Annotated in this window: 54 protein-coding genes (2 of these 54 cut by a window edge); 9 read left to right on the top strand and 45 right to left on the bottom strand. The window is 46.3% G+C overall.

Features of this window, described 5'->3' with window-relative positions; all coding sequences use genetic code 11:
• The 9 genes from accB to spoIIIAA form a co-directional block, all read right to left on the bottom strand.
• A protein-coding gene (accB, locus tag DC345_RS16615) for an acetyl-CoA carboxylase biotin carboxyl carrier protein (RefSeq protein ID WP_113054062.1) crosses the window boundary here: on the bottom strand, window positions 1-22 show its 5' end (the start). It extends 443 nt beyond the left edge of the window; only the first 22 of its 465 coding nucleotides appear in the window; its start codon is at window positions 20-22; its stop codon lies beyond the left edge, outside the window.
• Between the two features lie 139 nt (window positions 23-161).
• Window positions 162-1,001, bottom strand: a complete 840-nt coding sequence (locus tag DC345_RS16610) for a SpoIIIAH-like family protein (RefSeq protein WP_113054004.1) — start codon at window positions 999-1,001, stop codon at window positions 162-164.
• Window positions 1,002-1,066: 65 nt separating this feature from the next.
• On the bottom strand, window positions 1,067-1,705 hold the full coding sequence (gene spoIIIAG / locus DC345_RS16605; protein WP_109998546.1) for a stage III sporulation protein AG: 639 nt from the start codon (window positions 1,703-1,705) through the stop codon (window positions 1,067-1,069).
• A gap of 15 nt (window positions 1,706-1,720) precedes the next feature.
• Window positions 1,721-2,560, bottom strand: a complete 840-nt coding sequence (gene spoIIIAF / locus DC345_RS16600; RefSeq protein WP_113054003.1) for a stage III sporulation protein AF — start codon at window positions 2,558-2,560, stop codon at window positions 1,721-1,723.
• A 30-nt stretch (window positions 2,561-2,590) separates the two neighbouring features.
• Window positions 2,591-3,781: a stage III sporulation protein AE gene (gene spoIIIAE / locus DC345_RS16595; RefSeq protein ID WP_109998548.1), complete on the bottom strand. Its 1,191-nt coding sequence runs from the start codon at window positions 3,779-3,781 to the stop codon at window positions 2,591-2,593.
• A gap of 21 nt (window positions 3,782-3,802) precedes the next feature.
• Window positions 3,803-4,192: a stage III sporulation protein AD gene (gene spoIIIAD, locus DC345_RS16590; protein ID WP_017687586.1), complete on the bottom strand. Its 390-nt coding sequence runs from the start codon at window positions 4,190-4,192 to the stop codon at window positions 3,803-3,805.
• Between the two features lie 32 nt (window positions 4,193-4,224).
• Window positions 4,225-4,428, bottom strand: a complete 204-nt coding sequence (gene spoIIIAC / locus DC345_RS16585) for a stage III sporulation protein AC (protein WP_017687585.1) — start codon at window positions 4,426-4,428, stop codon at window positions 4,225-4,227.
• Window positions 4,429-4,457: 29 nt separating this feature from the next.
• Window positions 4,458-4,976: a stage III sporulation protein SpoIIIAB gene (gene spoIIIAB / locus DC345_RS16580; protein ID WP_090900804.1), complete on the bottom strand. Its 519-nt coding sequence runs from the start codon at window positions 4,974-4,976 to the stop codon at window positions 4,458-4,460.
• Window positions 4,969-5,973: a stage III sporulation protein AA gene (gene spoIIIAA / locus DC345_RS16575; protein ID WP_076291872.1), complete on the bottom strand. Its 1,005-nt coding sequence runs from the start codon at window positions 5,971-5,973 to the stop codon at window positions 4,969-4,971. The genes spoIIIAB and spoIIIAA overlap by 8 nt, the downstream gene beginning before the upstream one ends.
• 276 nt (window positions 5,974-6,249) lie before the next feature.
• Between spoIIIAA and DC345_RS16570 the strand changes: the two genes are divergently transcribed.
• Window positions 6,250-6,999 carry a 2-phosphosulfolactate phosphatase gene (locus tag DC345_RS16570; RefSeq protein WP_113054002.1) on the top strand — a complete coding sequence of 250 codons (750 nt, stop codon included), beginning with the start codon at window positions 6,250-6,252 and terminating at the stop codon, window positions 6,997-6,999.
• Between the two features lie 78 nt (window positions 7,000-7,077).
• On the opposite strand, the gene DC345_RS16565 is transcribed toward DC345_RS16570, so the two are convergent.
• From DC345_RS16565 to DC345_RS16545, 5 genes are all read right to left on the bottom strand, one after another.
• Complete coding sequence (locus DC345_RS16565; RefSeq protein WP_113054001.1) at window positions 7,078-8,331, bottom strand: aspartate kinase; 1,254 nt, start codon at window positions 8,329-8,331, stop codon at window positions 7,078-7,080.
• Window positions 8,332-8,522: 191 nt separating this feature from the next.
• Window positions 8,523-9,080 carry an elongation factor P gene (gene efp / locus DC345_RS16560; RefSeq protein ID WP_024631007.1) on the bottom strand — a complete coding sequence of 186 codons (558 nt, stop codon included), beginning with the start codon at window positions 9,078-9,080 and terminating at the stop codon, window positions 8,523-8,525.
• A gap of 313 nt (window positions 9,081-9,393) precedes the next feature.
• Complete coding sequence (locus tag DC345_RS16555) at window positions 9,394-10,467, bottom strand: M24 family metallopeptidase (RefSeq protein WP_063565690.1); 1,074 nt, start codon at window positions 10,465-10,467, stop codon at window positions 9,394-9,396.
• Window positions 10,468-10,506: 39 nt separating this feature from the next.
• Window positions 10,507-10,950, bottom strand: coding sequence for a type II 3-dehydroquinate dehydratase (gene aroQ, locus DC345_RS16550; protein ID WP_076291868.1), 444 nt, complete (start codon window positions 10,948-10,950; stop codon window positions 10,507-10,509).
• Between the two features lie 77 nt (window positions 10,951-11,027).
• Window positions 11,028-11,606 carry a YqhR family membrane protein gene (locus DC345_RS16545; protein ID WP_113054000.1) on the bottom strand — a complete coding sequence of 193 codons (579 nt, stop codon included), beginning with the start codon at window positions 11,604-11,606 and terminating at the stop codon, window positions 11,028-11,030.
• A 215-nt stretch (window positions 11,607-11,821) separates the two neighbouring features.
• On the opposite strand from DC345_RS16545, the gene DC345_RS16540 reads away from it, so the two are divergent.
• Both DC345_RS16540 and DC345_RS16535 read left to right on the top strand, forming a co-directional pair.
• The gene (locus tag DC345_RS16540; RefSeq protein WP_113053999.1) at window positions 11,822-12,814 is read left to right on the top strand and encodes a DUF1385 domain-containing protein; all 993 of its coding nucleotides are present in this window, start codon (window positions 11,822-11,824) and stop codon (window positions 12,812-12,814) included.
• A 5-nt stretch (window positions 12,815-12,819) separates the two neighbouring features.
• Complete coding sequence (locus DC345_RS16535) at window positions 12,820-13,152, top strand: hypothetical protein (RefSeq protein WP_113053998.1); 333 nt, start codon at window positions 12,820-12,822, stop codon at window positions 13,150-13,152.
• Window positions 13,153-13,220: 68 nt separating this feature from the next.
• Here DC345_RS16535 and DC345_RS16530 read toward each other — a convergent pair whose 3' ends face one another.
• The 3 genes from DC345_RS16530 to mntR form a co-directional block, all read right to left on the bottom strand.
• Complete coding sequence (locus DC345_RS16530) at window positions 13,221-14,222, bottom strand: patatin-like phospholipase family protein (RefSeq protein WP_113053997.1); 1,002 nt, start codon at window positions 14,220-14,222, stop codon at window positions 13,221-13,223.
• An 84-nt stretch (window positions 14,223-14,306) separates the two neighbouring features.
• Complete coding sequence (locus tag DC345_RS16525) at window positions 14,307-15,905, bottom strand: family 10 glycosylhydrolase (RefSeq protein ID WP_113053996.1); 1,599 nt, start codon at window positions 15,903-15,905, stop codon at window positions 14,307-14,309.
• Between the two features lie 209 nt (window positions 15,906-16,114).
• Window positions 16,115-16,543 (bottom strand): transcriptional regulator MntR, encoded by a 429-nt coding sequence (gene mntR, locus DC345_RS16520; protein WP_076291863.1) that lies wholly within the window; start codon window positions 16,541-16,543, stop codon window positions 16,115-16,117.
• A 231-nt stretch (window positions 16,544-16,774) separates the two neighbouring features.
• Between mntR and splB the strand changes: the two genes are divergently transcribed.
• The gene (splB, locus tag DC345_RS16515; protein WP_076291862.1) at window positions 16,775-17,845 is read left to right on the top strand and encodes a spore photoproduct lyase; all 1,071 of its coding nucleotides are present in this window, start codon (window positions 16,775-16,777) and stop codon (window positions 17,843-17,845) included.
• A gap of 147 nt (window positions 17,846-17,992) precedes the next feature.
• Here the strand turns inward: splB and DC345_RS16510 are convergent, their stop codons facing one another.
• The 17 genes from DC345_RS16510 to adhE form a co-directional block, all read right to left on the bottom strand.
• The gene (locus DC345_RS16510) at window positions 17,993-18,706 is read right to left on the bottom strand and encodes a cytochrome c biogenesis CcdA family protein (protein ID WP_113053995.1); all 714 of its coding nucleotides are present in this window, start codon (window positions 18,704-18,706) and stop codon (window positions 17,993-17,995) included.
• Window positions 18,707-18,754: 48 nt separating this feature from the next.
• Window positions 18,755-19,558: a metal ABC transporter permease gene (locus DC345_RS16505; protein ID WP_024631018.1), complete on the bottom strand. Its 804-nt coding sequence runs from the start codon at window positions 19,556-19,558 to the stop codon at window positions 18,755-18,757.
• 50 nt (window positions 19,559-19,608) lie between these two features.
• On the bottom strand, window positions 19,609-20,367 hold the full coding sequence (locus DC345_RS16500; RefSeq protein WP_076291860.1) for a metal ABC transporter ATP-binding protein: 759 nt from the start codon (window positions 20,365-20,367) through the stop codon (window positions 19,609-19,611).
• A 53-nt stretch (window positions 20,368-20,420) separates the two neighbouring features.
• Window positions 20,421-21,404, bottom strand: a complete 984-nt coding sequence (locus tag DC345_RS16495; RefSeq protein WP_258530692.1) for a metal ABC transporter solute-binding protein, Zn/Mn family — start codon at window positions 21,402-21,404, stop codon at window positions 20,421-20,423.
• Window positions 21,405-21,723: 319 nt separating this feature from the next.
• On the bottom strand, window positions 21,724-23,754 hold the full coding sequence (gene metG, locus DC345_RS16490) for a methionine--tRNA ligase (protein ID WP_397333673.1): 2,031 nt from the start codon (window positions 23,752-23,754) through the stop codon (window positions 21,724-21,726).
• 613 nt (window positions 23,755-24,367) lie between these two features.
• On the bottom strand, window positions 24,368-24,619 hold the full coding sequence (gene yidD, locus DC345_RS16485; protein WP_113053993.1) for a membrane protein insertion efficiency factor YidD: 252 nt from the start codon (window positions 24,617-24,619) through the stop codon (window positions 24,368-24,370).
• A 2-nt stretch (window positions 24,620-24,621) separates the two neighbouring features.
• Window positions 24,622-25,086 carry a Fur family transcriptional regulator gene (locus tag DC345_RS16480; RefSeq protein ID WP_113053992.1) on the bottom strand — a complete coding sequence of 155 codons (465 nt, stop codon included), beginning with the start codon at window positions 25,084-25,086 and terminating at the stop codon, window positions 24,622-24,624.
• A gap of 360 nt (window positions 25,087-25,446) precedes the next feature.
• The gene (locus tag DC345_RS16475) at window positions 25,447-27,714 is read right to left on the bottom strand and encodes a stalk domain-containing protein (RefSeq protein ID WP_113053991.1); all 2,268 of its coding nucleotides are present in this window, start codon (window positions 27,712-27,714) and stop codon (window positions 25,447-25,449) included.
• A gap of 286 nt (window positions 27,715-28,000) precedes the next feature.
• Window positions 28,001-29,662, bottom strand: a complete 1,662-nt coding sequence (nagZ, locus tag DC345_RS16470; protein ID WP_113053990.1) for a beta-N-acetylhexosaminidase — start codon at window positions 29,660-29,662, stop codon at window positions 28,001-28,003.
• A 13-nt stretch (window positions 29,663-29,675) separates the two neighbouring features.
• Entirely contained in the window at window positions 29,676-31,310 is a 1,635-nt protein-coding gene (locus tag DC345_RS16465) for a response regulator (protein ID WP_113053989.1), read from the bottom strand.
• Window positions 31,307-33,148 carry a cache domain-containing sensor histidine kinase gene (locus DC345_RS16460; RefSeq protein WP_113053988.1) on the bottom strand — a complete coding sequence of 614 codons (1,842 nt, stop codon included), beginning with the start codon at window positions 33,146-33,148 and terminating at the stop codon, window positions 31,307-31,309. Before DC345_RS16460 ends, DC345_RS16465 begins: the two co-directional genes overlap by 4 nt.
• A 31-nt stretch (window positions 33,149-33,179) precedes the next feature.
• A complete protein-coding gene (locus DC345_RS16455) occupies window positions 33,180-34,010 on the bottom strand; it encodes a carbohydrate ABC transporter permease (RefSeq protein WP_063565672.1) in 831 nt (276 codons plus the stop codon).
• Window positions 34,010-34,894 carry a carbohydrate ABC transporter permease gene (locus tag DC345_RS16450; RefSeq protein ID WP_076291853.1) on the bottom strand — a complete coding sequence of 295 codons (885 nt, stop codon included), beginning with the start codon at window positions 34,892-34,894 and terminating at the stop codon, window positions 34,010-34,012. Before DC345_RS16450 ends, DC345_RS16455 begins: the two co-directional genes overlap by 1 nt.
• A gap of 163 nt (window positions 34,895-35,057) precedes the next feature.
• Window positions 35,058-36,422: an extracellular solute-binding protein gene (locus tag DC345_RS16445; RefSeq protein ID WP_113053987.1), complete on the bottom strand. Its 1,365-nt coding sequence runs from the start codon at window positions 36,420-36,422 to the stop codon at window positions 35,058-35,060.
• A gap of 404 nt (window positions 36,423-36,826) precedes the next feature.
• Window positions 36,827-37,576 carry a pyruvate formate-lyase-activating protein gene (gene pflA / locus DC345_RS16440; RefSeq protein ID WP_113053986.1) on the bottom strand — a complete coding sequence of 250 codons (750 nt, stop codon included), beginning with the start codon at window positions 37,574-37,576 and terminating at the stop codon, window positions 36,827-36,829.
• An 83-nt stretch (window positions 37,577-37,659) separates the two neighbouring features.
• A complete protein-coding gene (pflB, locus tag DC345_RS16435; RefSeq protein ID WP_113053985.1) occupies window positions 37,660-39,918 on the bottom strand; it encodes a formate C-acetyltransferase in 2,259 nt (752 codons plus the stop codon).
• Between the two features lie 579 nt (window positions 39,919-40,497).
• Window positions 40,498-43,110, bottom strand: coding sequence for a bifunctional acetaldehyde-CoA/alcohol dehydrogenase (adhE, locus tag DC345_RS16430; RefSeq protein WP_113053984.1), 2,613 nt, complete (start codon window positions 43,108-43,110; stop codon window positions 40,498-40,500).
• A gap of 430 nt (window positions 43,111-43,540) precedes the next feature.
• On the opposite strand from adhE, the gene DC345_RS16425 reads away from it, so the two are divergent.
• Entirely contained in the window at window positions 43,541-44,257 is a 717-nt protein-coding gene (locus DC345_RS16425; RefSeq protein WP_076291848.1) for a Crp/Fnr family transcriptional regulator, read from the top strand.
• Between the two features lie 75 nt (window positions 44,258-44,332).
• Here the strand turns inward: DC345_RS16425 and DC345_RS16420 are convergent, their stop codons facing one another.
• From DC345_RS16420 to DC345_RS16385, 8 genes are all read right to left on the bottom strand, one after another.
• Complete coding sequence (locus tag DC345_RS16420; RefSeq protein ID WP_063565665.1) at window positions 44,333-45,046, bottom strand: hypothetical protein; 714 nt, start codon at window positions 45,044-45,046, stop codon at window positions 44,333-44,335.
• A 197-nt stretch (window positions 45,047-45,243) separates the two neighbouring features.
• Window positions 45,244-45,975, bottom strand: coding sequence for a hypothetical protein (locus DC345_RS16415; protein ID WP_113053983.1), 732 nt, complete (start codon window positions 45,973-45,975; stop codon window positions 45,244-45,246).
• A gap of 167 nt (window positions 45,976-46,142) precedes the next feature.
• Window positions 46,143-46,439: a winged helix-turn-helix transcriptional regulator gene (locus tag DC345_RS16410; RefSeq protein ID WP_148661829.1), complete on the bottom strand. Its 297-nt coding sequence runs from the start codon at window positions 46,437-46,439 to the stop codon at window positions 46,143-46,145.
• Window positions 46,440-46,761: 322 nt separating this feature from the next.
• Complete coding sequence (locus DC345_RS16405) at window positions 46,762-47,490, bottom strand: ThuA domain-containing protein (RefSeq protein ID WP_113053982.1); 729 nt, start codon at window positions 47,488-47,490, stop codon at window positions 46,762-46,764.
• Window positions 47,491-47,514: 24 nt separating this feature from the next.
• Complete coding sequence (locus DC345_RS16400; protein ID WP_024631039.1) at window positions 47,515-48,483, bottom strand: sugar phosphate isomerase/epimerase family protein; 969 nt, start codon at window positions 48,481-48,483, stop codon at window positions 47,515-47,517.
• 180 nt (window positions 48,484-48,663) lie between these two features.
• Window positions 48,664-49,746 (bottom strand): Gfo/Idh/MocA family protein, encoded by a 1,083-nt coding sequence (locus DC345_RS16395; protein ID WP_113053981.1) that lies wholly within the window; start codon window positions 49,744-49,746, stop codon window positions 48,664-48,666.
• Window positions 49,739-50,503, bottom strand: a complete 765-nt coding sequence (locus DC345_RS16390) for a sugar phosphate isomerase/epimerase family protein (RefSeq protein WP_113053980.1) — start codon at window positions 50,501-50,503, stop codon at window positions 49,739-49,741. Before DC345_RS16390 ends, DC345_RS16395 begins: the two co-directional genes overlap by 8 nt.
• 27 nt (window positions 50,504-50,530) lie before the next feature.
• The gene (locus DC345_RS16385; RefSeq protein ID WP_113053979.1) at window positions 50,531-51,643 is read right to left on the bottom strand and encodes a Gfo/Idh/MocA family protein; all 1,113 of its coding nucleotides are present in this window, start codon (window positions 51,641-51,643) and stop codon (window positions 50,531-50,533) included.
• A 188-nt stretch (window positions 51,644-51,831) separates the two neighbouring features.
• Between DC345_RS16385 and DC345_RS16380 the strand changes: the two genes are divergently transcribed.
• A complete protein-coding gene (locus tag DC345_RS16380; protein WP_099858219.1) occupies window positions 51,832-52,650 on the top strand; it encodes an AraC family transcriptional regulator in 819 nt (272 codons plus the stop codon).
• Window positions 52,651-52,720: 70 nt separating this feature from the next.
• Here DC345_RS16380 and DC345_RS16375 read toward each other — a convergent pair whose 3' ends face one another.
• The gene (locus DC345_RS16375; protein WP_113053978.1) at window positions 52,721-53,035 is read right to left on the bottom strand and encodes a hypothetical protein; all 315 of its coding nucleotides are present in this window, start codon (window positions 53,033-53,035) and stop codon (window positions 52,721-52,723) included.
• 83 nt (window positions 53,036-53,118) lie between these two features.
• A complete protein-coding gene (locus tag DC345_RS16370) occupies window positions 53,119-54,057 on the bottom strand; it encodes a Gfo/Idh/MocA family protein (RefSeq protein ID WP_113053977.1) in 939 nt (312 codons plus the stop codon).
• A 200-nt stretch (window positions 54,058-54,257) separates the two neighbouring features.
• Between DC345_RS16370 and DC345_RS16365 the strand changes: the two genes are divergently transcribed.
• A complete protein-coding gene (locus DC345_RS16365; RefSeq protein WP_113053976.1) occupies window positions 54,258-54,869 on the top strand; it encodes a TVP38/TMEM64 family protein in 612 nt (203 codons plus the stop codon).
• A 128-nt stretch (window positions 54,870-54,997) separates the two neighbouring features.
• Window positions 54,998-55,960, top strand: coding sequence for a peptide-methionine (S)-S-oxide reductase MsrA (gene msrA / locus DC345_RS16360; RefSeq protein ID WP_113053975.1), 963 nt, complete (start codon window positions 54,998-55,000; stop codon window positions 55,958-55,960).
• Between the two features lie 329 nt (window positions 55,961-56,289).
• Here msrA and DC345_RS16355 read toward each other — a convergent pair whose 3' ends face one another.
• On the bottom strand, window positions 56,290-57,090 hold the full coding sequence (locus DC345_RS16355; RefSeq protein WP_113053974.1) for a lipid II flippase family protein: 801 nt from the start codon (window positions 57,088-57,090) through the stop codon (window positions 56,290-56,292).
• A gap of 223 nt (window positions 57,091-57,313) precedes the next feature.
• Here DC345_RS16355 and DC345_RS16350 point away from each other — a divergent pair, with 223 nt between their 5' ends.
• Window positions 57,314-57,671, top strand: the 5' portion of a protein-coding gene (locus tag DC345_RS16350; protein WP_113053973.1) for a DUF2188 domain-containing protein. Its footprint extends 116 nt past the window's final position; 358 of the gene's 474 nt are visible here — the first part of the coding sequence; its start codon is at window positions 57,314-57,316; its stop codon lies off the right edge, out of view.

Raw genomic sequence — 57,671 nt, 5'->3', positions numbered from 1 at the left:
TGATCTCACTCAATTTAAACATTTCCATTATTCACTCCTTCGGCATCATGCCAGTCTCACTAGGACGGTCATATGGCTTTATGTATTATATCATAATCATTAAAAATGGAAAGAGCCCGAGATCTATTCCAGCTCTCGGGGCTACTTTTCCATATTTTAGATTACTGTTCTGTCACGTATTGCACGCTGATTTTATTTTGGGACACAGCCAGTTCTTTCATAACCAGATCCACAATGGAAACCGCCTGTTTAACATCCAATTTGTCACTGAGAACAACGACTTTATACTTGTCGGCATCCTCTTGAACGATGGCATTGGCAAACTGCTGAGACAGGGTTTCTTCAATTCCATTGATTTTGGCTTCTTTTTCTTCCAGCGTACGAAGCTGCTCTGTTGCTTTGGCATTTTCTTCTGGCGTTTTGCTCAGATCACCCGCAACGGTCATGAGTTCCTCATACTTCCGATTGTTGCTCTCCTCACGCTGCCACTGGTAGTTCTGGAACTGGCTGCTCGCAGATGCCGCCGTATTCTGTTCCTCCATCTCCTTGAGAACGTCCTCATCTGTTTTCGTTGCCTTGCTGTCTGTTCCGGTACTTGCATCAGGAGTGGTTGCAGCGCCTTTGTCTGTCCCTTTCTCGCTGCCTTTACCCGCTTCACCTTGTTTCTCTCCCGATTCCGCAGCCGGTGATTTCTCGGTGTCTCCAGCTTCTTTGCCATCTACAACCGCAGGATTATCCACAGATTCAGCAGCTGTTTGATCTCCTTCAGTCCCTGTAACTTCGCCGCCATTCACCACTTCATTCACAACCAGACCTTCTGTTGGATCAAGGATTCCAGCCGTTTCCTTCGCTTCTCCCTGTTTCATACCATCCACCTGCGTGCTCTCAGCTACAGGCGTATTAACCGGACCGGAATCTTCAGTGAACAGGTAATAAGCGGACAAAATGACCATCAGACTCAGCATGGATACGAGCCATACCGTTTGACGTTTATTATTCATTAGAACTTCCTCCTCGAATTGGCTTCATTCTTATGACATGAAATCTTGTGTTTCATGGTTTGGGATTAATCCTGCTTGCGCGGAACAACCGAAATCCGGTAGGCCGCAACATTCAGTCCTTTTTCCACAGCATCTGTAATCAGGTCCTTCACAACCTTGTTCTCTGCACCTCTGGCAACGACAAGCACACCCCGGATCTGCGGTTTGAGCTTTTTCGTGACAATCGGTGTCTGATCCCCTGATATTTCATACGTAATAATCTCGCCATCCCGGGTATATTGCGTCATATGTCGCTTTCCCCCGTTTGCATCCGTTTCTTCGGTGAGCTGCTGTGAATCCTTCACATTACGCTGTACAACAAGTTCCTCTGTAGAATCCACGGTAACCATCACATCAACAGTTCCCACACCTACGATATTTTCCAGCACACCCTTGATCTTGTCCTCAAATGCAATCTCTATCGCCTGAAATGGATTCTGATCCGTCGGATCCGTCTGTATGGATGCCATCGATGTAGCCGGATCAGGAGGTTCACGACCGATATTTTCGGAATCAATCTTTTTGACATTGACGAAGGAATTGAACAACATGATTCCGACTCCGATCAAACCAAGGATAATCAGCCAACGAAAGGTTTGACTGCGCCGCTGCCCGCCTTCTCCTCCGCCGAGCCAGCTTTCCATCTTTTTGAGCCATTGCCTCATCGGATACCCTCCTTCTTACAACGCCGAAGCGTTTTTCTTTTCTTTCACCTGAACCTTGTTTGCATCAATATCCCACTTCTCAGTCAACAGCGTAATAATTTGTACTGCTCGTTCAGATCGGGATGACGTCTGTCCTTGCTGAGAGTTTGTCTCTGTCTGCTCACCCGACACAGGTGTGGAGCCATCTTCTTGTCCATTTTGATTGCTGCCGCTGTTCACCTCGATCTGTACATCCGGGACTTCGATCTGGCCAATCTGGATTGGCTCCTTTACTGGAGGTGATTCAGTGGCTTCGGATTCCGGGTCAGAGTCGAATATCGGTTTTGTCGTTTCCGTAGCTTCCTGTTGAGCCGTATTGGAGTTGACTTTCCCCGCTGCTGCCTCACCTGTCATCTCCACCAAAACATACTGGATCACCGGAAGTTCCACCGAGGAAGCCAAGTCCGTCTCCGGCTTAGTAGTATCCATTGCGAGCTTTACCTCAACAGACTGCACTCTCTCCCCGGTTGTTTCTTCAATTTGCCCTTTCATTACGTTAGCCAGCTCTTTGGCTGTCCATTGCAGCGACTGTTCCTGTTCATTGGATTGCAGCCGCCTGCCTTGAGCCAAAATCTGTTCAAGTGTTGCATTTCCATCAGATGGCGAATCCATGGCGGTCATCGCTCGCTTAAGCTCGCCAACCGGATCACTTTTCAAAAGCTTCGTTATGGGCGATAACAGGGTCAGCAGGATAAGAAAGCTCAGCACAAGCTTGACATAACGCTCCATGGATCGATTGGGCAACAACATATCCACGAAAGTCGCCAGTAGAACGATCATGATCAATTCCCGGAGCCAGCTGCTCAGCCACCCCATCCTTCCAGCCCCTTTCTCTCAAGCATCCCCTCATCTCATCATGACGGTCAGATTGCCTGCGGTTAGCAGGATCGTGATTGCCAGAAAAAACATCAGTCCCACAGCCGCCAGTGCTGCAAATACATAAAGCATGCTTTTGCCTATCGCCTGCAGACATCCTACAATCGGCGTATCTCCTAACGGCTGCATGATCGCGCCAGTTATGTTGTAGATCAGGGCTAACGTCAGAATTTTAAGTGCAGGAAACGCACATAGAAACAAGATGATGATGACACCTGTTAGTCCGATTGCATTTTTCACCAGCAGTGACGCTGTGATAACCGTGTCCGTTGCATCCGCAAACGTTCGGCCAACAATGGGGACAAAGTTGCCTGCGATGTACTTCGCCGCTTTTAGACTGACCCCATCTGCCACAGAGCCCGATGCCCCCTGAACCGAAATTACGCCCAGAAACATCGTAAGCAGTATACCGAGCAGAGCCACACTAATGTTCCGTAACAGGTCTGCCAGCTGTGTAAGCTTGTACTTGTCGGACAAGGAGCTGACGAGATGTAATACGGCTGAGAAAAAGAGTAGCGGAAACACCAGCATGTGGATTAATGTACCAACCAGATGAATCATGAAAATGATCAGCGGATGGGTCACAGAAACGGTAATGACATTCCCCATTGAAGCCAGCAGCGTAAACAACAGGGGTACCATGGCCATCATAAAGTTGATCATGCTGGCTATGGCATCCTTGGCATATCCAATCGCCACACTGAAGCTGTTTATAGCGATGATAATAATGACCATATAACAGATGGAGTATGCTATTTTGCTAATATTGTTTTTCTCAAAAGCGGTCTGTAATGTCTCCAGAATCATGCTCAGCACACTTAACATCACAATCGTGACCAGAAGTTTGCCGTTATATAAAATCTCATGCAGCATGAAGGTTCCAATTGCTATAAACACTGATTTCAGGCTAAACCCTTCATTGCCGGGCATTAACATATCCATAAAGGAAGGCGTTTTTCCTTCGGGGAAAAAACCACCGTATTGTTGCATGAGTTGGTCCCAATATTTTTCTACCTGATCCTTGGGAAGCTGGTCAGCCTGCTGCTGCATCCACTCTCCCGAGGGAGAACCCGCGAATACCTGTCCCATGATCGCAAACAGAAAACACAGCGTCAGCACGAAGGTAAGGCGCCACTGCGGCTTGTGATGCATCATTTTCATATGAAGTCCGCACGCCTCCCTCTACACCGGCATCAGCTTCATGACGGTTTCGATAATAATGCTGATGATTGGTATCGCGAGTACAAGGATCAGCACCTTGCCAGCAAGTTCAATTTTGGAAGCTATGCTCTCCTGGCCTGCATCCCTGACAATCTGTGCTCCGAATTCAGCAATGTACGCTATACCTATAATTTTCAGTACCGTTTTCAGATAAATGCTCTCCATGCCTGAATTTTCGGCAAGCCGTTTTAACACTTCGATTACCGCGCCAATCTTGCCAATCAGCAGCATGAAGATTACGATTCCGGTAGCAGCAGCAATCAGAAAAGCAAACATGGGCTTCTGTTCTTTGATAACTAGAATGAGCACCGTTGCGATGAGCGCCAGACCTACAACTTGGATAATTTCCACAGGTCACCACCATCCCGGCTTCATGACCGTTTTCATTGAAAAAGAAATATCGATTTGATCTCTTGCAGCAGGCTGTCCAGCATGCGGACCACCATGAACAATACGACGACAAATCCGATCACGGTCACCCAGTGAGCCATATCTTCCTTTCCCATTTGTTTCAGCACCGTATGAATCATTGCAATAATGATTCCGATGCCCGCAATTTGAAAGATTGCGTTCACTTCTAAATTCATGACCTTGGCACCTCACTATCCCGGCTATTTCAGAAGATCAGAATGACGATTAACGCTCCGACAAGCATCCCGAGACTGCGGCACATTCGTTCATATTTCATTTGATCGGCTTGGGCACGGGATTCCTCATGCATAAGTTGCTGAATGGCTAACGAGATGTGCTTGGTCTGATCCTGACGATCGCTGGTGCCAAGGCTGAAGCTCAATTGCAGCATGACCTCCCGCTCGTCCGCCTTCATGGCTGATCTTCCCCACGCCTCTTCTATACCAGACTGAAGACTCTCACGAGCAGTATGTCCATGAGGTGGTTCCATCTGTTTGGCTGCGTGGAGAAATAGGGTCCGAACAGGCTCTTTTGTCTGGGCTCCCATTTTCCCCATGGCATCAGGTAACGGGGTCAGCCCGTAGTTAATCTCTGTCATCAACCGCTGGAGAGCGGCGATTAATTCTCGCAGTTGTCTTGGCCTCAAGGCATACTGCCTTGCTTTGTAGAATCCCGCGAGGGTACTGGCCAGCAGAATGATGACGGCACCGAGCATGTTAACCAAAGGCCTCACCTCCCACTTCCGCCTGCTGGAGACCACGCATTTTGCCATCGGCCAATCGAAAGGTCATGCCCCGGCTCGTCCGTTGCAGCTGTACATAGCGTTGGAACATCTGCTCGACGATCAGGGTTCTCAGTGCAGGTCTTGAAGAAAGCTCAGCCAGATCACGACCATGCGCAGTAGCGATGACAGATACGCCTGCATGGAGTGCTTCCATGACCGCCTCAGCATCTTCCGGTCGGCCTATCTCGTCCACGATCAGGACATCGGGAGACATGGAGCGAAGCATCATCATCATGCCCTCAGCCTTTGGACATCCGTCCATGACATCTGTACGAGGTCCTACGTCAAATCCAGGTACGCCCTTGTAGCTTCCAGCGATTTCAGACCGCTCATCAACGATGCCAACCTTTAGACGTGGACGTATGCCCTGAACAAGTTCATTGACACCCGTAAGTTTGGTACCACTGCTAATCTGTCTTGCCAGATCCCGCAGTAATGTGGTCTTGCCTTGCTGCGGAGGTGAAAGAATTAAGGTGTGCATGACCTGTCCACTTTTCATGTCCAACAGATACGGCAGAATCCGATCAGCGACTCCGTGAATCTCTCGGGCCACCCTAACATTAAATCCATTAATGTCGCGCAGGTATTCGACGCGGCCTCCACTTAACACCGTCCGGCCAGCCAGTCCGATTCTGTGCCCGCCAGGAATGGTGATGAACCCTTTACGCAGCTCCTCTTCCAATGTATAAAGCGAATGATTGCTGATCAGATCCAGCAGCCTGTGTGTTACCTCTTTTAAGGGAATATAGGCTTCATCAGGCTTCGAAGTCGGACTGCCCTGGGGTGTGAGGAAGTGATAAGTGTCTCCTGCATTGATTTCCAGTGGTCTTCCTTCACGGATACGTACTTCCTCCACTTTATCCAATAAAGCGGGCGGCATTCTTCCCAGAATGGTTCGAATCGGTTCCGGAAAGAGATCCTTCCAGTTCACCATCATGAATAGGCCCCTCCAACCTTGAATTCGGTTTTATTGCGTTCCTGGTGCTTGTTCATATCTCAAGTTTATGTGTGTACATTGAATTTATGACGCTGAAATCTATCATTTTCTTCAAAATAGGGAGGAGAGTTAAAAATCATAGATCAGCCTACTATTTCAGTTCTAGGCACCCGTCTAGATCCAAGTGCATATAGTGCTTGCAGACAGGTGATAAACATTCCGGGATAAAAAAGGACAGAATCAACTATCCCCAAATATAGAAAGGAGTTGTGGGGGATGCGAGTCGATGTGGTAGGCAATGTGAATGAAGTTCGAAGAATGGATATTGCAGGACGCTGTGTGGTCGTTATCGATGTGTTGCGAACGACCAGTACCATTGTTACGGCACTGGCATACGATGCAGTGGATATTATTGCTGTAGAAACTGTTCCTCAAGCGAAACAATTGAACGTGAAGGATGCCATTCGAGGCGGGGAGCGTTTTGATAAAAAAATTACAGGATTCGAGGTGGGTAATTCCCCCTATGAATATATGACTCCAAATATTGCGGGTAAAACCATTATTCTGACTACCACAGATGGTACGCGTGCCTTGATCAAGGCATCCAAGGCCAGACATGTGTTTGCAGGCTCATTTCTCAATGTGAAAGCTGTGGCGGCTGTTCTGTGCGAGCTACGCCGGGATATCTTATTGTTATGCGCCGGGGATCAGGATGAGTTTGCGCTGGAGGATGGTTTATGTGCAGGCAGCATTATCGAGGAGTTGTACCGACAATCTCCTTTTCCCATTATGCTGAACGATTTGGGGTTGGCTCTCCATCAGGCGGCTACTCATGCCGAGGACAAATTACCCGATCTGATTAGAGTATCCGCTGGTGGCCGAAGATTGGAGAGGTTGGGGAGGATGCATGACGTAACGTATTGTACCCAATTGAACTTGCTGGACTGCGTTCCAGAGATGGGTGAAGGGAACCGGATGCAACCTTTCAGAGGAACGCGTAAGGAACCGTTGTTTAAATTGCTGTGAACAATCTAAAAAGGTGTACTGTGATCCCGAATGGGAACTCACAGTACACCTTTGGTGTTTCTTTACAATTTCCGCTCTTTATCTGCGAACTTGCGGTCCACCAATTACGGCTTGCTCAGCTGTATCCAAATCATACGCTGTATGCAGCGCCTTGATTACGTCATGAAGCTTCTCTCCATCAATTACACAAGATACCTTGATTTCGGAAGTGCTGACCATTTTAATGCTAACACCTTCGCCCGAGATGACTTTGAACATCTTCGCAGCAACACCAGGATGGCTAACCATGCCTGCACCAACGATGGAGACTTTAACCAGGTTTTCTTCAGAAGTAACTTCACGGTAAGGCAGGCGGCTATGAAGAGCTTCAATGACACGCAGTGCGTTCTCCCGGTCAGATAGCGCAACAGAGAACGAGAAGTCTGCTTTACCATCCATCACACCGCTCTGAACGATAATGTCGACATCCAGCTGTTCTGATGCAAGGGCACCAAATACTTCAGCGAGAACCCCCGGTACGTCTGGTACACCCAGAATACTGATGCGAGCCACATTTTTGTCATAGGCAATTCCACTAACTACCACGCCTTGTTCCATTGTTGCTTCCTCCTTCACAACCGTTCCTTCATTATGGTTAAAGCTGGATCGTACAATCAAAGGCACACCGGAATGCTTCGCGTATTCAACTGCACGCGGATGCAATACCGCTGCTCCCAGATTGGCAAGTTCCAGCATCTCGTCGTACGAAATTTCCTTAAGCTTGCGTGCAACCTTCACGATTCGTGGATCGGTGGAATAGATACCGTCTACATCCGTGTAAATCTCGCAAGCGTCAGCCTTGATGGCTGCTGCCAAAGCTACTGCTGTTGTATCCGATCCGCCGCGGCCAAGCGTCGTAATCTCGCCGTTTTCCGTCATTCCCTGGAAGCCTGCAACGATTACAATGTTGCCTTCTGCCAACGCCTGATTCACCCGTTCCGGATGAATATCGTTAATCCGAGCTTTGCCGTGTACCGGCTCTGTACGAAATCCCGCTTGCCAGCCTGTAAATGAAATGGCTTTGCGGCCCAGCGCCTGAATCGCCATGGATAACAATGAAATCGAGATCTGTTCTCCCGTAGTCAAAAGCATATCCATCTCACGTGCAGGCAATTCACTGTTCAGCTGTTTCGCCTGATCAATCAAATCATCCGTGGTATCCCCCATGGCCGAAACCACGACTACACACTGATGTCCTTCATCCGCTTTTTCTACAACACGTCCGGCTACACGCTTCATGCGTTCTGTATCTCCGACCGAGCTGCCCCCAAATTTCATGACGTACAATGACAACGCAAATCCACTCCCTACCTTGTGCAGTATGCATAATTGATGTCCATCGTCATTATTCTCTCCGAAAAATGACTTTAACCCAGTATATTACGAAAGCGTCTGATAGGCTAATCTTTTTTCGAAAAAACCCTTTGCCAGAGAAACGGCAAAGGGTTGAATTAACGCTTTATTTAGCTTACACCATGTGAACGTTACGCGCGGGAAGAGTATTTACCTTCACGAGTATCGATCAGCAGGACATCGCCTTCGTTGATGAACAATGGCACTTGTACATTCAAGCCTGTTTCAACTTTAGCATTTTTTGTAGCGCCTTGTGCTGTGTTACCTTTTACGCTTGGCTCGGTCTCGATAACTTTCAACTCTACGCTTGTAGGCAAGTCAATTCCGAGAATTTCACCTTGGTAGCTAACGATTTTTACGTTCATGTTTTCTTTGAGGAAGTTCAATTCCCATTCCAGTTGGTCGCTTGTCAGTGTGAACTGATCATATGTTTCGTTGTCCATGAATGTGTGCTCTGTACCACTTGCATACAGATAGGATACGCCACGGTTTTCGATGATGGCACGGCCGATGGTTTCACCTGCACGGAATGTTTTCTCAACGGTGTTACCGTTGCGCAAGTTTTTCAGCTTGGAACGTACGAAGGCAGCGCCTTTACCTGGTTTAACATGTTGGAAATCAAGTACGGTATAGATGTCGTTGTCTACTTGTACGGTCAAGCCTGTTTTAAAATCGTTTACTGAAATCACAAAAAATCCCTCCTGATATGGTTGAAAAGTAGGTGATATAAGACGATGCGTTAATTTAAAGGTGGGTTCATTCTGAATTGATGATCATGTGCGACGTGACCGTTACGGGTTCGGATCGTTCCTCCGATCGCTGTTGTCCCCTCATTTTCCCGATTAGACTTTAATAAGGTTTAAAATGAGGAGACAAAGGCGAGCGCTTCGCTTCTTCAGAATCGATTCCGCTCCCTTCACTACTTTTGCAATGGTCCAGAACAATCAGCAATAACAGGTATCTATAAATTAAAAATCGTCTTATATTACCGTCGGCTGTAATTTAGCCGATTACGGTGAACTTCTTGTCCGAATTCGTCAAAATGTGAATACCCGTCTCGGTAATCACCACGTCATCCTCGATACGCACGCCGCCAAGGCCGTCAATGTAGATACCCGGTTCAACGGTTACCACCATGCCCGGTTTCAATACATCGTCGCTAAGCTTGGACAAACGAGGAGCCTCATGGACTTCCATGCCCAGACCGTGGCCCGTGCTGTGTCCGAATTGCTCTCCGTAGCCGTGCCCTGCAATGATATCACGTGCCAATGCATCTGCTTCCCGCCCGGTCATGCCCGGTTTCAGGTTCGCCAGCGTATGTAACTGGGCTTCCAGTACGATATCGTAAATTTTACGCAGTTCAGGTACAGGTGTGCCCGTTGCGATGGTACGTGTCAGATCTGAACAGTATCCATCCAAAAGTGCACCAAAGTCAAATGTAATTAACTCATTTTGTCCGATGACTTTGCCACTTGCTACACCGTGAGGCATAGCAGAACGTTCACCCGATGCCACAATGGTGTCGAATGAAGAGGAGGTTGCTCCATGTTTGCGCATGAAAAACTCCATCTCCAAATCCACTTCACGTTCAGTCATACCCGGTTTTGCGAATTGCAAAACGTGACTGAATGTTGCATCTGCCAGATCCGCAGCTCTTTGCATTACAGCGATCTCATCTTCGTCCTTGAACATGCGAAGTTGCTCCACTATACCGGATACAGCTTTCAATTCAATGGACTGAAGTGCTTCAGCATAAGCAGTATGCGTGCCATAAGTGACATGATCCTGCTCAAAGCCAACCTGTTTGATATTTGCCGATGCAAGCAATTCGCGTACGGATTCCAACGGTTTTGGTCCATGTTCCACAACGGTAAATCCTTTGGCTTGTTGCGGCGCCTGTGTCATGTAACGGAAATCGGTAAGCAGATAAGCTTCCTGTTCCGTAATCAGCACATATCCTGCTGAACCTGTAAAACCCGTCATATAACGACGGTTAATCGGATTTGTAATCAGCATAGCCGTGAGTTCATGTTCATGCATGGCCTCACGCAACTTATTTACTCGTTTGTTTTCCATCGGTAACCCTTCTTTCTCTCACATTCCCGGGTCCCCGGCTCAGGTTTGTTTGTCCAGATGACGCACGAGAGCCAGCAGCCCCAGTTCATAGCTTACTTCGCCAAATCCGGCAATTTGCCCGATTGTTTCTGCAGCAATTACTGAATGATGTCTGAACGCTTCGCGTGCATGAATGTTGGATAGATGTACTTCTACTGTAGGAACTTTTACGGCATTGATGGCATCACGCACAGCATAGCTGTAATGGGTCAGCGCTCCGGCATTCAGCATGATTCCGTCTGCATCGCCCATCGCTGCATGAATTCGATCAATGATGTCCCCTTCGTGATTGGATTGATAAAAAGCGATGGAGACGCCCAGCTCCTCGGCCTGTCTGCGAATTTTGTCCTCAATATCCTTCAGACTAAGCGTTCCATAGATGCCGGGTTCACGTACACCGAGCATGTTCAGGTTCGGGCCATTGATTACAACAATCCGTTTCATAGCTGCTCCACCCTTTCTGCAAATAACCATCTGCTATTTTAACACAGCTATTGCCGGATTGAGAAGCTTTTTTGCGGCTATGCTCCCGCTTGCTCTGGCTCACGTTTCCGTTCATCCGTGAACTCCATGGCTACGGTGTAGCCGATAAACAGTCCCCACAACAAAAAGAAACAAAATTCTGTAATGATTGAATCCCAGGTTAAGCGGTTTAAGGGCTTCACCATTTCCAGTTTGGGACCTACCAGGACAAAGATAATGAGCCACCAAAAAATCCCGTAACCCATGCCTGGAAGCGGACCTTTCCATTTTTTCAAAGTGAACGTGTAAATCAGGGAGGTGAGAACGGAAAAGACAATAAAAAACAGCCATCCAGTCAAATGCCCCGCTGCAGTATAGATGAAGTTATGTTTGAAAAATGGTTCAGCCAAAAATCCCAATGGCACAATCGTAAAATGAAGCAGATAGAACAGCCAATGCAAACCTCCCCAGATGAAACCTGCGAAAAAACCTAGCTCCACTGCAAAAGGGAACGGCTTGGTGAAATAATGTGCCTGGCCTTGTCGCTGGGTAGGACGTCTCCCCCGGTCCTTCTGCTCTCCTTTGTCAGCACGCTGATTTCCCTTATGGGATGTGTGTTCACTCGTGTGCTCTGTCATCGATATTCTCCTTCACCTTCAGTTTGCAAAACTGTGAATAAATCTCCATTTTCGTCCTAACTCTACCGGGTAGTATGTACAAATCAGGACAAAGTTAACAACATCGGTCCTGTATCGACTCGTAAACTAGAAATTGCTCTCAAAATTCGATACAATAGGGTTATAAAACTGCCTTCAACCATGAAGGCCTAGAACAGAATAGGAAGGTGAATAATTTGCCTCAACAATCCAAGCCTGTCAGCTACGGGGGGCAAGCTGTCATTGAGGGCGTAATGTTTGGCGGTAAACATGTCAACGTTACAGCTGTGCGAAGAAAAGACGGCGAAATTACGTATCTGGAAGTTCCCAAGCAAGACAAGTCCTGGGTCATGAAATTGCGGCGGATTCCACTACTGCGCGGGATTGTCAGCATTATAGATTCGAGCGTCAAAGGAAGCAAACATCTCAATTATTCTGCTGACGCATATGCTGATGATGAACTGAAACCTGAAGAAAAAGCAAAGCAAAAAGAAAAAGAAGGCTCAGGTTGGAGCCTTAGCATGATTATCGGCGTTACTGCAGTAGCTATCCTTTCGTTCCTCTTTGGTAAAATTGTGCTTACATTGTTGCCGGTTGTCATTGAGAATTTTCTGTTCAAAAATGCATTCGACAATCAGTTTTTGCATAATTTACTGGAAGGCGGAATTAAGCTGATTCTGTTGCTTGCCTATCTGTGGCTGATTTCTCAGACACCAATGATTAAACGTTTGTTCCAATACCATGGTGCTGAACATAAAGTCATTAGTGCTCATGAAGCCGGAGAAGAACTTACACCAGAGAATGTGCAGAAGTATAGCCGTCTGCATTATCGTTGCGGAAGCAGTTTTATTATGTTGACTGTCATTATCGGCATATTTTTGTACTCGCTCTTCACATACGACAACCTCTGGGAACGTATGGGACAGCGGTTACTGTTGTTGCCAGTAGTACTCGGTATTTCATTCGAATTGTTGAAGATGACCAACTCGGTACGTGACATTCCTGTACTTCGTTATCTCGGATACCCGGGGCTGTGGCTGCAATTGCTGACAACCAAAGAGCCAACAAATGAACAGGTAGAAGTATCCATCGCTTCGTTTAACCGTATGCGTGAATTGGATGCCAAACTCGCAAACGTATCGGCCACGTCGGAAGTTTCTGTTGCAACACTTGATCCTGTGAAAGGGTGAATGATATGAAGAAGCAGGCAATCATATTTTGGACGTTCATCGCACTCGCTGCTATTGGAATCTTGACTAGGCTGGGAAGTGGAGGTATATCCCAAATTATCATCCCCCTCGTCGTGTTCGGAGTTGTGTTCCTGCTCTATAAATATCCGCCCCGCCGCTGGGCACGCAAGACATCATCACCGAAGATCAAACCATCGGCTAAAACCATGGCTAAAGTTAATGCACAGTCTGGTGCCCGAAAAAGTAGCGGTTCTTCCAAAAAACGCAAGGATTATCCTTTCCAAGTCATTCAGGGACAAAAGGGTAAAAGTGATGAAGACGTACCCAAGTATCATTAGAGCGCTAATACAGACGAAACACACAGAAAAGCAATTCTCCAAACATGCGGAGAATTGCTTTTTCATTTTTATACAGGAGTCAGCGGCGGGTTCTCCGCTTGTTTCTTTCTTAGCTCTCGTTTCTGTTTGTCCAGCTGTTCACCATATATCTTGGTATTCCACCCACTGAAAAATTCAGTACCAGCGGTAACACCAGATTGATATAAAGCTGTGCTATCTTGTATGGAAAGGTGAAATTCCGTAGGTTTAATTCCAAGGGTAGGAATTTTCACAGTACGGAATCGATTAACCTGTTCGATATATCGCTCGTCATGAGCAGTAAGCATCGTTTCGACCAATGCCTGAAGCATGCTTAGAGGTCCTCTGATTCTAGCTGGCTCTCCATCGGTTTTGCCAACCATCTTAAAACCGACTACAGGGATGATGTCTCCTCCACGTTCTGTACGCTCTCCATCAAACAGCCAGAGCGGAAAATTGCTGAGTAATGCGCCATCCACGATGTAAACAAACTGGTCCGCAAAACGTAAACCTTTGGATAGAATCGGGGATTTGCGAATGGCAACCGGGTCGAAGAAGTAGGGGATACTGCAGCTCATACGTACGGCCTTGGCTACTTCCAGTTTCGAAGGATCAATTCCGAATCGTTTAATATCGTCTGGAAGCACCAAAATGGTACCATTGGAAATATCAGATGCAATGATTAGCAACTTACCTGGAGGCAGATCAGCAAACGTCCGCACCCCCTTTTTTTTCAGCATATCCCGAATCCAGCTTTCCAGAGCTTCCCCAGAATATAAACCTTTCTTCAAAAACAGCCTTGCGGCAGGTCCGATCCACTTGGTATCAAATATGGGAGAACGTTGCAGCAACGAAGCAAACGGCGTATTCTCGATAATGCCTTTCATCTCTTCCGCCGAATAGCCAGCCGCCAGCAAAGCAGCTACGATAGAACCCGATGACGTGCCCGCTACGCGATTGAACTCAACACCGTGATCCTCCGCACCCTTTACAGCGCCAGCAAGTGAAATCCCCTTTACGCCGCCACCTTCAAATACTCCGTTAATCAACACAATAAAACCCCCGTTCTCCAGGCAGTCCATGCTACTACTGCAACTGTATGAGAACAGGGGTTGGTCATATTACGTTAAATTGTTTTACAGTCCATAATAGGCTTTTAATTTGGTAATCAGTCCAAGCGGATTTTTCGTCAGGTATTGTGAACTGAAGAAAATATCCCCTTTCACCGTATCATATTTCTCATTATATATAAGCTGATCAATGATCTCCTGGGATGTCTGCCACCCGATTTCCGGTGTGCCCAGCTTATAAGGAGAGTGACCAATATACAATTTCACATCGGTATTTGCCACTTCATTGGCCCACCAGTCTACCACCTTGTCATATCGTGCTGCACTTAGTGTCATGCTCCAGTACACTTGGGGTGCAACATAGTCAATCCACTCCTGCTTGATCCATGTCCGTACATCTGCATTCATGCTGTCATAAGCAGTTACTCCGGCCTTTGTATCAGAACCTGTCATATCAACCGATTTGTTACGCCATACACCAAATGGGCTAATGCCATATTCTACGCCAGCTTTCACCTTGTGGATGCTCTCTCCAAGCTGCTTGACGAATTGATTGATATTGTCCCGGCGCCATTCAGCACGGTCACTCGTATTCAATGTGTTGTATGCTTTGAAAGCCGCATCATCATTAAACGTTACATTGGAAGGATAGAAGTAGTCATCCAAATGTACGCCATCAACATCATACTGATTAACCACTTCCATGATGGAATCAATAATATGCTGTCTTGCTTCCGGAATGCCTGGATTAATATACAGTTTGCCTGATGCGTTAACAATCCAGTCCGGATGAAGCTTGGATACATGATTGGCTGCAAGCCCGGTTGTCGTTGCCGAATTAGTAGCCCGGAACGGGTTGAACCAGGCATGGAACTCAAGGCCACGTTTGTGTGCTTCTTCGATCATAAATGCAAGTGGATCATACCCAGGATCTTTCCCCTGTGTACCTGTTAGCACACTATTCCACGGTACAAGACCTGATGGATAGATCGCATCCCCATTGGCTCGCACTTGAACAAATACGGCATTGATCCCCATATCCTTCAACGTATCAAGCTGCTGAATGAACTCCAACTTTTGTTTTTCTACATTTCCTTTGGCACTAGAAGAAGGCCAGTCTCCATTTACAGTCGAAATCCAGGCTCCTCGCATCTCATCTGTATTTGGCGTAGTTCCCGTCCCTCCAGGCTCTGCTGGTGTCACTGGTGTAGGATTGGGAGCATTGCCTGTGTCCAGATTAATCGTCTGCTCAGACTGGTTCCAGGTGACCTGAATTCCCAAGTTCTCACTGACAAATCGAATCGGTACCATGACACGACCTTGCTTCAGTTCTACCGACGCATCAAGATCAACCACGCTACTGTCCACCGTTGCCTGCTGGCGTCCACTCGTCATCGTAATGACTGAATCGGATTTCTTGATCGTAACCGTGCGGGTAGCCTGTGACCAGAGCACAGATGCACCCAGCCCTTCGCTAATGACGCGCAGTGGAACCATCGTTACATTTACTTTGGGCAAAATGTAAGGTGACACATCCGACTCCAAACGCTGACCATCCAAATAAATCACAATTTCCTTTTGACTAGCTGCCTGCGCCGTCAGTCCTGAGGTTTGTAAACCCAGAACAAAAATGAGCAGCAGGATTAATCCGTTACGAAGCTTCATCAGTGCAATCCTCCAAAATAATTATAAATTCGCGGCAAATTCTGCTAGTTTAATAGACGCTCCTAATGATTGTTAAGTTGCGAATTATCGCCAAATTTTGGTCAGAAAAATGCAAAAGGATGCTGCCTACCGTTTTAGCGGCAGGTGCATCCTCTGATTTTGAATGGGTATTCATTGTAATTTTTTCAGTTAAGTCTGGCTTTAAAAAATTAAGATTCTGTATTGCTCATGACATCCTGAATACTTTTAAGATCACGCAGTCGAGTCTCATCCTGGCGGAAATATTCAACCAAAGATTCAATGCAGGTAATGGAATCCCAGCTCAAATGGTGTTCAATCCCTTCAACATCCTGGTAAATGTTTTCTTCCTGAACACCAATCGTCGTCAAAAACTGTTCAAGCAGATGATGGCGCTCCATCAACCGTTTGCCCATCTTTTTGCCTTTTGGCGTAAGCACCAGCCCGCGGTACTTCTCATAGATCAGGTACTCGTCTTTGTCCAGCTTTTGGATCATCTTCGTCACCGATGAAGGATGTACTTCCAAACCTTCAGCTATATCAGACACACGAGCATAGCCCTTTTCATCAATTAATTTGTATATACGCTCCAAATAATCTTCCATACTGGGCGTTGGCATCTGCTTCCCTCTCTTCTCTCTGACCGACAATATTCTTGCCTGATCACTATCTTATAATGATACATGTTATCAATACGCATTGGCAAGTCCTGCACAATTCATTCACTATTTACAGTCCATATAACACTCCTCGTCGCTTAAATTCCTCAGCATTACGCAAGTATTGGCAAGGGTGACTTATCTCTAAACGAGGCAAACTAAGCAAGGTTCCGTATTGAAAGGAGTGATTTCGTGAGTACAAGTGTAGCGCAACCACCCGTTCGCAAAGCAAAAGGCACTAAACCCTTTATTCCCGATTTGGTGTATTTTGAACCCGGTGCGCTGGAATATGAGAAAGGTAAGCGGATTATGGAATGGGTTACCTCCAGAGATATCCCATATCAGATGACGACATCCCATAATCGAATTACCAATCTCCCTGGTGAAACGGAACAGGAAAAGTACCGAATGGCGAAGCGTACTCTTGTCGTCGGCGTGCGTAAAACACTCAAGTTTGACCAATCGAAGCCCTCAGCCGAATATGCCATTCCCATCTCCACAGGCTGTATGGGCCACTGTCATTATTGTTATCTTCAGACAACACTTGGGGCCAAGCCCTATGTCCGTGTCTATGTAAACACCGAAGAGATCATCGAGGCTGCTAAGGGATACATTGAGGAACGTGCACCTGAACTTACCCGTTTTGAAGCAGCATGTACATCAGATCCTGTAGGTCTGGAACATATTACAGGAAATCTCGGTGACCTCATTCGTTTTATGGCGGATGAGGAACACGGACGACTTCGATTTGTAACCAAATATCATCATGTTGATCCTTTATTAAACATCAAGCATAACGGACACACTCGTATCCGATTTAGCGTAAATTCCGATTATGTGATCAAAAATTTTGAGCCAGCTACCTCGCGGTTTGAAGAGCGAATTGAAGCCGCAGGCAAAATAGCTCATGCCGGATATCCGCTCGGATTCATTATTGCCCCAATTATGTGGTACGACGGATGGGAAGAAGGATATAGTGAGCTTTTACAAAAGCTTGCCGATACACTTCCCGAAGAAGCAACCAAGGATCTAACCTTTGAGATGATCCAGCACCGTTTTACCAAAACGGCAAAAGCCACCATTGAGAAGCGATACCCCAAAACCAAGCTGGAGATGGATATCGAAAAGCGGAAAATGAAATGGGGCCGCTGGGGCCAGTACAAATATGTGTATAAAGATGATCAGCAGGATGCCCTGCGGGAATTTATTACCGAGCGCATTTTTGAGCATTTCCCACTGGCCAACATTGATTACTTCACCTAAGCGTAGATCCAGCACTGGCAGCTTTAACAACAGCCATTGATTAAAAAAGCAGGTTACATGAGCCCAGAATTATTCTGGTTTTCATGTAGCCTGCTTTGTTCTTATTTAGAATAACCGTGGAGTAAAGCAAAAAACCTTGTTGATGCGCTAGATAATCATCCAGTCTGGTGTAATTTGCTGTAGCCAGATCGTAATTTTCGTCATCTGATCTGTGAATAACAGCACACCGAGGAACAACATTAATGCGCCTCCAGCTTTCATCATGATATTGGAATAACGCAAGATCCAGCGTGTAGAACCGATGAAAAAGGCCAGAATGAAGAACGGTAATGCAAATCCGGCCGTATAACCCGTAATTAAAGCCAACCAGGTTGTCGGTTCGCTCGCAGCCATCGCGATGATTGCAGTCAAAATCGGTCCAATACAAGGCGACCAGCCTGCCGAGAAACCAATGCCAAAAATAAATGAGCCCAAGTACCCCGCTGGTTTCCATTTCATATCTATCTTGCGCTCTTTCATCAGAAACTGAGGTTTGAACAAACCAAGCAGGAATAAACCCATTAACATAATCAAGATCGCAGATAATTGACGAATGAGATCACGGTTATCATTGAAAAATTGGCCAAACAATCCAGCTCCCAGTCCGAGCGAATAAAACACAGCCGAGAAGCCCAAAATAAATGCCAGCGTATGAGTCAATGTCTTGAAGCGAACTTCACGCTGATTACGCTCATCCTTCAACCGTTGTACCGTCATCCCCGTAATGTATGAAAGATACGATGGATACAGCGGAAGACAGCATGGCGATATAAACGAAGCTAATCCTGCTACAAAAGCCAGCCACACATTAACATCAGGCATGAAGCGGATGTCTCCCTTCCCTGGGGGCTCACTTGCTCACGTTCAAACTCAGGCTCGGAACCCTTTTTTTCCAATCATCGTAAGAATCAGCATCATAATAAGCAAAAGTACAATTGTTGCTCCTGGTGCAAGGTTCCAGATCCCGGCCACAACCAGTCCGATGACCACAGCAATTTCGCCAATGACCACGGACAATATAATCGCCGATTTGAAACTTCGTGCCATCAGCAAGCTTACAGCTACCGGAATGGTCAGCAGTGCGGATACCAGCAATGCGCCCACGATTTTGATCGCCGTACTAATGACAAGGGCTGTCATCACGGTAATCAACATGTTAAGCAGTTTCACGGGCAATCCGGTAACCGCCGCGGCATCCTCTTCAAAGCTGAGCAGGAAAAACTCCTTATGTAACAGTGCTACAACGATGACCACGATTAGCGTGACCACACCGACCAGCTTCAAATCCGTGGAGTCTAGTGTATAAATACTGCCGAACAGGTAACTCATAACATCTGTATTATATCCTTTGCCCAGCGTGAAGAACAATGAAGCCAGCGCCACCCCACCGGACATGATTATCGCGATCGATAACTCGGCATAACTTTTGTACGCCTTGCGCAGTTTCTCTATTGCAAATGACGCAAGCACGGCAAAAATAAGCCCCACCGCAATCGGATACACTTCAATCAGGAATCCAAGTGCAACCCCGGCGATAGTTACATGAGACAAAGTATCCCCAATCATGGATAACCGGCGCAGCACCAGGAACAATCCGATTAATGGTGCGGTGATGCCGATTAGCAGTCCCCCCGCCAACGCCCGCTGAAAAAAATCACTCATTAAAATTTCCAAAACACACACGACTCCTTCGGCCTTGCTCTAATCTGGTTGCGCACTCGCGTCTAACGTACCTGGGTGGTGGTATGCTGCAAATTAGTCTCGGCGCAGTCTTCCACCTCATGGGAATGACGGACATGGAAATGTATTTTTCCGTTTGTCACTGCTGCTTTGGAACCGAGATAACTCTCCATCCGGTCCATATCATGTGATACCATCAAGAATGTCATCCGGTGGTGTTCATGCATATGGGTAATCAATTCGAAAAAGCTGGCCTGGGATTCGGCGTCGATACCCACCGTCGGTTCATCCAGAATTAGCAGGTCAGGATGATTAATAAGCGCCCGCGCCAAAAACACACGCTGTTGCTGTCCGCCGGACAGTTGTCCGATCCGTTTGTTCGCCAAATCCTCAATCCGCATCACCTGCATAGCATCTGTGCACTGCTGCTGACATTTACGAGACATTCGGCGAAACATATTCTTGTTATTATACAAGCCAGACATCACAACTTCCCGTACCGTCGCAGGAAACAATGGGTTAAACGCATTTTTTTGCGGAACATAGCCAATCCGTTCCCAATCCTTGAATCGGCGGATCGACTGTCCGAATAGCTTGATATCTCCCTCAGCTGGAGGCAAAAGTCCAACCAACATCCGCAGCAATGTCGTTTTGCCCGCCCCGTTTGAACCGATAATTCCGACAAAATCCCTTTCCTGGACCATAAAATCAAGATTTTCAATTACTCGCTGGTCACCGTAGGAAAATGATAGTTTCTCGATCTCTATGATTGGATCATGACACAATGGCATGATTTGCTGCATGGCAAAGCCGCCCTTCATTATATATAAGGATCAAACGAATCCTTCAGTCTATCTTATTTTAATGCGATCAGCAGATTTTGCAAATTTTTCTCCATCAGGGTGAAATAATCATCCCCGTTGGCAGCCTGTTCTTTGGTTAAACCTTCAACCGGATTCAGGACCATAGTCTCTACACCCGCCTCATTGGCAAGAGTTTTCGCCAGTTTGTCAGATACCAGCTCTTCGAAGAAAATGTATTTAATCCCTTCATCCTTCACCAACTTGGCCAACTTCACAATATCTTGGCCTGTAGGCTCAGCATCTGGAGAAAGTCCCATAATGGCATGCTGGGTCAACCCGTAATCACGTGCAAGGTACCCAAAGGCTTGGTGCGATACGACAATTTCCTTGTTGGGTACGTTGGACAATTCATCCGTAAAGTGTTGATCCAGTGTTTCCAACTTGGTCCGCAACTCTTCATAACGTTGTTCATATCCTTCTTTATGTGCAGGGTCTACTTCAACCAAGCTGTTTTTAATATTCTCAGCCATTACCATTGCCGATTTTGGACTTACCCACGTATGAGGGTCCACATGATGGTCTGCGATGTCCTCTGCATTAGCTTCATCTGCATGTTTGTCGCTATGTTCATCCACCTGTTCTTCACCATGACCGTGTCCATCATCACCTTCAGCAGTCAATAGAGTAACCCCTTCACTGACTGCAACTGACTTCACCTTGGTATCACTATTCAGTGACTTCAGGAAGTTGGGGACCCATCCTTCCAGACCAGCACCATTGTATAGAAACAACTCGGCTTTGGATGTATTCACTATATCTTGGCTCTTCGGCGTCCAGTCATGTGGTTCAACACCAGTTGGCAGCAAATTAATGACATTTGCATCTTCTCCGCCAATAGTCGAAGTAAACGCATAGACAGGATAGAAACTCGTGATGACGTTCACTTTGCCTTCCACCAGCTTGGCACTCTCCGAATTATTCTGACCGCATGCTGACAATATGAGCAAACTAAGAACAAGCAGACCGCTGAGCAACAATTTTATATGCCTTCTTCTACCTGACACTAAAGTCCGGTTTACCTGGTCTAGATTTCTTCCATTATAAAGTTTCACTAGTATTCACTCCGCATCTCTTAATCGTAAACATTACTGAAAGAATTATAGGTAACCTGCTCGAACTTGTCAAGCCGCTCTGTCCTATTCATTCTTTCCTTGAGCACGGAGTTCATAACAGTATATGCTTGTTTTCTTCGCATCAGATCCGATTTCATCCCAAAATAAAAAGTGACCCGATTCGCATCGAGCCACCTTCTATACAACTATATAAATCAAATCCTTGGTTGCACGGGTCAAATTCTTATTTCACTTGTGCACCATTAGGCATATTATCAGGCACTGTTGCCAGTGTAAGCTGGTCGCCATGAGACGCTGCCAGGATCATGCCCTGGGACAGTTCACCGCGCAATTTCACAGGCTTGAGGTTCGTCACACAGATGACTTTGCGTCCAACCATATCTTCAGGTGAATAAAACTTCGCGATTCCTGATACAACCTGACGTTGCTCATAGCCAAGATCCAGCTGCAACTTCAGCAATTTATCGGCTTTCTTGACTGGTTCACAGGCAATTACTTGAGCGACACGAAGTTCCACTTTAGCGAAATCATCAATACCGATCTCTTCTTTGCCTTCTGGTGCTGTGACAGGTTGAGCCGCTTCCGAAGAGCCTCCAGCATCAACTTGAGCTGCCTCAGGCTGCACTTCAGCTTTTTTACCCCCAGTCATCGCTTCAGCAATATATGCAATCTCCTGTTCAGAGTCCAGACGCGGGAAGATTGGATCACCCTTCTGCAAAGCGTTTCCAGCCGGGATAACGCCCCATTGCTTCGCTGAATCCCAAGCCGTCAGTTCACCTTCTTGGATGCCGAGTTGTTCCCAGATTTTGCGCGGAGCACGTGTCAAGAACGGTTGCAAGAGGATGGAAGCAATCCGCAAGCTTTCAATCAGATGCGACATTACCGATGCCAGTTCATTGCGTTTCGCTTCATCACGAGCCAGAGCCCAAGGCTGAGTCTCGTCAATGTATTTGTTACTGCGGCTAACAAATTGACTGATCGCTGTTAGTGCTACGGAAAATTGCAGGTTTTCCATAGCCTGCTCCACTTTCTCCACAGCAGCAAGACCCGCTTCTTCAAGAGATGCATCAAATTCAGTTACACCAGAAGTAAATTCAGGCGCTTTGCCTTCGAAATATTTGTCCACCATGGCTACCGTACGGTTCAACAGGTTTCCAAGGTCATTGGCCAGATCGGAGTTTACACGTTCTACAAAGCTTTCTGGAGTAAATGTACCATCTGAACCAAATGGAACTTCACGCAGCAGGTAATAACGCAGTGCATCCAGACCATAACGGTCAATCAAGGTTACCGGGTCAACGACATTGCCCTTTGATTTGGACATTTTGCCGTCTTTCATCAACAGCCAACCGTGAGCGAATACTTTCTTCGGTAAAGGTAGGTCTAACGCCATCAGCATAATCGGCCAGTAAATCGTATGGAATCGAACAATTTCTTTCCCTACCAGATGTACATCTGCTGGCCAGAATTTGTTGTACAGCGATTCGTCGGATGATCCATAGCCTAGAGCTGTAATATAGTTGGACAACGCATCAATCCATACGTATACAACGTGTTTCGGATCACCTTTAACTTTGACACCCCATTCAAAAGTTGTCCGGGATACAGCCAAGTCTTCCAAACCCGGCTTGATGAAGTTGTTGATCATTTCATTTTTACGGGACTCCGGCTGAATAAAGCCTGGATTCTCTTCATAATATTTCAGCAAACGATCAGCATACTTGCTCATCCGGAAGAAGTAAGATTCTTCTTTTACCAGCTCCACCGGATGTCCGCTATCCGGACTTTTGGCCGAAATAATTTCACCATTGTCATTCTTCTCCACATCAACCAGCTGGGTTTCCGTGTAATAGGTCTCATCCGGGATACTATACCAACCTTCGTACTCACCTTTGTAGATATCCCCTTGTTTCAACAAACGGTCAAAGATATCCTGAACCACTGTTTTGTGGCGTTCTTCCGTCGTACGAATGAAGTCGTCATTGGAAATGTCCAGTTTGTTCCACAGTTCCTTGATGCCCACAACGATGTCGTCTACAAAAGCCTGCGGTGACTGTCCTTTCTCCTGTGCCTTGCGTTCAATCTTCTGTCCGTGTTCATCGGTTCCTGTTAAATAACGAACTGCATAGCCGCGCAGACGTTTGTAACGAACCATGGCGTCACCCGCTACAGTCGTGTAGGCGTGCCCGATATGCAGTTTGTCACTCGGATAATAAATCGGTGTTGTCAGATAAAATGTTTTTTGATCAGCCATAGATGACTTCTCCTCCTTCGTATGGTCCTGCTTTTTCATTGCATTTGCCTAAAAAAGAACACAAAAAACTCTCGTCCCTGTATGGGACGAGAGTTGCTCTCACGTGTTACCACCCAAATTCCCCGTGCTTTTCACAAACCACAGGCTCTGTCGGTCCTTCGACCGCCCATTAACGCTGGATCACGCCTCAGCCTTACGACAGCCGTTCTAATCAACGTCTGCACGCTCGAAAGAGGTTCCTCCGGGACCATATTCCATCCTCCTCCCAGACCGGTTCTCAGCTCATCCGGCTCTCTGCACTGGGGGTGTGTCTGTACTTATCCCTTCACTGGAAATCATTATAGAAGTTGTTCAAAAAGTCCAATTTTGATTACGAATGATGCCTAGTGGCATCATCAGCATCGAATATGAAATTCAGCCGAAATGTCCGTTACTCACGTAGTTTCCCTACGCTCCGCTACTCCATTTCTAGCTTCATCCCCTCTTCTTGGTACTGAAAACCAAACTTTTTGAACAGCTGTACATACCAAAAATATACTGAAATACTGCCTCCTTTGTCAAGTGGACAGCAATCTTAAATCAACTCAATCCGGCAAAAATGACCATTGAATTGTTAATCCGATACCATCACAGTCTTTTCAGCCTTCGGCGGCACCAGATCCACTCCACCTGGATGAAACGGATGGCATTTCGCAATACGCTTTGCCGCAAGCAATGATCCTTTGAACGCACCGTGCACCTCAACCGCCTCCATCGCGTAAGCCGAACAAGTGGGATAGAAACGACATGTCGGCGGCTTCAAAGGAGAGATATAGCTGCGATACACCCGAATGGGAGCCTGAACCAGTCTGCGGGATAACTTCATCGTCAGTGCTTCCCGTGAGTGTGCTGATGACCAGATGACACTTTGGCCGGCATATGGTCAGCACAGTCCTTACAGTACCCGAAAACTTCAAATTTATGATCAACAACCTGGAATTGCTCAGGCGCATCTGCGAGCTGCATTGGGCAAAAAACGATTGGATATGTCTTTTGGCATTTCAGACAGATCATATGGTGGTGATGGTGATCCTCGCTGCAATGTGCTCTGAACTTCACCCCATCTTCAAAGATGACCTGCTCCAGCACACCCAATTCTTGCATGACACGCAAATTCCGGTACACCGTGTCAAAACTCAGTCCGCTGTAAGTTTTACCCATATATTCATAGACGTCCTTGGGTGTCAAATACCCAGGGGATTCAGCAAATAACCGGGCCAGTGTCTTCCGCTGATCCGTAATGCGGAGCCCCTGCGAGGACATGGTAGTAATAATCTGTTCTGTCGACAGCATGATCTAAAGCACCTCCTGTCATTCGAGCATTATGCATAACTCCCAGAGAGCGAGTTCCATTCCAGCGATACTTAGAACGAAATGGTTTTATTCGTCTAGGTAATGTACCCGTTAACCTGTGGAATCAATTTATGCAAATGCTGATACTTATGCTTGATTTATATACTACTAATAATGCCTTAAATGAAGTTCATAGTCAACGAACGAACCTGGGCCCGCCGTCGCTTCAGTCACAATTAAAAAGGACCCCATGAACATGGAGTCCTTTCCTGACGGTTCAGATGTTTAATCCTTCGGGCGACTTTTGGGGTGACAGGATATATAGCATAAACCGTCCGTTCCTGGTAAAAGGTGAAACAATTACTTCTCTGTCGGAAGCGGTGTGAACAGCAAGTTGACAGGAAGGTTGCTTCCTGGTGCAGCCGAGAACACAATCGTTACAGCTTCGCCATACGAACCTGTACGATAGAGTACACTTTGTTCATTTGGTGCACTTAAGGATTTGCTGCCATTCGAAATCTGCACAACCTGACCATTAACGAGTGCTACACCCGAGTATCTACCACCACGAGGGTTGAATGAGATCAGCGTGCGCGGAGCCACATTGTTCAGTGTGATTTTGTAAAGTACGCCGAAGTTACCTGCGTTAGAAGCTTCCGTATAGGCCATAGGGTCTGTGCCGACCAGGTTCGGGTCACTTGCATTATCCCCGAGCGGCAGACGAGCGGGCTTCGAACCTACTTCTTGGTCATACGTAATGACACGTGTTGCATTCGGATACGTACCACGGTTGTGCACACCATCACGATCCAGAACAGGCAGTGTGGACCATACAGCCATCGGATCTTTATTTTCTTCGATCATGATAATGTTATAATCCAGCCTGTAGTCGCTGAAAACATCAGAATAAAGTGAAATTACTTGCCCTTGCTTCATAGGAAGAGCATTGAGTTCAGTAAGAATCAATTTGCTCTCTCCTGGCTGCAACACAACATTCAATTTTCCAGTGCCATCTTGCATGGAATGGAACCAACGCTCAATCGATAACCTTCCGGCTACTGTTGCGAATGGCGAAGGACCCGCGAAGCCCATATTTTGCTGCTCTAGTGTTGATGCGTACATATTATTATTCGTAGCAACAACGTACATTTTCACATTTTTACCGGTGTTATTTACATGGTGAATCATGAAACGGGTCTGACCGATTGAAGACTCTTTGTACACAATCCCTTCCAAATTAACGGTTTCTGGGCTGTTACTACGAATCAGTACACTTTGCTCATCGTAATAAGTGTACGGAACTTTCTCCATGGCAGGAACTTCACTGCCGTTGAAGCTGAACTTATCACCTACCGGCGTGAACAACTGATTAAAATCAGAGATAGTATACAGTGTTTCATTTGTGATATTGACATTCTTGGTATAGCTGTTACTAGCACCATGTTTGTCCGTAACGGTAATTGTTACTGTCTTTGGTCCCGGAACAAAGAATGCCAGAGCATTGTTTTCCCATACGGTTTTCACAATAGCGTTTTCATCATCGGTGCTTTGATCAATATAAGTGATCTTTTCACCCATTTTGTACTCTTCCTTGTCTGTCGTAAACATCGCTACAGGGGGAAGATTCGGTTTTTGAACCTGAATCGTAACAGAGTACGGATCACTCCATTGTCCGCTTGAATCCTGGACAGCATACGTTACCGTATATGTTCCTGGTTGGTCAAACGAATCCTGACGGCCAGTCCAGCGCTCGTCTACGATGTCCAATCCCTTTGGAGAGCTGGATTTAGTGTTGTAGGTCACCGTATCTCCTACAAAAATCTCTTTTGGTACGGTGAAGCTGGCTACCGGTTTTGTATTCAGGTTCAGTACAACAGTCTTGGCAGATTGATTAACTTTATAAGTAATATTGAGTGCCTGAGTAATCGACGTCAGTGGCACCATGAACGTATTTTTTTGTTGATAGGCAGGGCCTTTCATCGTTCTGGATTCACCGTTAACAGTGTAAATGCTACTATTTGTTTTGAAGCGAAGCTCATCTTCGCCACTAATAATAATGGTTTCTTTGGTTGTATTGTCATATTTCACTTCATAACCAACCCGATCAACCAGTGCGCGGATCGCTACATAAGATACTCCATTTTTAACAGCCATCGGCTGTCCGGCAAGATATGTTTTGCCGTCTTGCACCATTTTGTTGCTGTTCATATAAAGTGTCAGATCTCCGCCTTTACTTCCGGCTACAGATTGACCACTTGTGGATGGTTGCTCTACCTCAACTGGAGCTGTTGGAACTGTTGTTTCCTCTCCCGCATCCTCTTCATCAGCAGGGTCTATAACAGGGTCAATCGGAGTAACATCTGTACCGGTAGGTTCATTCGTCACCGGGTTTGTTCCTTCGACTGCATTGTTATCATTGTTATCAGGCTGTTTTGTATCTGACCCAGACTTTACATCCGATTCCGAGATTGTTTGTTCTTTCTTCACAACCTCCACGGATTTAACATTGGCTGTATTTGTTGTTGTTGTATCACTTTGATCGGCTGCTAGTGCATTCGCTGGAATCGCTGCAAACGCTTGGAATACAGCTAAAGTGGTAAGTATGGATAATTTCTTCTTCAAATTCATTCTTTGTCTTTGGCTCCTTCTGCTCCCATTTTATAAATATCCCCCTCAAAAAGTCATACTATTAGACGCTTAGTACCGGGAAAAGTTGCTAAAAATATTTGATAAGAATTGTAAACATTTAATAGAGCGAAAATACTATGAAAATAGTTATCTATTACACCTTCGACTCAAAACGAATTCTGTATTGCTGCCTGTCACAAATCCCAATAAAAAAATCTCTCCAAAGCATGGTTGAATAAGCACCATGCCACAGAGAGATATAGAGAATATAGAGTTTTCGAATATGCTAACGTAAACTGACGGGCAAGCGTCCTGTTGGCTTCAATTCACCTGTTAAGACGAGGGACAATGCGCGAACCACTGCAGGAGTGTTCTCGTACGTACATACATAACTTCCCGGCGTCGGAATCTCCAATAGATCATATGGATTACGCAGAGCGACTACAATCAAGGAATGCTTCTCACTAAGTTTTTGAACCAAATGATGTTGTCCTTTCGGAAGATGGCCTGCGGAAGTGTAAGTACATACGATGATTTGATCTTCATCCGACACATCTTTCAGTATCTGATCCGCTTCATCATAAGTGGGCTGTGTCGTTATTTTGTGCTCCCGAACTCCGCCTCTCAGCTGCGATAACGCCACGCCAAGTGAATCTGTATGAGACCATGGTTCATCCACTTCTGTCCGCTGCACAACCTCGGGCCAGATGACATACACATTCTTCTCAGGGTTTAAGGGAAGCAATCCATCACTCTGAACTACAGTAATGCTATTGGAAGCAATCTCATCCAATCTGGATTCGATGGAGGCCAGCGACCTTGATGATTCATCTTTCTCTTTTGTTGAGAACGTGATCCCATCCTCATCAGATCCATCTGATATAGCATCATTCTCTTCCATAGAGACAAACGTATGCTTCCAATGACCACAACGCGCTGTCTTCCATGAAATAATACGTTCCAGTGCCTGGTTAATGGTGGCTTCATCCACTCGTCCAGTACGAACAGCTCCCACAACAGCTTCCACAGCCGAAATTTGATCTTGCAGTGTGTGACTGACCAGAATTAGATCGGCACCTGCCTCCACGGCACGAATGGCTGCCTCGGCCACACCATATGGCTTGGATATCGCATGCATTTCCAGACAGTCAGTAATAATAATGCCATCAAAGCCCATTTCTTCGCGTAACAGCCCCGTCAATACTTTACGGGACAATGTAGCTGGAATCGGCTCCGGTTCAATTGCCGGGAAGATAACGTGAGCTGTCATAATAGCATCCACTCCGGCCTCGATAGCGCGATGGAAAGGCAACAGCTCCACCTGATCCAGTCTGTTACGATCATGAGGTACAGTGACCATCCCCAGATGAGAATCCACCGCTGTATCTCCATGTCCGGGAAAATGTTTGGCTGTCGCAGCAACGCCTCGGGATTGATACCCTTTGATGGCTGCTGCACCATGAGCTGCTACGCTCTCCGCATTCTCGCCATAGGAGCGCACGCCGATGACCGGGTTAAGAACGTTGTTATTCACATCCAACACTGGAGCGAGGTTCATATCAATACCGATGTTTTTTAATTCATGACCTAGAATTTGTGCGCATTCAAGGGTATAGTCTGGATTCCCCGTCGCTCCCAGCGCCATGTTTCCAGGTACCTGGGTCACTCCCTCTTTGTCAATCCGGGCCACCATCCCGCCCTCCTGATCCACGGAGATCATCAGAGGTAAATCTCCGGCTTCAGCCGCGATCGATTGCAATTCGGAAGACAGTTGTTTTAACTGGTCTACGCTTGCCACATTCCGCCTGAAATAAATGACGCCTCCAACATGATAATCACGGATCAGTTGATTGATCTGTTCATCTGCATGCTGTCCATGGAATCCACACATAAACATCTGTCCTACCCGCTGTTCCAATGAAAGCTTATCGATCGAATTCATACGCATGCTTTCCTCCCCATTATGAACCTGCTCTTTGGTTTGACCTGAATTCTGATGGTTTCATGTGAAAATGTTTATGGAACACTTTGGAGAAATATCGCCGCTCCTTATACCCCGTCGCTTCTCCAATGGCTGTAATACTCCATTCCGTCGTACTCAATAATAAGGCTGCACTCTCCATCCGCTTATGGGTCATATATTCAACAAAGGTTACACCCATCTGATTTTTGAACAGCTGGCAAAAATAGCCCGGACTGATGCCCAGCCAATCAGCTACCTCATCAATGCCCAGATCACATTCCAGTCTGGCGTTCATATACTCGCACGCAGAACTGATCAGCTCCGACACAGAGGGGCGAGGTACACTTTTCTTATCATGACAAGCATAAGCAAGTGCCTCCGCCAGTTCGATTAATTCCTTGATGGAGGTTGCTGAATGCAATGCACTCCAGAAGTGCATTTCGTCCTGTTCAGCCATGACATGTACTTCGCGCAATTCACGAAGCATATGTACCAGCAGAAAACGCAGACTATTTTCGGCTACGCCATCCAGCTTACTCTTATGCTCGCTCATCCGATGTTTGAGCCGCACGAGCAGGTCTATCAATCCTTGTTTATTTCCCTGTCTGATCCAGCGGGTGATCAAGTCCAAATCCTCTTTTGTAACCCACATTGTTGTCCTGCTGGAAGGTTCTTTGGATGACATGATAGAGTGCTCAGCAGATTGTTGTTCCAGCGCATCGCTGCGCTGATTAGAATCATTCATGATCAGCAATCGCTGACAATGCCGGTATCGCTCAGCCATCTGATCATCCAGTTTCACAGGCATAACATCCTGAATGACTCTTGTCTTCATGCCTGAACCCATCTCAAATGTCGTATCTAGTTCCAATTGAACCTGTTGAGCCAGTACATCTGCTCGCAGTTTCCATTCATCTGACGCCTCCACCAACATGCACCATTCTCCCTTACGGGCCGAAATCAGCAGAGTTCCTTCACAAATCCGGTCTGTAATCTCCCTAAGTTTGGAACGGATCATTCCATGCCAGCTTTGGTGCTGTGCCCCAGACCAGCCGATCGAATGTTTGAAGTAACCCGACACATCGATAAGCAGCAGAATATACCGTAACGAAGATGCCTGTGTTTCCGGGGAAGAAGGAGGGGAAGAAAATAACGAATCCTCCTCTTTTCGCATCAGGTCAATGATATGTTTATGCTTTACCCATACTTCCATCTCCGATTTACGGTGGCGTTCAGCCTCCATTTCCAACCGTTTCTTCTGAATCTGACTGGCAAGCTCACGCAATTTCTGTTCCAGATCCAGGTAATCGATTGGCTTGCATATGTATTCATGGACATTGTAACGAATGGCTGTACGAGCATACTCGAACTGCTGATATCCTGTCAGCAAAATAATCTCACAAGTTTCTCCTTGTTCCCGCAATATTTGAATCAGCTCCAGACCATCCATAGAGGGCATGCGAATATCACATAACATGATGTCAGGGTGACATTCTGCAACTTTATCCAGTGCTTCTGACCCGCTTCTGGCCGTACCCACAATTTCAATGCCCATGTCTTCCCATGGCAAAATAAAACTCAAATTCTCCAAAATCGGCAGCTCATCGTCAACCAGCAACGCGGTTAGATTCATTCATCTTCCCCCTGCTCATATTGTGGAATAATACATTGAATGACGGTGCCATGTCCCGGAGAGGAACATATAAACACCCCATATCCGGCCCCATATTGAATCCTTATCCGATCTGCAACACTTCTTAAACCCAGCCCTCGACGCTCTGCCATTGAAGACAGCGGCTTCGTTCCCTCAGCCATGATGTATTCAGGCGGGTCTTCTGCCATGTATTCGAATCGAGCCAACATTTCCTGGGGAATACCGATACCATTGTCCTCAACTCGCAGCACCAAGTTATTCCTTTCCACAAATGCACTGATCCGAAGTATACCCTGATATTCAATTCCCTCGAACCCATGCTGAATACTATTTTCCACAAGAGGTTGAAGGGTAAGCTTGAGTATAGATGAGGTGTACAGATGAGATGGAATGTCAATCTCGTACCGGAACAAATCACTAAACCTGTAATGCTGGATCTCAAGATAACTCTGCAGGTGCCGTAACTCCTCACTAAGCGAGATCTCCTCCTGATCCTGAATACTGATCCGCAGCATATTGCCAAGACGTGTTACCATTTCACTTACTTTACGCCCTTCTCCCCTCATGGCTAGTCCGTTAATGGATTCCAGCGTATTGAATAGAAAATGAGGTTTAATCTGGGCTTGAAGCACGCGTAGTTCTGCCTTTGCCTTCTGTTCCTGCTCTGCACGCACACGTCGGAACAGACCTCCGATGCGATCCAGCAATTCATTGAACCCTTGGGCAAGCAGCTGCATCTCGTCAAAGCCACTTCCTTCGACCCGGGCATTAAAGTCTCCATCATCTACACGTCTCATGAATCGCACGAGTACCGCAATATTGCCTGTAATCCGGTTCATGAAAAACACATTGAAAACCATCGCAGCAAGCAGGCACAGCAGAATGATAATAATCGACCAACCTGCGAACACATTCGTCTCTGCCGATAATGCTTCCCATGAAGTGACACTGACCAGACTCCAGTTATAGTTTTTCAGATGATATTGTGAAATGATGCTTTCACTGCCATCGAACACTGCTCTGGTGCTGCTGAACCCTGGTCCGTAAATTCCAGAACGCACACCCAGATTCTCCATCCTTTCTCCGCTATAACGTCCAGAAGGATCGTATACAATCAGACCTTCTTCATTGATCAGCAGGAACGAAGTATCTTGTGCAGGATCACTTATTTGCAAATGGCGGAAGATGCGGTCCATCTCCCCTTTTTTAATCTGAACAACAAGAACCCCAATATTCTGAAAATAACTGAGTTCCTTGACCAACCGAATCTGAGTAAAGACAGGCTCTACGCCCGTCAGTTCAGGATATTCCAGAGGGGCCAGCCATTTGGGCACGCCGTTGAGTTCCTGGATTTCTTTGAATATTGGATGAACCTTAAATTGTTGAAAAGGAAGCGCTTGAAAATTTTCTTTCGTAAATATAGAAACAATCTGGTTATCCTGAGACGAACGCGGACGCAAATCATACAAAAAGGCATAACTGATGAACGGGTAGTTGTATAAAAGGGAACGGAAATTACGCTGGCTGGCATTCAGCGACAATTGATTACCGATTCCAAGATCCTGTTTGCTCGGATCTTTGGCGTTCAAAGCCATCTGGAATACCGATGTGGCAATGCCGTTGTCCGTGACATTGTTGATCTGCTGAAAAACATTCTCGATATTATAGCTAATCGCCTGGAGTGCATATTCAGACTGCTGATTGTATTTTTTCTCAATCGTATGTGATGTGACCAAGAACATGCCGATTCCAAGCGTGCACATCGGTACAATGATGAGCAACAGAAATGCCATGGCCAGCTTCATCCGCAAGTTCATTTCCCGTTCTCCCTATATAACGCATCGTTAATTAACCTTTAACACTACCTGCCGTTACGCCTTCAATGATTTTCTCCTGCAATATGGCGTAGATTACTACAACCGGTACAACACTGTATACAATGCCTGCTGACATCTGGGCATAATTCATTTGATACTGATCACGAAACTGGACCATGCCGACAGGCAGTGTACGCAGTTTATCGGTGGATAAGAAATAGTTGGCGAGTAAAAATTCGTTCCAGTTGCCGAGGAAATTCACGATAAACACCGTAACAATGGCTGGAACTGTAAGGGGTATCACTATTCTAGCAAAGATACCCGGAGCCCTCAACCCATCCATAACCGCCGCTTCCTCAATTTCCCCAGGAAGCGACCGCATAAAAGCAGCCAAAATAATAATCGTGAACGGAATTGCATTCGCAACATAAGGAATGATTAGCGCCAAATGAGTATCCAAAATGCCGAGCTTGCGGACAAGCAAATAAATCGGCAGCATGAGCGCATTGTTTGGAATCAGCATACCCGCCAGAATGAGACTGTACAGTAACATGCTCCATTTGCGGTGTCTCATCCGTGTTATAGCAAAGGCAAACATGGCACCAAGCACAATGGTTCCGACTGAGGACAAGACCGAAATATACATACTGTTCCAAAAATACGTTCCAATCTTGGCATTTACCCAAGCCTCCACGTAGTTATTAAACACCCAAGTGGAAGGCAGACCGAACGGATTTAGTGCAATTTCGTTGTTATCCTGCTTAAATGAAGAAAAAATTACGAATAAGAAGGGAAACAGAATCGCAAGTAGATACAACATCAACAAAACATGAGGTATACTGCCTTTTATGTTCTTTACCATCAATATTCCACCCTTTCGTTGCGTCTCGCCACCAGCAACTGATATACCGCGGTGAGCACAAGCGTCAGAGCAAAGATCAGAACCGCAATCGTATTGCCATAACCGTATTTAAAATTGGTAATCGCATATTTGATCATATACGTGGCAAGCACTTCGGTAGAGCCTGCGGGTCCACCTTTGGTCATAACCAGAACAATATCAGCTGCCTTCATCGCCCCGGCAATGGATAACATAATGACGACAGAAATGATAGGTCTGATAAGTGGCAATGTAATTTTGAAAGCTCTTTGTACGGCTGTTGCTCCATCAATGGCTGCCGCTTCATCCAGGTCCTTGGGAATAGCCAGAATGGCCGCCAAAACCATGACAATATAGAATCCCGTCCACTGCCACGCATTGGTTACGAGAATGGATATCATTGCGAATCGGTTATCGGACAACCAATAGACCGGCGAGATTCCTACCGTTTCAAGTAATTGATTCAACAGGCCGATGTTAGGCTCGTAGATGAACCCCCATAGAATACCGATAACTGCCGTTGACATAATGGAAGGCAAAAAGACGGCTGTTTTGTATAATCCCTTCAATCTCTTCACGTTTGCAATGAGCAGGGAAAACAACACAATGAGAGGCACCTGGATCAAAACCGAAAATGCGATAAAGAAACCGTTATTGCGCGTAGAAATCCAAAAACGTTCATCTGTCAAAGCTTTTGCATAGTTGGACAGTCCCACAAAACGAGGCTCTGCGGATACACCGTTCCAACTGGTCAGACTGTAATAGAGCGAACTGCCGATAGGATACAGGAAAAACATGATAAACAGGATCAGTGCCGGCAACACAAACAACGTATAGATCAGCGGGCTGCGGAGTGAAGTATTCATGATCTACCTCCTTCAGTGACTTCAACTTCTTATGCTCATATATAGAGCAGATTCCTCAGCAGTGTAATTCTCTAGATAGGACCAAGGGTTTTACCCCGGCAGTGTTCCAACCGGGGTAAACCAGCATGGTGTTAGCAGGTACTCTTCTTCGCTTAAAGATCGTTTATTCTACTGAAGCATTAGCCTCTTCCTGAACCTTCTGCAATTCTTCAGCCATTTTCTCTGGTGTCGTTTGTCCACCAACCAGCTTCTGAATTTGCAAGTTACTGATCTCTGTCGTTACATCGGCTTGAACGAGTGCATCGAAAGCCGGGAATGAAGTCTGCGATGCATTCAGAACAGCTACAATTTCTTTCATCAAATCGTCAGTGATGCTGTCTGTCAGCACTTTTTCATCCAATTTCATCGCTGGTAACACACCGTCTTCTACGAGTCCACGAACTTGCATATCTTCGTTGTAGAAGTTTTTGATAAAGGCTTTAACAGCCGCAAGCTTCTGAGGATCATCCGCAACCGCTGCGGAGAAGCCGTATCCGTTATTGACGTCACGCATCAGGGCTGTTTGATCTCCTGCACCGTTCTCTACTGGAGGCATATTGAAGAAACCAACCTTGCCAATGAGTGACTCACCGCTCTGTCCTTCCTTGAATACAGACGATTTCCATGTTCCGTCGTACATCAGAATCGCTTCACCACTCGTAAATTGAGTTGTATATTCTGCATACTCAAAGCCAAGCTCACCTTTTTTGAAGTAACCTTTATCCACCCATTCCTTATGCTTCGCGAATCCTGCGACAACGCCTGGATCAGTCCACTTGGCTTCGCCTGTAGCAAACTTCGCCGTAATATCAGGTCCAGCGTAACGGGACCACAGATGGTTCGTTAACATGAGTGGAACCCAGCCTGCTTTGGAAGCAGAAGCAAGTGGCACTTTGCCATCAGCCTTGATCTCAGCGAGCATATTATCCAGCTCAGCCATTGTTGAAGGCGCTTTCCAACCTTTTTGCGTAAAGTACTCTTTATTGTAGAAGAAACCTTCTCCCGATCCGCCAATAGGCAGTCCGTAGACTTTACCTTCATAGGTGAATGGTTCAAGCGATGAAAATTGGTCCTGAATGCCCAGCTCTTGCAAGATTGGCGTGAGATCCAACAACATGCCCTCTTTGGCATATACTTTGGAGTCCGGACTGCCGAACAATTCGAAGATATCCGGCGGATTGCCTGCTGCCATCTCACCACGAAGCTTCTCCTTACGGTTTACATCGGATTCAACTCCGTCCAGTGTAAAGGTCAGGTTAGGTACTTCACTCTCCACTTTGGCCACAACGTCCTGCAGAATGGCCAGCCTTTTTTGTTTGTCGGCACCCACCTGAGTGTGACGGAGAAGCATCTCAACCGGTTCCTTGCTTGGCTCCGCAGGCGTATTGCCTGCTCCCTGTTGTGGTTCGTTAGTTGAGCTCGAACAACCTGCCAATGTCCATGATGTGATTAGCAATAATGAAAGCAGTAATGTCATTCCTTTTTTCATTCGTATGACCCCCCTCAAGATATTGAGCATTTGGCTTTACACTCTGATTATAAAAAGTTGTAGCTTACATCGTAAGGATGACAATTCATCAATGGAGGGATAAAATCCTTCACTGGACAAATAATCTTGTATTTACAATAGATAACAGCACAAAAAAACAGCCCCTGCGAAACATGTTCGCAAAGACTGCTTGGTTGGAAATAAGTTGAACTAAAGAATATTTACACTTGCCACTCCGATGACAGAACAACCTTCCGATCGCTGTTATCCCCCGATTTTTTTGATTCACTTTTACAAAGGTGAAAATCTGGGAATAAAGGCGAACGCTCCGCTTCTCCAGCTTATTTCTGTCCTCTACGTTCTCGTGTAAATAGATAGTTCAATTTATTTGTAACTGTTGTTACTTATTTGGAGCAAGTCATGCCCGCTGTCTCCGCACGACCTTGTTCAATCAAACGATACGCTCGTTCCACTTCCTCATCACTCGGAGAAGAAACACCATCAAGCGGATAGGCTTTCCCCAGCGCCTGCCATTTGTAGATTCCCATCTGATGATAAGGCAGGATTTCGAACTTCTCGACTCCATTTAGCGTTCCAATAAACCGCCCCAGATTGTGCAAGTCTTCTTCCTCATTGTGGATCCCTGGCACATACACGTGGCGAATCCACATTTTTCGTCCATTGTCCGATAACCATTGTGCGGTGCGCAATGTTCTCTCGTTGGATTTGCCTGTCAGCTTGATATGTTTCTCATCATTGATGTGCTTCAGATCCAACAAAACCAGGTCCGTGTTATCCAACAAATCATGAATCCGATCCGGTTCATTGAAACCGTTGCTGTCCAGCGTAGTATGCAATCCCCAACGGCGTTTCACTTCTTTGAAAACTTCGGCTACAAAATGAGCCTGTAATGTTGGCTCCCCGCCGGATACCGTAAGTCCTCCGCCGGAACTGCGATAGTAGGACAGGTATGGCTCGATTTCAGCCAATACCTCCTCCACACTCATTTCCCTGCCACCATCCAGTGCCCATGTATCCGGATTGTGACAATACTGGCATTTGAGCAGACATCCCTGCATAAAAAGCACGAAGCGGATGCCTGGGCCGTCTACCATCCCGAAAGTTTCGAGTGAGTGAATATGTCCATTAACCATGCTGCCTCTTCCTTTCTGTATCGCATCCGCTGTGCGTTTAATATGGAGTTTCTACTCCTTTGAACCGTTGAGTTAAGTCCGAGTTACATCGAACCATGGAAGGTCCGGTTAATGACATCGAGTTGTTGCTCACGTGTCAGTTTGATGAAATTAACTGCGTAACCGGATACCCGTACTGTCAGCTGCGGATAGTTTTCCGGGTGATCCATCGCGTCAATCAACTGCTGACGATCAAATACGTTCACGTTCAGATGGTGTGCCCCTTGACCAAAATAACCGTCCATCATTGCAACCAGATTGGATTTACGTGTGTCTGACTCTTTCCCGAGTGCTTTAGGCACGATAGAGAATGTGTTAGAGATCCCGTCAAGGCTGTGTTCGTACGGCAATTTGGCTACTGAGCCAAGGGATGCCAGTGCACCTTTTTTGTCCCGACCATGCATTGGGTTCGCCCCTGGTGCAAACGGTTCGCCTGCTTTACGACCATCCGGCGTTGTACCTGTTTTCTTGCCGTACACTACGTTCGATGTGATCGTCAATACAGACTGAGTTGGGATCGCATTACGATACGCTTTGTGTTTGCGAATCATGCCCATGAAGCTTTCCACCAGTTCAACGGCGATGCTATCGACACTGTCTTCATTGTTACCGTAACAAGGGAAGTCACCTTCAATTTCAAAATCAATTGCGATGCCTTGTTCGTTGCGGATCGGTTTGACTTTCGCATACTTGATGGCACTCAGAGAGTCTGCTGCAACCGAGAGACCAGCAATACCACAAGCCATCGTACGTACAATGTCACGGTCATGCAGGGCCATTTCAATACGCTCATAGCTGTATTTGTCATGCATGTAGTGAATGACGTTGAGTGAGTTCATATACAGTTTGGCGAGCCATTCCATCATCGGTTTAAAACGTTTCATCACTTCATTGTACTCCAGCACTTCGCTTGTGATCGTCGGATATTCAGGTCCAACTTGTGCTCCCGATTTCTCGTCACGACCGCCGTTTATTGCATACAGCAATGCTTTTGCCAGATTGGCACGAGCGCCGAAGAACTGCATTTGTTTCCCGATCTTCATCGCAGATACGCAGCAAGCAATACCATAATCGTCTCCGTAGATCGGACGCATCAGATCATCATTTTCATACTGGATGGAGCTCGTTTCGATGGATACTTTTGTACAGTATTGTTTGAACGCTTCCGGAAGCTTGGTAGACCAAAGTACAGTAAGGTTCGGCTCAGGTGCTGGACCAAGATTGTTCAGGGTGTGCAGGAAACGGAAGCTGTTTTTCGTAACACGGGTTTCTCCATTTACGGACATGCCACCGATGGATTCAGTTACCCATGTTGGGTCTCCACTGAACAATTCATTATAATCCGGCGTACGCAGGAATTTGACGATCCGCAGTTTCATAACAAAATGGTCAACCAGTTCTTGAGCCTGTTCTTCAGTCAGCAAGCCTTCTTGCAAATCACGTTCGATGTAAATATCCAGGAACGAAGAAACACGTCCGAGCGACATCGCCGCACCATTTTGCTCTTTGATCGCAGCCAGGTAACCGAAGTAGAGCCATTGGAACGCTTCTTTCGCAGTTGTGGCTGGCAAGGAAATATCGAAACCGTGCATTTCACCCAGTTGTTTTAATTCTTGCAATGCACGAATCTGCTCGGACAGTTCTTCACGGAGGCGAATGACATCTTCATCAATCACATCGACTTCAAGTGCATTCAGTTCTCCTTTTTTATTTCGAATCAGGAAGTCCACACCATACAGAGCAACCCGCCGATAGTCACCGATGATCCGGCCACGGCCGTAAGCATCCGGCAGACCGGTAATAATCCCTGCTTTACGTGCTGCACGCATTTCAGATGTGTAAGCATCAAATACACCCTGGTTATGTGTTTTACGGATGTTCGTAAATATATCAATGACGCCTTGAGGCATTTCAAAACCATAAGCTTCACAAGCATCAATCATCATGCGAATTCCACCGAATGGCTGAATGGAACGTTTGAATGGAGCATCCGTTTGAACACCAACAATCTGTTCTTTGGATTTATCCAGATAGCCGGGTTGGTGAGAAACAATCGTTGCTGGCGTGTTTACGTCAACATCAAGTACCCCGCCGTTATCACGTTCTTTTTTGGTCAGATCGGAGACGATATCCCATAACTCTTTCGTATTCTGAGTTGCACCTGCAAGAAATGCTTCGTCGCCATAGTAAGGTGATAAGTTACGTGCCAGAAAATCATTCACATCTACGGATTTCGTCCATGTTCCTTTAGTAAAGTTTCTCCAGCCTGTTTGTTGTTTGACATCTTTTTCGATCACCGACATAGTAATCCCTCCACAAATTTGGATTTCCGGACACATGACAGGATGCATCACTCGTCTCATCTGTGCCCAGAGCCGCGATTAATGTGATAAATTTCACATGTAAGCCGGAACATGTTCTCTCTACTTGGGAACCGGAACCGCGGATGAATGTTTTTCTTACATTTTCAGTATACGTCTTCGTTCTTTCATCATCTGTGATTTTTATCACAAAGTTTGTGACCATCCTCACTTCACCTATGCTGTGTTCAAATTGAACCCTGTAAAATTCACACTTAGTCACTACGCGGGCAGAACAACTTCCGATCGCTGTTACCCCCGGATTTTTTCAATTATATTTTTCAAAGGGTAAAATTCTGGGATAAAGGCGAGCGCTTCGCTTCTTCAGTTTTTTCTGCCCCCTCCGTTATCGTGTGAATACCTGGTTCAAAAAGTAACATCACGGATTACGTGTAACCTCTTTTAAAAAAGGCAACTGCAAGGATTCCGTTATACCTTTTTTTACAGGTAAGACGGCAATCGGGGCTCCCCTTACGGGGAACCCTGACTATAGCTGCCTGAATCATGCTGCTGCTTTAGTTGTTATTCAAACTTGCCGTAGAAAGCGTTGCGGTATACATCAGCCAGTTCAGTCACCAGCGGCAGTTTTGGATTGGCTGTTGTACATTGGTCCTCGAATGCGCGGTCTGCCAGATAATCGACATGTGCCTCAAAGTCTTTGGCATCGAATCCAATGTCCTGGAACGACTCTTCTATACCCAATGTTTTGTTCAGTTTACGAATGGCATTGATGAGGCTGGTAACCCCTTCTTCTGTCGTACGTGCAGGCAATCCCAAAATACGGGCAATTTCGGCATAACGCTCATCTGCAACAAAGTGCGAATATTTCGGGAACGATGCAAACTTCGTCGGTTTTTTCGCATTGTAGCGAATGACGTGCGGCATCAGGATCGCATTGGTACGTCCGTGTGCGGTGTGGTACTGACCGCCCCATTTGTGTGCCAAGCTGTGGTTAATGCCCAGGAACGCGTTGGCAAAAGCCATACCGGCAATCGTCGAAGCATTATGCATTTTCTCACGAGCTAGTTTGTCACCTTGCAGTGCCGATTGCTCAAGATATTGGAATACCAGCTGGATTGCTTTGATCGCCAGTCCATCCGTGTAATCATTCGCCATAACGGATACATACGCTTCGATCGCATGCGTCAGTACGTCCATACCTGTGTCTGCGACAGCTGTTTTAGGCAGCGTGTATACAAACTCAGGGTCGACGATCGCCACGTCTGGTGTCAACTCGTAGTCTGCCAGTGGATATTTTGTATTACCTTGATTTTTATCTGTAATAACTGCGAACGATGTTACTTCCGAACCTGTGCCCGAAGTTGTCGGGATCGCTACGAATTTCGCTTTCACGCCGAGACGTGGATATTTGTAGATCCGTTTGCGGATATCCATGAATTTTTGTTTCAAGTCATTGAAATCCGTGTCAGGATATTCATAGAACAGCCACATCGCTTTGGCAGCATCCATCGGTGAACCCCCACCGAGTGCGATAATACAGTCTGGCTGGAAGCGACGCATCATTTCCGTACCGCGGTCTACCGTTGTTGTGGATGGATCAGGTTCGACATCAGAGAACACTTCAATGGCTACCGGCATTTGACGTTGACGCAGATAGTGCTCTACTTTTTCCACATAACCGAGTTTGACCATCATCGCATCCGTAATAATGGCTACGCGTGTGATGTCCGGCATTTTGGCAAGATACTGTGTTGCACCTTTTTCGAAGTAGACTTTGTTCGGCACTTTGAACCACTGCATATTCACGGTACGGCGAGCCACCCTTTTCACGTTGATTAAGTTCACAGCGGTTACGTTGGAAGAAGTCGAGTTACGTCCATACGATCCGCAGCCAAGTGTCAGAGACGGCATGTTGGTGTTGTAGATGTCACCGATAGCGCCGTGTGTGGATGGCGAATTCACGATAATCCGTCCGGTTTGCAGGCGATCTGCGAACTTGCCAATGACTTCTTCATTCGTCGAATGAATAACGGAGGAGTGACCCATGCCGCCAAAAGCAACCACTTCTGCTGCACGCTCAATCCCTTCAGCTGCCGTTTTCACTTTGTAACAAGCCAGTACCGGGCTTAGTTTCTCAGCCGACAACGGGAATTTCGTACCTACCCCTTCAATCTCTGCTACGAGAATTTTGGTGTTAGCAGGGACCTCGATTCCGCACATTTGCGCAATGCTTACTGCAGATTGACCAACAATTGCCGGGTTGACCGCACATTTCTCAGCGTTAATCGCACCTGCGGTCAGTTTCGCTGCTTCATCCTTGTTAACAAAGTAACAGCCATTGGCGATCATTTTCTTTTTCACCTGATCGAAGATCGGTTCTTCGATGATAACTGCTTGCTCGGAAGCACAGATCATGCCGTTATCGAACGATTTGGACAAAATCAGATCCGTTACCGCTTGATTGATATCTGCGCTCTTCTCAATAAAGCAAGGTACGTTCCCTGGCCCTACGCCCAGTGCCGGTTTACCACAGCTATATGCGGCCCGTACCATACCTGATCCGCCTGTTGCCAGAATGAGCGCCACATCATTATGATTCATCAGTGCGTTTGTACGATCCATGGAAGGATCATCAATCCACTGGATACAATCCGCTGGAGCTCCATGCTTCACTGCAGCATCTCGCAAAATTTTGGCAGCTTCCCGGCTACAGTTCTGTGCAGATGGGTGGAAACCGAAGATGATCGGGTTACGCGTTTTGATGGAAATCAGTGCTTTGAACATCGTGGTGGATGTTGGATTCGTTACCGGGGTAATCCCCATGATAATGCCGACAGGCTCCGCAATTTTCTGGAAGCTCTCGTACTCATTATCTTCAATAACACCTACTGTTTTGTCATATTTGATGCTATGATATACATATTCTGTTGCAAATATATTTTTGGTGATTTTATCCTCATACACACCCCGACCTGTTTCTTCCACAGCCATTTTGGCGAGCATCATATGTTTGTCCAGACCTGCCAGCGCCATCGCTTGCACGATGCGGTCAATCTGTTTCTGATCCATGGACATGAATGCTGCATGTGCTTTATTCGCTTTGTCAATTAACGTTTGAATATACTGACCTGCTGTCGGTTCTTTTACTGGGGCGACTTCGTTCTTTACAGCCATCTCCCTCATCCTCCTAAAGGTTCGTATTGGTTTGTCTCTCTTCTTTACATTCACATCGTATCATGGGGAAAGAGTTAATTATGTGATTTTTTTCACAAAGTATAACAAATTTAATTTAAGTTTTTTAGTGTTCCTCACTTAGCCATTTACACTTCCTATTTAAAATATATAGCTGTCAGATTCATCCTCTCCTTTCGAAAGTGAATTTAATCACAATGTTTGAAATTTCGCCATTTTTGCCCCCTTTCCATGCCCCTCAAACGGCAAGATAAGGTATATACTGAACTTAAAAATTGAACCACCGCAATTTGCACCGTCCTTCCCGGCCGAGAGATGACCCTGATCAGGACGGCAACGGTTTGCGGCGAACCACGGGGGCCAATCCAAGCTGCAGAAGGCCGTCCGATGGACACAAAGGGGAGATAGACTTATGAGAGAACAACTGAGTGTACTGGAAAAACGTGGAAATACCAACTGTTTCTCGGAAGCGAATTTCAACCATCTACTCGTAACGATGAAGGACAGAACCTATCCGGAAGGAACCCATCTGTATTGGGAAGGAGATGTCTCTGACAAACTTTATTATATGAAACGGGGCCGTGCCCAGATCACCAAATCCACGGATGAAGGCAAGGAACTGATTATGTACATGTATCAATCCGGTGATATGATTGGGCAGGCTGATCCGTTCTTCGGATCGAAACACAGCTTTTCGGCGGAAGTGCTGGAGGATAGTGAGATTGGTGTACTGGAGCATAAAGACCTGGAGATGCTGATCTGCCAACATTGTGACTTTGCGATCGACTTTATGAAATGGATGGGCATACATCACCGTTTGACCCAGACCAAATTCCGTGATCTGATGCTATATGGTAAACCGGGCGCACTTTGCTCCACCCTAATTCGATTGTCCAATTCCTACGGCGAGCCCCACGGAGAGCATGTCATGATCCATAAAAAAATAACACACACGGATCTGTCCAATATGATTGGAGCGACCCGTGAAAGTGTCAACCGCATGTTAAGCGATCTGCGTAAAAAAGACGCTATTGAATACGATAACGGCATGATTGTTATCAAAGATCTGCACATGCTGCAGGGCATCTGCCACTGCGAATTGTGTCCTAACGAGATTTGCCGAATCTGACGCTTTCCCCGACTTTTAAACATTTGATATGAAAAAAGCCCATCTTCTATAACGAAGATTGGGCTTTTGTTATACTTAAGATACAGTAGTTAACTCGAGCTTTACTGCATCACGTGGATTCAATTTCATGTCCAAACCGTTTTCCATCAGTTCCTTATCATTCACCATGATCATCCAGCGTTGGTTCATTCGGGGAATTACATTTTCAACGGAAACAACGAATTTGTTGTTCTCTGACATTCTTACAATCCCACTGGACTTCAATACATCACGCACAGTACATTCCTGAACATACACCCCGGCATATTGACGATTGAGATTTGGCATAATATTTCCACCGCTCACCTTGAGTAATGTTGTTTGGTAAACAACATCGTCTCCCCCACTGTCAGCGGCTTTTACATATATGATTACTTCATCTTTGACATGAAGCTCCATGTCCCAATTTTCGGGGTCAATATCCTTGCCATTCAGTTTGACTGCCCAGCTAAGTGAGGAATCCAGAGAAACTTCCCCCACGGATTGGATCCGTTTTCCATCTGCTGTAAAATCGACAAGTCCACTGTTCAACAGTGCTTTTTTGAGCGTCAGACCTTCACTAAAATCTCTCTTAATGGACTTCGTTGCGTCAGGCAAAAAAGTGCTGCCATCCACTGCCACAGTGATCGTATTCTGCGATTCGGTCTCTTTAACGATTGGTTGTTCGGAAGGCTGTGTCTCGCTACACCCGGCTAATATAACCAGAATAAGCAGACATATACCTATGTAACCGGGGATTCTCTTCTTCATGTAGGTAACACCACCCTGCGTAAAATCATTCACCCTGTTGTCCATAACCTCTATTATGGCACAAAATTCATGCAAAAAAAGTGTCAATGCCGTTACTTTTCATCCAGCAGCGTCCATAACTGGTTTGTACAGCACAAAGAGCCTGCAAGCAGGCCCTTTGGCTCCTAATTATCATTAAGCACTATTCAGTAGCATGGTTACTGGACACAAGCCTGCATGTAGGTACGGCCTCCGTCTCCATCCTTCAGATACGGATTGAGCCCAAAGAACTGTTCCTCCGACACATAAACGCCTGTCAGCAAACGCCCTTCAAGTAATCCACCGTCCACCTGTACACAGAACGAAGGTGCATCCACATATTCCTGGTAGAGCGGAATCTGACCTGATGAATGGTGTACCTTGGATACCTTACCCTGCTCATGCAACGGCCGTTCGGAGAAATAGGTAGGTACAATATAACGGGCAATCACATCCAGCTCCTGTACAGTGTAGAAGGTATCATCACCCAGCCAAGGTGCGAACAGGCGGATCTTCTCATATTGTGACCATACAATCGCCTGAATCAGCATCTCCGCTTGAACAAAACGACCTTCGCCCACATCCAGATACACACGTTCTTCATGAAAGTTGGCTTCAGTCTGTACACCGATAGAATTGGGTTGTCTCAGTTCACATCCGATACATTTCCAGCCTCTTGCTGTCTGAATCCATTTTTGCAGTACCGCCGGAGCCATTACCTGACCATTGTTATTCGTGGAATGAGTCTTCTCTCCTGCAACATCATCCTTAACCGACGCGGAATATGAAGTTCGTTTAAATAGCTCCGCAGCTTTTTTGTAGATTAAATGTACCTGGATGGATGCGCTCTCAAGTTCTGCAATATCTTGCTTGCCGTAGCGTACTTCACGGGATAAGCTTTCTTCTCTCATGACAAGTGGCCTCCTCGCTCCGGCCGCCTGCGGCCATTTTATTTACAATTATACTACAACTCGCGACAACATGTGCAGGACCCTGAAGACAAAAACTCCTGATTTCCACTGGAAACCAAGAGCCTTTATCCAAACAGTTCCTTTAGTTTGAGTCGGGGAAGCTGTTACTACTCAACCCACTGCTCTGCCCAGTCTTGAATTTGATTCATAACAGGCTGTAGCGCCTTGCCTTTCTCTGTCAGTTCATATTCAATACGAACTGGCGTCTCCGGATAGACATGACGGATCAGAATTCCTTCGCTTTCCAGATCTTTCATCCGTTCTGACAACATCTTATCGCTCATTGATGGAATCAGGTTGGAGATATCCTTGAATCTCTTCGAACCACTCATCAACGTTTGAATAATCAGACCGTTCCAGCGCTTACCCAGAAAAGAAAACGCCGTCTCAAAGCGCGGACACATCCGCAGATCTTGGCCTTCCACATTAATCACCTCTTTAGAGATCACTCAACTTACGTTTAGTTAGTATATTTCATAATAACATATTTAAGTCTCAAAGAAAACGTCTGCCGCTAAAAAGTTAAGATTTTAGAGGCATAACCCAACTTCGATGATACAACTCAGTATACATCACATGGGACAACGGAACCATGGGAAAATATCGGCTAACTCCCATGTAGCTATCTTACCCAAAAAGAACCCAGCTGCCACAGTCATAGATGACTTGGAGAAGGGTTCTTTGGTATATCGTTTATTTTATGCGATCACACAGCCAATTTGCATCTTAAACCAGTACGTTACCAAGTGGTCTTACCGGTTCGCTGAAGCCAAATTCAGGCTTAACGTTGCGAGCAGGATATGCCCATTTCACGCCATTGCTGATCACTTTTAAAATTTCCGGATTGTAGAAGGTTGGGTACGTTTCATGACCTGGACGGAAATAGAAAATTTTACCTGAACCGCGGAGGAACGTACATCCGCTCCGGAATACCTCTCCGCCTTGGAAGTTGCTTACAAACACAAGCTCATCAGGCACTGGAATATCGAAGAATTCCCCGTACATTTCTTCTTTTTCCAGAATAATTTTGCTATTAATACCCTCGGCTATTGGGTGGGACGGATTTACACACCAGATAATCTCCTGCTCATTAGCTTCACGCCATTTCAGATCACAACTTGTGCCCATCAGTGCTTTGAATGGCTTGGAGAAGTGACCGGAGTGCAACACAATTAACCCCATACCATCCAGGACCCGCTGTGCAACCTTTTGTGTAATCTCGTCGCTCACGCGATCATGCGCCATATGTCCCCACCATATAAGCACATCTGTAGAATTCAACACCTCATCACTTAATCCATGCTCAGGCTGATCAAGTGTTGCAGTGCGAATGGCAAAGCCTTCCCCTCCCAGTCCGTTTGCCAACGCCATGTGCAAACCGTCTGGATAGACTTCCCTTACTTCATCGTGAATTTTCTCATGGACAAATTCATTCCAAATGGTGACGTTAATCATATTCAATTTCCCCCTAGTGTAACTCTAAACCCACCACATATCTCCCAGCGGCTCTTCAATCAATACTTGTTGGAGATTTTGCACAGCTTTAGAGAATCCTTCTTCTACCGACATCAGACCATCTTCGTGTTCAATACTTACGACATAATCATATCCAACCAGACGCAGAGCGCTAATAATATCAGCCCAAGTCTTGTTATCGTGACCATAACCGACCGAGCGGAATTGCCAAGCACGATCAAGCATGTTTGTATAATCCTGCATATCCGTTACGCCATATTTATTCACGTTAATCGGATCAATAGTTGTATCTTTCGCATGGAAGTGATGAATCGCGCCTTCACGTCCCAGAATGTGGATTGCTTGTACCGGATCGATACCTTGCCACCACATGTGGCTTGGGTCCAAGTTAGCGCCAATCACTTCGCCTGCTGCTTCACGCAATCTCAGCAAAGTAGCTGGTGTATGCACCGAGAATCCACCGTGCAGTTCCAGACCCACTTTCACATTGTGATCTGCAGCGAACTTGCCCCACTCTGTCCAGTAAGGGATAACTTTGTTGTCCCATTGCCATTTAAGAACTTCCTGGAAGTCATTCGGCCATGGTGCAACAGGCCAGTTTGGATATTTGGCATCCTCATGGTCTCCCGGGCATCCGGAGAACGTATTTACAACAGGTACTTCCAGTTTCTCAGCCAGTTCTACCGTTTTAACGAAATCATCGTGGAACCCTTTCGCAATATCCTTTTGCGGGTGAAGCGGGTTACCGTGACAGCTCAATGCGCTGATGGTCAGACCGCGGGATTCTACTGCATTTTTGAAGTTTTTCAATGCTGTCGGGTTGCTCAGAAGCTCATCCGGTTTACAATGAGCATTCCCTGGATGTCCTCCAGTTCCGATTTCTACTGCTTTCAAGCCCTTGGATGCAACATAGTCGAGTGCATCCTCCAATTTACGTCCTCCGAATAGTACCAAAAATACGCCGAGTTTCAAGTGCGATTCCTCCCTAGAATAAATATCATATTAATTGCTGGTTTTATGAACAATGAACTGCATAAATATACCGTTCAGATCACATGATTGTATCATTATTGTGGAAAATCAAGAGCTATTCTATCCTGAAATTAAACGTAAGAATACTGGTTATTTCATTGGAAATGACACCCGGTCGGTTTAGTCGAAATAAACCGCTTTGCCTGTTTGAGCAGACTCGTAGATCGCTTCAAGGATCTGAGTAACCACGATAGCTTGTTCAGGTTTTACAACTGGATCTTTGTCTTCGATGATCGCTTCAAGCCACATTCTAGCTTCACGATCCGCTTCATTTTCTGCGCTACCGGAATAAAAAGCAACCCCGCCAGCGTCTAGATCTACCTTGGTTTCAAACAGACGGCTGCGTTTCTCGCCATTGATACGCAGACCATCCTGCATATCCGCGCCACCTTCTGTTCCGCAAAGCAGTGATTTGGCTTCGCCGAACTCAGCAACATTCAGTGCCCAGCTGGACTCGATAATAATTGTAGCCCCATTCTCCATCGTCACAAAACCAAATGCAGAATCCTCTACCTTGAATTGTTCCGGGTCCCACGGACCAAAAGCATTGGCCGCATTCTCACGTTGACCCAGCTTGTGGAAAGTTGAGCCCATTACACTCTTCGGCTTGTAATTATCCATCAGCCAAAGAGTCAGGTCCAATGCATGCGTACCGATATCAATCAGCGGTCCTCCGCCCTGCTTTTCCTCATCAAGGAACACACCCCAGGTAGGGACAGCACGGCGGCGAAGTGCAATTGCCTTACCGAAATAAATATCGCCCAGCTCGCCTTCTTCACACATTTGTTTCAGGTATTGGCTGTCATTGCGGAATCGGTTCTGATACGCAATGGACAGTTTTTTGCCTGTACGTTGTGCGGCTTCCAGCATAGCCTGCGCTTGTGCAGACGTCTTCGCCATTGGCTTTTCACACATTACATGTTTGCCCGCCTCAAGAGAAGCGACCGTGATCACGGAGTGGGAGTCGTTTGGTGTACACACATGTACCACATCGATGCTTTCATCCTTCAGCATCTCGTTATAATCCGTATATACTTTGGCTCCCTCAGCACCGAATTCGGCTGCTGCCTCCTCCGCACGTTCTTTCACAATGTCACAGAAAGCGACCATACGGCCTTTAGATTGTTTGGACAGGCTGGGCATATGTTTACCTTTGGCGATTCCGCCACAACCAACGATGGCAATATTAAGTACTTTAGACATGAACAAGTCCTCCATTAGCGGCATATTTTCTAATCCAGTTCATACTGCTCTCGATGCTTTGCAGTGGAGGATTCTGACATACATCCTGTTCCACAACAAGCCACTCGGCTCCCGCCTGATCTGACGCTGTAGCTACAGCCCCCAAATCTACCTCGCCTTGACCGAATTCCACTGTAATGACTTGACCTTCTGAACGGCGCATGTCTTTCCAGTGGACCAGTGGCAAACGTCCCGCATACTTCGCGATGACTTCCGTTGGCGGGTATCCTGCGGCGTGAGCCCAACACGAATCCAGCTCCACTTGCAGATGGGAAGCGGTTACGGTATCATACATCGCGTATAACGCCGGCTGCCCCTCAACCTGCTCTGTAAATTCAAAATCATGATTGTGATACATTAACACCATGTCCTGAGCTGCACACTTCTCGCCAATCTCATTCAGGGAAGCAAATACGTTATCCCATTGCCGTTGTTCTTCCGACAGATAAGGCACAATCAGGTTTTTGTTTCCGATGGCTTTGTGATAAGCGATCACGCCATCAAGATCCTCAAGCAGACTATTGTACTGAACATGGGTACCAACAATCTCCAGACCAAATTCATCCAGAATGGCCCTTACTTCTTCCGGGCTATGCCCGTAAAAGTTATGGAACTCCACACCTTGATATCCAAGCTCTGCAACCTTAGCAAGTGTACCTTTGAAATCGCGTTCCAGTTCATCACGTACCGTATATAGCTGTAATCCAACCTTCAACATTTACCGGTTCACCTCATCCAAGATCAATTAGTGTGACTGTACAGCCTCTGACTGATTTTCATCTGTATTGTTTTTTGCTCCTGCTTGATAAGTGCTCTCCATTTGGATGTGTTTGCCCTCAAGCGAGGAGCGCTGGAACGCATGCATAGCTTCAAGCACATGGTAGGCGAGCTTACCGCTGGCTTTGTGTTCGCGTCCGGCTCGAATGGATTCAACCATTTCGGTAACGCCGATTCCGCGCTCGTTCTGTCTGCTTTCAAAAGCAGGCGTCACGGTCTCCCATGTGTCCTGACCGAATCTGCGGAGCTTCACTTCCCCGTTAAAAAAGTTGGGATCCGGTATGCTCATCGTACCTTCGGTACCGTAGATCTCAATCCGTGGCAAATCCGAAGCACCACGGATATCGAAGCTGGTGATCATTGTTGCAATGGCACCTTCCTCAAAATCAATCGTTCCTGCCAAGTGTGTTGGCGTCTGTACCTCAAGAGGTGTACCTTCCTTCGGACCGGAACCAATAACGCGGTCCGTGATCTGTACACCTGCCGATGAACTGATTCTGCGAATCGGTCCAAGGAGAGTAATCAGAGCGGTCAAATAGTAAGGTCCCATATCGAACATTGGTCCGCCACCAGCGACATAAAAGAACTCCGGATTCGGATGCCAAGCCTCTGGCCCTCCACCCATGAAGAATGAAGTTGCCGCAATCGGTTTACCGATCAGTCCTTCTTCAATAGCCTTGCGGGCAGTCTGAATGCCTGATCCAAGGAACGTATCTGGTGCTGAACCAACATACAATCCTTTTTCCTCAGCCAGTTCGATTACCTTGCGACCATCCTCAAGAGAGATTGCCAGTGGTTTCTCGGCATACACATGTTTGCCTGCTTCAAGCACAGCCAGATCCGTCATGGCATGACTGCCAGGAACCGTAAGGTTTAGCACAAGCTCAATCTCGTTATCTTGCAGCAACTCATCTACATTGTAAACGTTTGCGATATTAAATTCATCAGCTCGTTCTTGTGCCCGTTCACGGATCAAATCCGCAACAGCCACCACTTCAATGTAAGGATTATTTTTTAAATTTTCCAGATATATGGCGCTAATGTTACCGCAACCAATAATGCCTGTTTTCATTTTCTCCACAGTGGTGTTCATCTCCTTATGAGTGGTGAGAACCTGTAATTTGCATATTTTTAATTGAAGGTTTTGAGCCTAGGTGTTGCACTTGAATTTAATACTATGGTATTCCGTTTCGGCTTCAATTAAAATGAATAATATGATCGAAACATGAACTATCTGGTCATAATTTTCAAATTGCAAGGAGTATGCCAATGCCGACTGATTATTCCTGCCAGGTTCTTACAGCAGGCTTCTCGTTTCATCGCAAACCTTATATAGGTTTGCATCCTGAGGGAGTAAAGAATTACTTGTTGAGGCTCCAGACGGACGGACGGTGCCGAGCCCGTGTAGACGGCGAGATGTCCCTTGTTGATGCGGGTGATCTGCTTCTGTTTAGTCCAGATGAGCCATATGAACTGAGAATAGACAAAGAGCAAAATCCGATGGGTGAACGACTTGTGGAGAGTGGTGATTACCATATTTTCTTCAATGGGGACTGGGTGGATGAGTGGTGGAAACATCACAAGAGACCTAACCGGATCAAGGTGCAGCTGACCGAAAGCCTGCTTACCCTGTTTCGACAGCTTGTACTCGAGCAGCGCCGTATTTCCAACCCTTACCCAGAAATTGCCAGTTATTATATGCGAATTCTTTGTCTTGAAGTGGATCGTATGCTCTCGGAACATCCGACGATTACCAATACCAACTACGTGGCATATGAGATTAAAAGTTACATCGAGGAGAACGCTTCTTCTCTATTCAAGCTTGAAGATATAGCTACCCATATTGGAATCAGTGTTTCCAGGGGAGTTCATCTCTTCAAAGAAGCGTTTGGTAAAAGTATTATGCAATATACACTTGATGTACGACTGAACATGGCCAGGGAACGGATCATTTTTAGTCCAATGACACTCGAACATGTAGCCGAATCTTCCGGCTTTAACAATTATACGTATTTCCACCGGGTATTCCGCTCCCGGTTCGGCATGTCGCCCAAAGAATTCCGCGTCATTCACCGGGAACAGATGTAATCGCTTCATTAATACGTATACGTATTATCCATAACCGAAAATACGTATACGTATTATCCATAACCGAAACTTATTTGCGCGCGGCAATCGCCTCGGATACAACCATAGCCAGATCTTCATTGCCAAACATGGATAACACGCCCAATACAGTGTCGTCCGGAATGTCCCCGGCTTCCTCCTTGGATACAACTAGCTTCAGCACTTGCTGCAAACGCTCATTGCTCAGTTGTTCCGGGTAGGCTTGCCGGTACATCTCTTCCGGATCCAGTCCATGATTGACACACCACTGGGCAAATACCAGAATCATCATTTCCTCTTCCTGTTTATACGACTCAATTACAGCTTCCTCAATCTGTTTATTTCGTTCTTTTTCATATTCATCCATGGTATTATTCTTCCTCCAATATCGTTTAATGAATCATTGGTGCGGAAGACTTCATTCACACTCCCGCACGACCTTCTGCAAGATTAACCGCGAATAAGCTGTTCGGCCAGGTCATGACTGTCCATGACGTGACTTGCACTGATGGCACAGTCATCCGGGGTTTCAAGATTTGCCAAGAATTGATCAATCGCTCCTGTGAATCCTCTTCGGGTCAAAATACTTTCCCAACTGCCAAAGGTTTCCTTGCGTTCCTGTGCACCGCGTTCCTCATACTTCGCTATTTCCATGTTCAGCACTTCTACCGATCTTCCCCCACCATACAGCTCAATTTTCTCCAAATCCGCTCCTGCTTGGCGTACCATATCGAATCTGCCAATTGCCGTTCTGCCCAGCTTGGCTGATCCAGCCGCATGCAACAGTCGGTCCAGATCATTTTTACGTATCCACTGATGGAGCATCTGCACATTGTGATCCGAATACCATAACATCAGGTCAAGGATATGAATCAGATCATCATAGATGGTTTCCGCAGCGGGACGATCCTGAATTCCTGTCCGATGTTTAGTAACTGTCAGCGATTCAAAACCCTGTCCAGCCTGCATCCATTCCTTCGCATTTTGATACAACGGTGCAAATCTCCGGTTAAAACCTACCGCCAAAAGAAGACCCTGTGCTTCCGCAAATGCGGTCATTTCTTCCGACTCCCGTAACGTATAGGACAGCGGTTTGTCCACATACACTGCCAGCCCACGCTCCAAACATTGCATAACGATGTCAAAATGAGCTTCTGTCGCTGTATGTATAAACACCGCATCCAGATCCCAGGACAACAATTCTTTCATATCCGTTGTTCCATTGTTCAATCTATAGGTATGCTGTATTTCCTTGACCGGCTCGGGTGAACGGTTCATAATCCCCGTAATTTCCACGTCCGAGTGGGCAGTCAACAGCGGCAAATATACTTTACGTGCAATATCCCCGAGTCCGATGATCGCAGCACGAGTTCGCTTGGTTGTTTCCATTATGATCATTCCACCTTCAGATGAGTTCTATATTTCTACGTCCTATAGTGTAACCCTTCAGACAGCAACATGCCAGTGATTGCCGCTAGAACCGGCACGAATTGTCCATCCTTTGGTTGAACGTGGTAAACTTTAAAGAGATAGCAATACGGATTGGGATACAGGTAGACCTTCCTGGTCTGAAAGGAGCGTTTGGGATTTTGCGAAAATGGTTATGGCTCCTCTTATATGTTTTACTTGCCGGAGTCACGTTTATTTACAGATATGAGCTGCTGGCCTGGACCGATCTGCATCAGTCCATACCACTTTTACTCGCCATGGCGACATTGTTTGCTCTTGTACCTGTAATTCCGTATAAAATTGTCATTATTGCCTTTGGCTACAGTTACGGTGCTGCAACAGCAGCCTGGATATGCTGGCTTGGAACCACAATTGCTGCACTGCTGGTATACACCGGAGCAAGAACGATATTCCGAAATCAGGCCAGATCCTATCTCGAACGCATTCGGGGTTTGAATCGATTTACAACATGGATGGAGGCTCATCCCTTCATGGGTATCATGACTATGCGGCTGTTGCCCATCGTGCCCCAAATGGCGGTTAATATCTATGCAGGCATTACCTACACCCCATTCTGGGTGTTCATGGTCGCGACCGCGATTGGCAAACTGCCTGCGATTTTTGTTTTTGCCTATGCGGGTGCACAAGCAGAATCATCAATCTGGGTGAGCCTGTCAATCCTTGCCGGTTATCTCGTGTTCATGACGATAATATTACTTTTGTTTCGCTTACGCTCTCGTAAAAAAGTCTAAGTCGGAACAGTCAGAAACATTTCAGGCTCATCCTCTTTCCGATCCTGCTTGGTTGGCTTGCCAATTCGGGATATAATAGAAGAGTAAGCCAAAATATCATTCTTCATCAGAAATGGAGTGACTATAGCATGGAACAACATACAAGTGAAAAAGCAACTTTTGCAGGCGGGTGCTTCTGGTGTATGGTATCCCCCTTCGAGGAACTACCCGGCATTCATAAGATTGTATCGGGTTATACAGGAGGACATACGGAGAACCCAACATATGAGGAGGTCTGCTCTGAAACGACAGGTCACGTAGAGGCCGTTCAAATTACGTTCGACCCGGCCATCTTCCCATATGAGAAACTCGTTGAATTGTTCTGGCAACAGATCGACCCAACAGATACGGGTGGACAATTCCACGACCGTGGATCATCTTATCAGACGGCCATCTTCTATCACAGTGAAGAACAACGTCAGATCGCAGAAGCTTCCAAAGCAGCTTTGGCACAAAGCGGACGATTTGACAAACCGATCTTTACTCCCATCCTGCCAGCGAAACCGTTCTATGAAGCAGAGGAGCATCACCAAGGTTACCATCACAAAAACCCTGCGCACTACAAACGGTATCGTAAAGGTTCTGGACGCGAAGACTTTATCGAACGGAACTGGTCCGGCAAAGTGGATAAAGACGGCCTGAAAGAGCGTCTGACGCCGCTGCAATATGAAGTTACCCAGAACAACGCAACCGAGCCAGCGTTCCATAACGAGTTCTGGGACCACCATGGTGACGGAATTTACGTGGACATCGTATCCGGTGAGCCACTGTTCAGTTCCACCGACAAATACGATTCCGGCTGCGGCTGGCCAAGCTTCACCCGTCCACTGCGGGACTACAATGTGAAGGAAAAAACGGATCTCAGCCACTTCATGATTCGTACCGAAGTGAGAAGTCGTGAAGGGGATTCCCATCTGGGTCACCTGTTCAACGACGGCCCTGCCGAAGCTGGTGGAATGCGTTATTGCATCAATTCCGCAGCCCTTCGTTTTGTACCCAAAGATGACCTTGAAAAAGAAGGATATGCCGAATACGCCGTACTTTTTAATTAAGTAATGGTTCATTGAAGTACGTATTTAAGAAGCGCTAGCGAATCGATCGCATCTTAAGAGGACAATTCATGTGGAATGCTAATTTTAACGAATTTCAGTCACGTCATTCCGTTGAAAACTGCGGAACAGCCTGAGGCAGCACGTATAAAGCAATGAAATAACGTCTCTCCGATTCGTTAAATTACAAACTTGAGGGAACTGGAGCTATTAACTTGTGCTCCGTTCGTTAGACATTAAGTAAGACTAAAAAAGGGACTTCCCGTCATCTTCATGACGCATGGGAAGTCCCCTTTTTTATATTGCTTTTTTGTATATAGATTGAAATTGGCTTACATCATACTCACAATCCAGCCGATCCAGTAGGCAAATGGAATCAATAACAACTGGGCCAACAATGTGCCAAATAAACGGGATACAAGCATACAGCCATAGATCTGATCCATTCGATCCAGCCGGATTTCACCGCGCAGAGATTTGTCGCTGAGCAACGAAATACGAGGATCAATCAGGATGGTTAACAAAATGGTTGCTACTCCATTAATGAGTCCAGTAGATTGCGAGGCAGCTACAGCCTGCCCCGGATAAAGATACGCAGCGTACAGACTGGACAGGACTCCCGTCGTATAGATTGCCGTCACCGCTATGTTCAACGTCATTAGACGTCTGGGCATTCCGTTGTGTACCAACAGCTTTGCCATTTGCCATGATGGCGGGGTAATATAATACATTGCGTTTTTGATCTTGCTGCGTTTCAACAAGCCTCGAACCATGGAAGGAATTGATCCTGCCGCCTCAAAATGAACGACCATTCGGGAAGCGAGCTTGACCATCGTTGGAAAACTTAGAATAGCCAAAGCCGTTCCTGCCGTAGCCGCACCCATTAGCCAATGCAGCTGCGCTGCAAAGTGTGGGTTCCCTCCATTCGTCGCTGTATCCACGAGATTGCCTACCATCGGCCCTTGGGCCATATTGGAGGTACGCGACACCAGCAGCAAAATTCCGGACAGGGACAAAGCCAGCGCTATTCTGCGAGTACGTAATCCTCCAAGGCGCAGCGCATAGGACAGACTGTCAGCTGCATGAATAAGCATCGTAAACAACATAGGAATGGCTAGGCTCAAACTAAACATATGTAAATCTCCTTATCTTTTTCTAATGAGCTTCTATTGTAATTTCAAGTATGGAAGCATTATACTCCTCATCCACATAAAAGTATAGAAAAGGGCAGAGAAGCTGAACAGTAGAATGCACCAAAACTACAGCGTATGCTTCAAGGTTCTCCACAATAATCGTTTATTCATCCCCGTACAGGGTAATATACAAATAACTTACAATGTACAGGAGGGAATCAATATGCCGTGGAACAAACAGGACTATCCCGTTTCCATGAAAAATCTGGAGCCTCGTGTCAGACATAAGGCCATTGAGATTGCCAATGCATTGTTGGATGACGGTTATGAGGAAGGACGCTCCATTGCAATCGCTACTGCCAAAGCGGAAGAATGGGATGAGAATCATCCCACATCGAAGAATTCGAAGCAGGATACCAAACATTCTTCATCAGACAGCAAATCAGAGCATGGAAAATCTTCATCTCCACGCCGTCATTCCGAGCCCGTCTCTTCTTCCAAAAGCCATGATAACATTCATGTCGTTCCTACCGACTCCGGCTGGGCCATCAAGGAAGAAGGTCATTCCAAATCTCTGGCTA

Source organism: Paenibacillus taichungensis (genome assembly GCF_003287275.1).
Classification (GTDB): Bacteria; Bacillota; Bacilli; order Paenibacillales; family Paenibacillaceae; genus Paenibacillus; species Paenibacillus taichungensis_A.
Note: the sequence above shows the minus strand (reverse complement) of the source record. Positions and strands in the feature narration are given on the sequence as shown.

Coding starts and splice junctions, on each gene's coding strand:
- DC345_RS16415 (WP_113053983.1), bottom strand. CDS start 45,975: ATGAGAGAAGAAAGCTTATCCCGTGAAGTACGCTACGGCAAGCAAGAT.
- DC345_RS16375 (WP_113053978.1), bottom strand. CDS start 53,035: ATGGATGAATATGAAAAAGAACGAAATAAACAGATTGAGGAAGCTGTA.
- DC345_RS16510 (WP_113053995.1), bottom strand. CDS start 18,706: ATGCCTGATGTTAATGTGTGGCTGGCTTTTGTAGCAGGATTAGCTTCG.
- DC345_RS16370 (WP_113053977.1), bottom strand. CDS start 54,057: ATGGAAACAACCAAGCGAACTCGTGCTGCGATCATCGGACTCGGGGAT.
- DC345_RS16555 (WP_063565690.1), bottom strand. CDS start 10,467: ATGGAAAACAAACGAGTAAATAAGTTGCGTGAGGCCATGCATGAACAT.
- DC345_RS16405 (WP_113053982.1), bottom strand. CDS start 47,490: ATGATTAACGTCACCATTTGGAATGAATTTGTCCATGAGAAAATTCAC.
- DC345_RS16465 (WP_113053989.1), bottom strand. CDS start 31,310: ATGAATCTAACCGCGTTGCTGGTTGACGATGAGCTGCCGATTTTGGAG.
- spoIIIAG (WP_109998546.1), bottom strand. CDS start 1,705: ATGAGGCAATGGCTCAAAAAGATGGAAAGCTGGCTCGGCGGAGGAGAA.
- spoIIIAA (WP_076291872.1), bottom strand. CDS start 5,973: ATGATGGTGAACTGGAAGGATCTCTTTCCGGAACCGATTCGAACCATT.
- DC345_RS16545 (WP_113054000.1), bottom strand. CDS start 11,606: ATGACAGAGCACACGAGTGAACACACATCCCATAAGGGAAATCAGCGT.
- DC345_RS16610 (WP_113054004.1), bottom strand. CDS start 1,001: ATGAATAATAAACGTCAAACGGTATGGCTCGTATCCATGCTGAGTCTG.
- DC345_RS16500 (WP_076291860.1), bottom strand. CDS start 20,367: ATGCAGCAAATCATGCCATTGTGTCATGATCCAATCATAGAGATCGAG.
- DC345_RS16475 (WP_113053991.1), bottom strand. CDS start 27,714: ATGAATTTGAAGAAGAAATTATCCATACTTACCACTTTAGCTGTATTC.
- DC345_RS16445 (WP_113053987.1), bottom strand. CDS start 36,422: ATGAAAAAAGGAATGACATTACTGCTTTCATTATTGCTAATCACATCA.
- pflA (WP_113053986.1), bottom strand. CDS start 37,576: ATGGTTAATGGACATATTCACTCACTCGAAACTTTCGGGATGGTAGAC.
- nagZ (WP_113053990.1), bottom strand. CDS start 29,662: ATGCGTATGAATTCGATCGATAAGCTTTCATTGGAACAGCGGGTAGGA.
- DC345_RS16395 (WP_113053981.1), bottom strand. CDS start 49,746: ATGTCTAAAGTACTTAATATTGCCATCGTTGGTTGTGGCGGAATCGCC.
- DC345_RS16380 (WP_099858219.1), top strand. CDS start 51,832: ATGCCGACTGATTATTCCTGCCAGGTTCTTACAGCAGGCTTCTCGTTT.
- spoIIIAE (WP_109998548.1), bottom strand. CDS start 3,781: ATGAAAATGATGCATCACAAGCCGCAGTGGCGCCTTACCTTCGTGCTG.
- DC345_RS16525 (WP_113053996.1), bottom strand. CDS start 15,905: ATGAAGCTTCGTAACGGATTAATCCTGCTGCTCATTTTTGTTCTGGGT.
- spoIIIAF (WP_113054003.1), bottom strand. CDS start 2,560: ATGGGGTGGCTGAGCAGCTGGCTCCGGGAATTGATCATGATCGTTCTA.
- yidD (WP_113053993.1), bottom strand. CDS start 24,619: ATGAAGTTATCCCGCAGACTGGTTCAGGCTCCCATTCGGGTGTATCGC.
- DC345_RS16570 (WP_113054002.1), top strand. CDS start 6,250: ATGCGAGTCGATGTGGTAGGCAATGTGAATGAAGTTCGAAGAATGGAT.
- DC345_RS16390 (WP_113053980.1), bottom strand. CDS start 50,503: ATGTTGAAGGTTGGATTACAGCTATATACGGTACGTGATGAACTGGAA.
- spoIIIAC (WP_017687585.1), bottom strand. CDS start 4,428: ATGAATTTAGAAGTGAACGCAATCTTTCAAATTGCGGGCATCGGAATC.
- DC345_RS16535 (WP_113053998.1), top strand. CDS start 12,820: ATGAAGAAGCAGGCAATCATATTTTGGACGTTCATCGCACTCGCTGCT.
- mntR (WP_076291863.1), bottom strand. CDS start 16,543: ATGCCAACGCCCAGTATGGAAGATTATTTGGAGCGTATATACAAATTA.
- DC345_RS16425 (WP_076291848.1), top strand. CDS start 43,541: ATGAGAGAACAACTGAGTGTACTGGAAAAACGTGGAAATACCAACTGT.
- DC345_RS16455 (WP_063565672.1), bottom strand. CDS start 34,010: ATGGTAAAGAACATAAAAGGCAGTATACCTCATGTTTTGTTGATGTTG.
- DC345_RS16450 (WP_076291853.1), bottom strand. CDS start 34,894: ATGAATACTTCACTCCGCAGCCCGCTGATCTATACGTTGTTTGTGTTG.
- DC345_RS16420 (WP_063565665.1), bottom strand. CDS start 45,046: ATGAAGAAGAGAATCCCCGGTTACATAGGTATATGTCTGCTTATTCTG.
- DC345_RS16410 (WP_148661829.1), bottom strand. CDS start 46,439: ATGTGTCCGCGCTTTGAGACGGCGTTTTCTTTTCTGGGTAAGCGCTGG.
- pflB (WP_113053985.1), bottom strand. CDS start 39,918: ATGTCGGTGATCGAAAAAGATGTCAAACAACAAACAGGCTGGAGAAAC.
- adhE (WP_113053984.1), bottom strand. CDS start 43,110: ATGGCTGTAAAGAACGAAGTCGCCCCAGTAAAAGAACCGACAGCAGGT.
- aroQ (WP_076291868.1), bottom strand. CDS start 10,950: ATGAAACGGATTGTTGTAATCAATGGCCCGAACCTGAACATGCTCGGT.
- DC345_RS16355 (WP_113053974.1), bottom strand. CDS start 57,090: ATGTTTAGTTTGAGCCTAGCCATTCCTATGTTGTTTACGATGCTTATT.
- msrA (WP_113053975.1), top strand. CDS start 54,998: ATGGAACAACATACAAGTGAAAAAGCAACTTTTGCAGGCGGGTGCTTC.
- metG (WP_397333673.1), bottom strand. CDS start 23,754: ATGGCTGATCAAAAAACATTTTATCTGACAACACCGATTTATTATCCG.
- DC345_RS16460 (WP_113053988.1), bottom strand. CDS start 33,148: ATGAACTTGCGGATGAAGCTGGCCATGGCATTTCTGTTGCTCATCATT.
- DC345_RS16480 (WP_113053992.1), bottom strand. CDS start 25,086: ATGCTGTCGACAGAACAGATTATTACTACCATGTCCTCGCAGGGGCTC.